At 73.3% G+C, this 57,671-nt stretch carries 51 protein-coding genes (2 of these 51 running past the window's edge); 18 read left to right on the top strand and 33 right to left on the bottom strand.

Going from position 1 to position 57,671, the window contains the following annotated elements; genetic code table 11:
- Positions 1-7,527 carry the start of a non-ribosomal peptide synthase/polyketide synthase gene (locus tag ACFZA0_RS28845; RefSeq protein ID WP_391022305.1) on the bottom strand. Its footprint begins 14,610 nt before the window's first position, so 7,527 of the gene's 22,137 nt are visible here — the first part of the coding sequence; it begins with the start codon at positions 7,525-7,527; its stop codon lies beyond the left edge, outside the window.
- A gap of 184 nt (positions 7,528-7,711) precedes the next feature.
- On the opposite strand from ACFZA0_RS28845, the gene ACFZA0_RS28840 reads away from it, so the two are divergent.
- From ACFZA0_RS28840 to ACFZA0_RS28830, 3 genes are read left to right on the top strand one after another with little or no spacing between them, the layout of a single operon-like run.
- Entirely contained in the window at positions 7,712-8,740 is a 1,029-nt protein-coding gene (locus tag ACFZA0_RS28840) for an iron chelate uptake ABC transporter family permease subunit (protein ID WP_391022303.1), read from the top strand.
- Between the two features lie 40 nt (positions 8,741-8,780).
- Complete coding sequence (locus tag ACFZA0_RS28835) at positions 8,781-9,845, top strand: iron chelate uptake ABC transporter family permease subunit (protein ID WP_391022344.1); 1,065 nt, start codon at positions 8,781-8,783, stop codon at positions 9,843-9,845.
- A 5-nt stretch (positions 9,846-9,850) separates the two neighbouring features.
- Positions 9,851-10,738, top strand: a complete 888-nt coding sequence (locus tag ACFZA0_RS28830) for an ATP-binding cassette domain-containing protein (RefSeq protein WP_391022301.1) — start codon at positions 9,851-9,853, stop codon at positions 10,736-10,738.
- A gap of 78 nt (positions 10,739-10,816) precedes the next feature.
- Here ACFZA0_RS28830 and argB read toward each other — a convergent pair whose 3' ends face one another.
- On the bottom strand, positions 10,817-11,683 hold the full coding sequence (argB, locus tag ACFZA0_RS28825) for an acetylglutamate kinase (protein WP_391022299.1): 867 nt from the start codon (positions 11,681-11,683) through the stop codon (positions 10,817-10,819).
- A complete protein-coding gene (locus tag ACFZA0_RS28820) occupies positions 11,680-12,627 on the bottom strand; it encodes a formyltransferase family protein (RefSeq protein ID WP_391022297.1) in 948 nt (315 codons plus the stop codon). The genes argB and ACFZA0_RS28820 overlap by 4 nt, the downstream gene beginning before the upstream one ends.
- A gap of 84 nt (positions 12,628-12,711) precedes the next feature.
- On the opposite strand from ACFZA0_RS28820, the gene ACFZA0_RS28815 reads away from it, so the two are divergent.
- From ACFZA0_RS28815 to ACFZA0_RS28795, 5 genes are all read left to right on the top strand, one after another.
- On the top strand, positions 12,712-14,061 hold the full coding sequence (locus tag ACFZA0_RS28815; protein WP_391022295.1) for a SidA/IucD/PvdA family monooxygenase: 1,350 nt from the start codon (positions 12,712-12,714) through the stop codon (positions 14,059-14,061).
- 177 nt (positions 14,062-14,238) lie between these two features.
- A complete protein-coding gene (locus tag ACFZA0_RS28810; RefSeq protein WP_391022342.1) occupies positions 14,239-15,933 on the top strand; it encodes an ABC transporter transmembrane domain-containing protein in 1,695 nt (564 codons plus the stop codon).
- Positions 15,934-15,968: 35 nt separating this feature from the next.
- Positions 15,969-17,924, top strand: a complete 1,956-nt coding sequence (locus tag ACFZA0_RS28805) for an ABC transporter transmembrane domain-containing protein (protein WP_391022340.1) — start codon at positions 15,969-15,971, stop codon at positions 17,922-17,924.
- Positions 17,924-18,988, top strand: coding sequence for an ABC transporter substrate-binding protein (locus tag ACFZA0_RS28800; protein ID WP_391022294.1), 1,065 nt, complete (start codon positions 17,924-17,926; stop codon positions 18,986-18,988). The genes ACFZA0_RS28805 and ACFZA0_RS28800 overlap by 1 nt, the downstream gene beginning before the upstream one ends.
- A 179-nt stretch (positions 18,989-19,167) precedes the next feature.
- Positions 19,168-19,566, top strand: a complete 399-nt coding sequence (locus ACFZA0_RS28795) for a hypothetical protein (protein WP_391022292.1) — start codon at positions 19,168-19,170, stop codon at positions 19,564-19,566.
- A 138-nt stretch (positions 19,567-19,704) separates the two neighbouring features.
- Here the strand turns inward: ACFZA0_RS28795 and ACFZA0_RS28790 are convergent, their stop codons facing one another.
- On the bottom strand, positions 19,705-20,898 hold the full coding sequence (locus ACFZA0_RS28790; protein ID WP_391022290.1) for an acyl-CoA dehydrogenase family protein: 1,194 nt from the start codon (positions 20,896-20,898) through the stop codon (positions 19,705-19,707).
- Between the two features lie 80 nt (positions 20,899-20,978).
- Positions 20,979-22,646 (bottom strand): hypothetical protein, encoded by a 1,668-nt coding sequence (locus ACFZA0_RS28785; RefSeq protein WP_391022288.1) that lies wholly within the window; start codon positions 22,644-22,646, stop codon positions 20,979-20,981.
- Positions 22,647-23,054: 408 nt separating this feature from the next.
- Between ACFZA0_RS28785 and ACFZA0_RS28780 the strand changes: the two genes are divergently transcribed.
- Positions 23,055-25,559, top strand: a complete 2,505-nt coding sequence (locus ACFZA0_RS28780; RefSeq protein ID WP_391022286.1) for an endonuclease/exonuclease/phosphatase family protein — start codon at positions 23,055-23,057, stop codon at positions 25,557-25,559.
- Between the two features lie 89 nt (positions 25,560-25,648).
- Here ACFZA0_RS28780 and ACFZA0_RS28775 read toward each other — a convergent pair whose 3' ends face one another.
- From ACFZA0_RS28775 to ACFZA0_RS28685, 19 genes are all read right to left on the bottom strand, one after another.
- Complete coding sequence (locus ACFZA0_RS28775; RefSeq protein WP_391022284.1) at positions 25,649-26,800, bottom strand: hypothetical protein; 1,152 nt, start codon at positions 26,798-26,800, stop codon at positions 25,649-25,651.
- 150 nt (positions 26,801-26,950) lie between these two features.
- Positions 26,951-27,742, bottom strand: a complete 792-nt coding sequence (locus ACFZA0_RS28770) for a phosphatase PAP2 family protein (protein WP_391022282.1) — start codon at positions 27,740-27,742, stop codon at positions 26,951-26,953.
- A gap of 2 nt (positions 27,743-27,744) precedes the next feature.
- The gene (locus ACFZA0_RS28765; RefSeq protein WP_391022280.1) at positions 27,745-28,698 is read right to left on the bottom strand and encodes a YhjD/YihY/BrkB family envelope integrity protein; all 954 of its coding nucleotides are present in this window, start codon (positions 28,696-28,698) and stop codon (positions 27,745-27,747) included.
- Positions 28,695-30,500 (bottom strand): diacylglycerol kinase family protein, encoded by a 1,806-nt coding sequence (locus ACFZA0_RS28760; RefSeq protein ID WP_391022278.1) that lies wholly within the window; start codon positions 30,498-30,500, stop codon positions 28,695-28,697. Before ACFZA0_RS28760 ends, ACFZA0_RS28765 begins: the two co-directional genes overlap by 4 nt.
- Positions 30,501-30,679: 179 nt before the next feature.
- Positions 30,680-30,886 (bottom strand): hypothetical protein, encoded by a 207-nt coding sequence (locus ACFZA0_RS28755; RefSeq protein ID WP_391022276.1) that lies wholly within the window; start codon positions 30,884-30,886, stop codon positions 30,680-30,682.
- 183 nt (positions 30,887-31,069) lie between these two features.
- Complete coding sequence (locus tag ACFZA0_RS28750; RefSeq protein ID WP_391022274.1) at positions 31,070-31,564, bottom strand: lamin tail domain-containing protein; 495 nt, start codon at positions 31,562-31,564, stop codon at positions 31,070-31,072.
- A 790-nt stretch (positions 31,565-32,354) separates the two neighbouring features.
- Positions 32,355-32,558, bottom strand: a complete 204-nt coding sequence (locus ACFZA0_RS28745) for a cold-shock protein (protein ID WP_059190954.1) — start codon at positions 32,556-32,558, stop codon at positions 32,355-32,357.
- Between the two features lie 642 nt (positions 32,559-33,200).
- The gene (locus ACFZA0_RS28740) at positions 33,201-33,521 is read right to left on the bottom strand and encodes a hypothetical protein (protein WP_391022272.1); all 321 of its coding nucleotides are present in this window, start codon (positions 33,519-33,521) and stop codon (positions 33,201-33,203) included.
- A gap of 96 nt (positions 33,522-33,617) precedes the next feature.
- Positions 33,618-33,881 carry a hypothetical protein gene (locus ACFZA0_RS28735; RefSeq protein WP_391022270.1) on the bottom strand — a complete coding sequence of 88 codons (264 nt, stop codon included), beginning with the start codon at positions 33,879-33,881 and terminating at the stop codon, positions 33,618-33,620.
- Positions 33,882-34,114: 233 nt separating this feature from the next.
- Positions 34,115-35,719, bottom strand: a complete 1,605-nt coding sequence (locus ACFZA0_RS28730; RefSeq protein WP_391022268.1) for a SpoIIE family protein phosphatase — start codon at positions 35,717-35,719, stop codon at positions 34,115-34,117.
- A complete protein-coding gene (locus tag ACFZA0_RS28725; RefSeq protein ID WP_391022337.1) occupies positions 35,709-37,070 on the bottom strand; it encodes an ATP-binding protein in 1,362 nt (453 codons plus the stop codon). Before ACFZA0_RS28725 ends, ACFZA0_RS28730 begins: the two co-directional genes overlap by 11 nt.
- Before the next feature lie 105 nt (positions 37,071-37,175).
- Positions 37,176-38,252, bottom strand: coding sequence for an ATP-binding protein (locus tag ACFZA0_RS28720; RefSeq protein ID WP_391022266.1), 1,077 nt, complete (start codon positions 38,250-38,252; stop codon positions 37,176-37,178).
- On the bottom strand, positions 38,240-38,662 hold the full coding sequence (locus tag ACFZA0_RS28715) for an ATP-binding protein (RefSeq protein WP_391022264.1): 423 nt from the start codon (positions 38,660-38,662) through the stop codon (positions 38,240-38,242). The genes ACFZA0_RS28720 and ACFZA0_RS28715 overlap by 13 nt, the downstream gene beginning before the upstream one ends.
- Positions 38,659-39,033: an STAS domain-containing protein gene (locus tag ACFZA0_RS28710; protein ID WP_391022262.1), complete on the bottom strand. Its 375-nt coding sequence runs from the start codon at positions 39,031-39,033 to the stop codon at positions 38,659-38,661. The genes ACFZA0_RS28715 and ACFZA0_RS28710 overlap by 4 nt, the downstream gene beginning before the upstream one ends.
- Positions 39,030-39,881: an RsbRD N-terminal domain-containing protein gene (locus ACFZA0_RS28705; RefSeq protein WP_391022260.1), complete on the bottom strand. Its 852-nt coding sequence runs from the start codon at positions 39,879-39,881 to the stop codon at positions 39,030-39,032. The genes ACFZA0_RS28710 and ACFZA0_RS28705 overlap by 4 nt, the downstream gene beginning before the upstream one ends.
- A 306-nt stretch (positions 39,882-40,187) precedes the next feature.
- Positions 40,188-40,706: a GNAT family N-acetyltransferase gene (locus ACFZA0_RS28700; protein ID WP_391022258.1), complete on the bottom strand. Its 519-nt coding sequence runs from the start codon at positions 40,704-40,706 to the stop codon at positions 40,188-40,190.
- Between the two features lie 121 nt (positions 40,707-40,827).
- Positions 40,828-41,283 carry a hypothetical protein gene (locus tag ACFZA0_RS28695; RefSeq protein ID WP_391022256.1) on the bottom strand — a complete coding sequence of 152 codons (456 nt, stop codon included), beginning with the start codon at positions 41,281-41,283 and terminating at the stop codon, positions 40,828-40,830.
- A gap of 104 nt (positions 41,284-41,387) precedes the next feature.
- Positions 41,388-41,918 carry a GNAT family N-acetyltransferase gene (locus ACFZA0_RS28690; RefSeq protein ID WP_391022254.1) on the bottom strand — a complete coding sequence of 177 codons (531 nt, stop codon included), beginning with the start codon at positions 41,916-41,918 and terminating at the stop codon, positions 41,388-41,390.
- Positions 41,919-42,029: 111 nt separating this feature from the next.
- Positions 42,030-42,395 carry a hypothetical protein gene (locus ACFZA0_RS28685; RefSeq protein WP_391022252.1) on the bottom strand — a complete coding sequence of 122 codons (366 nt, stop codon included), beginning with the start codon at positions 42,393-42,395 and terminating at the stop codon, positions 42,030-42,032.
- Between the two features lie 166 nt (positions 42,396-42,561).
- Between ACFZA0_RS28685 and ACFZA0_RS28680 the strand changes: the two genes are divergently transcribed.
- From ACFZA0_RS28680 to ACFZA0_RS28655, 6 genes are all read left to right on the top strand, one after another.
- Positions 42,562-42,921 (top strand): hypothetical protein, encoded by a 360-nt coding sequence (locus ACFZA0_RS28680; RefSeq protein ID WP_391022250.1) that lies wholly within the window; start codon positions 42,562-42,564, stop codon positions 42,919-42,921.
- Positions 42,918-43,772, top strand: a complete 855-nt coding sequence (locus ACFZA0_RS28675) for a hypothetical protein (protein WP_391022248.1) — start codon at positions 42,918-42,920, stop codon at positions 43,770-43,772. The genes ACFZA0_RS28680 and ACFZA0_RS28675 overlap by 4 nt, the downstream gene beginning before the upstream one ends.
- A 167-nt stretch (positions 43,773-43,939) precedes the next feature.
- Complete coding sequence (locus ACFZA0_RS28670) at positions 43,940-44,080, top strand: hypothetical protein (RefSeq protein ID WP_391022246.1); 141 nt, start codon at positions 43,940-43,942, stop codon at positions 44,078-44,080.
- 74 nt (positions 44,081-44,154) lie between these two features.
- Positions 44,155-44,547: a roadblock/LC7 domain-containing protein gene (locus tag ACFZA0_RS28665; protein ID WP_391022245.1), complete on the top strand. Its 393-nt coding sequence runs from the start codon at positions 44,155-44,157 to the stop codon at positions 44,545-44,547.
- Between the two features lie 33 nt (positions 44,548-44,580).
- Complete coding sequence (locus tag ACFZA0_RS28660; protein WP_391022243.1) at positions 44,581-45,123, top strand: DUF5990 family protein; 543 nt, start codon at positions 44,581-44,583, stop codon at positions 45,121-45,123.
- A 189-nt stretch (positions 45,124-45,312) separates the two neighbouring features.
- Positions 45,313-45,720, top strand: coding sequence for a hypothetical protein (locus ACFZA0_RS28655; RefSeq protein WP_391022241.1), 408 nt, complete (start codon positions 45,313-45,315; stop codon positions 45,718-45,720).
- 23 nt (positions 45,721-45,743) lie between these two features.
- Here the strand turns inward: ACFZA0_RS28655 and ACFZA0_RS28650 are convergent, their stop codons facing one another.
- Both ACFZA0_RS28650 and ACFZA0_RS28645 read right to left on the bottom strand, forming a co-directional pair.
- Positions 45,744-46,637 carry a response regulator gene (locus ACFZA0_RS28650; protein WP_391022239.1) on the bottom strand — a complete coding sequence of 298 codons (894 nt, stop codon included), beginning with the start codon at positions 46,635-46,637 and terminating at the stop codon, positions 45,744-45,746.
- The gene (locus ACFZA0_RS28645; RefSeq protein WP_391022238.1) at positions 46,634-47,884 is read right to left on the bottom strand and encodes an ATP-binding protein; all 1,251 of its coding nucleotides are present in this window, start codon (positions 47,882-47,884) and stop codon (positions 46,634-46,636) included. Before ACFZA0_RS28645 ends, ACFZA0_RS28650 begins: the two co-directional genes overlap by 4 nt.
- A gap of 245 nt (positions 47,885-48,129) precedes the next feature.
- Here ACFZA0_RS28645 and ACFZA0_RS28640 point away from each other — a divergent pair, with 245 nt between their 5' ends.
- Complete coding sequence (locus ACFZA0_RS28640) at positions 48,130-49,194, top strand: fatty acid desaturase (RefSeq protein WP_391022236.1); 1,065 nt, start codon at positions 48,130-48,132, stop codon at positions 49,192-49,194.
- A gap of 51 nt (positions 49,195-49,245) precedes the next feature.
- Here ACFZA0_RS28640 and ACFZA0_RS28635 read toward each other — a convergent pair whose 3' ends face one another.
- Complete coding sequence (locus ACFZA0_RS28635) at positions 49,246-49,902, bottom strand: TMEM175 family protein (protein ID WP_391022234.1); 657 nt, start codon at positions 49,900-49,902, stop codon at positions 49,246-49,248.
- 109 nt (positions 49,903-50,011) lie between these two features.
- Between ACFZA0_RS28635 and ACFZA0_RS28630 the strand changes: the two genes are divergently transcribed.
- Positions 50,012-51,217 (top strand): GDSL-type esterase/lipase family protein, encoded by a 1,206-nt coding sequence (locus tag ACFZA0_RS28630; RefSeq protein ID WP_391022232.1) that lies wholly within the window; start codon positions 50,012-50,014, stop codon positions 51,215-51,217.
- A gap of 88 nt (positions 51,218-51,305) precedes the next feature.
- On the opposite strand, the gene ACFZA0_RS28625 is transcribed toward ACFZA0_RS28630, so the two are convergent.
- From ACFZA0_RS28625 to ACFZA0_RS28605, 5 genes are all read right to left on the bottom strand, one after another.
- A complete protein-coding gene (locus tag ACFZA0_RS28625) occupies positions 51,306-51,836 on the bottom strand; it encodes an isochorismatase family protein (RefSeq protein WP_391022230.1) in 531 nt (176 codons plus the stop codon).
- 105 nt (positions 51,837-51,941) lie between these two features.
- Positions 51,942-52,958 (bottom strand): ABC transporter substrate-binding protein, encoded by a 1,017-nt coding sequence (locus ACFZA0_RS28620; protein WP_391022228.1) that lies wholly within the window; start codon positions 52,956-52,958, stop codon positions 51,942-51,944.
- A gap of 16 nt (positions 52,959-52,974) precedes the next feature.
- Entirely contained in the window at positions 52,975-53,787 is an 813-nt protein-coding gene (locus ACFZA0_RS28615) for an ATP-binding cassette domain-containing protein (protein WP_391022226.1), read from the bottom strand.
- Positions 53,784-55,013 carry an iron chelate uptake ABC transporter family permease subunit gene (locus tag ACFZA0_RS28610; RefSeq protein ID WP_391022224.1) on the bottom strand — a complete coding sequence of 410 codons (1,230 nt, stop codon included), beginning with the start codon at positions 55,011-55,013 and terminating at the stop codon, positions 53,784-53,786. The genes ACFZA0_RS28615 and ACFZA0_RS28610 overlap by 4 nt, the downstream gene beginning before the upstream one ends.
- Positions 55,010-56,026 carry an iron chelate uptake ABC transporter family permease subunit gene (locus ACFZA0_RS28605; RefSeq protein WP_391022223.1) on the bottom strand — a complete coding sequence of 339 codons (1,017 nt, stop codon included), beginning with the start codon at positions 56,024-56,026 and terminating at the stop codon, positions 55,010-55,012. The genes ACFZA0_RS28610 and ACFZA0_RS28605 overlap by 4 nt, the downstream gene beginning before the upstream one ends.
- Positions 56,027-56,053: 27 nt before the next feature.
- Between ACFZA0_RS28605 and ACFZA0_RS28600 the strand changes: the two genes are divergently transcribed.
- Entirely contained in the window at positions 56,054-56,872 is an 819-nt protein-coding gene (locus ACFZA0_RS28600) for a siderophore-interacting protein (protein WP_391022222.1), read from the top strand.
- Positions 56,873-56,911: 39 nt separating this feature from the next.
- On the opposite strand, the gene ACFZA0_RS28595 is transcribed toward ACFZA0_RS28600, so the two are convergent.
- Positions 56,912-57,671: the 3' portion of an alpha/beta hydrolase fold domain-containing protein gene (locus tag ACFZA0_RS28595; RefSeq protein ID WP_391022335.1), read on the bottom strand. Its footprint extends 158 nt past the window's final position; only the last 760 of its 918 coding nucleotides appear in the window; its start codon lies off the right edge, out of view; the stop codon is at positions 56,912-56,914.

The following is a 57,671-nucleotide window of genomic DNA, read 5'->3' as shown; positions in this document are numbered from 1 at the left end:
CAGCAGGGTCGGTTCGTCGAGGCCGGCGAGCGCCGTGCGCCAGGCGCGGGTGGCGTCCTCGGTGTCCTGGTCCTCCAGCCAGGTCAGGTAGTCCCGGTAGGAGCCGGGCGGGGGCAGCGCGGAGTCGTCGCCGCCGGACTCGTAGAGCGCGAAGAGCTGGTCCAGGAAGAGCCAGGCGGACCAGCCGTCCCACAGCAGCAGGTGGCGGCCCACGATCAGCCGGTCGCCGCGCTCCCGCCCGAGCCGTACAACGAGCATCCGGAACAGCAGCGGGCGGTCCAGCTCGAATCGGGCGGTGCGTTCCTCCTCGGTCAACTCGGCGAGCCTGGCGTCCTGTTCGTCGCGGTCGAGGCCGGAGAGGTCCACCTCGCTCAGCGGGACGTCCGGGTCGCGGACGACGAACTGCACGGGCCGGCGCAGTCCGTCGCTGGTGAACCCGGCACGCAGGCCGGGGTTGCGTGCGAGGAGCACCCGGGTCGCGGCGCGCAGCCGCTCCGTGTCGACGCGGGCGGCGAGGTCGAACGACTCGTGGACGGTGTAGACGTCGAGGGCGTCGTCGTCGTAGGTGGAGTGGAAGAACAGGCCCTCCTGGAGCGGGGCGAGGGGCCAGATGTCCTCCACCGCGCCCGGGGCGAGCCGGTGGACGCGCTCGGTCTCCTCGGGGGTCAGGGCGAACGCGGAGCGGCGTTCGGCGGCGGCCGGAGCGGTGGCCCTCGCCGCGGCGGCGAGGGCGGCCGGGGTGCGGTGGACGAAGACGTCGCGCGGGTTCAGTTCCAGGCCGGCGGCGCGGGAGCGGCTGCACACACCGATGGAGGTGATGCTGTCGCCGCCGAGCAGGAAGAAGTCGTCGTCGATACCGGCCTCGCCGAGCCCGAGGACGGCCGCGAAGATCCCGGTGAGGATCCGCTCCCGCTCGTCCCGGGGCGCGCGGACCTCGGTGCGGACCGCCCGCGACGGCGCGGGCAGCGCCGCCCGGTCGAGCTTGCCGCTCGGGGTCAGCGGCAGCGCGTCGAGGAGCACGTAGGCGCCGGGCACCATGGGCGCGGGCAGCGACTCGGCAAGGCGTGCGTGCAGGCCGGCGGGGTCCGGGGCGGTGTCGCGGACGGGGACGACGTATCCGGCCAGGGCGCCGTCCACGACGGTGACGGCGGCCTGCGCGATGTCGGGCAGGCGCACCAACGCGGCCTCGATCTCGCCGAGTTCGATGCGGTTGCCGCGGATCTTGACCTGCCGGTCGGTGCGGCCCAGGTACTCCACGACACCGTCGGCGCGCCTGCGCACCAGGTCCCCGGTGCGGTACATGCGCTCGCCCGGGGCGCCGTACGGGTCCGCGACGAAGCGCTCGGCGGTCAGGCCGGCACGGGCGTGGTAGCCGCGGGCGAGCTGGACACCGGTGAGGTACAGCTCACCGGGGGCGCCCTCGGGCACGGGGCGCAGGCAGGAGTCCAGCACGCGCAGGCCGGTGTTCCACACGGGACGGCCGATCGGCACGGTGGTGCCCGGGGTCCCGTCGTACGGGTGGTACGTGACGTCGACGGCGGCCTCGGTGGGGCCGTACAGGTTGTGCAGGGGCACTCCGGTGAGCTCGCGCCAGCGGGACGCGGCGGCGCCGGGCAGCGCCTCGCCGCTGCTGAACACGCGCCGCAATGACCGGGACCAGGCAGGGTCGTCGGTGATCTCCGCGGACCGGAGGAAGGCTTCGAGCATCGACGGCACGAAGTGCACGGTGGTGACGCGCCGTTCGTGGATCAGCCGCGCGAGGTAGGCGGGGTCGCGGTGCCCGTCGGGCTTCGCGAGCACGACGGACGCGCCCTCGCACAGGGCCCAGAAGAACTCCCAGACACTGACGTCGAATCCGGCGGGCGTCTTCTGCAACACCCGGTCGTCCGAACGGAGTCCGTAGGCGCCCTGCATCCACGCCAGCCGGTTGAGGACCGCGCGGTGCGTGACGACCACGCCCTTGGGGCGGCCGGTGGAGCCTGAGGTGTGGATGAGGTACGCGGCGTCGTCGGGGTCGGCCGCCGGTCCGCGGGAGTCTTCGTCCTCGGGCCGGGGCCCGTCGCCCTCCGGCCCGTCCAGCAGGAGGGCGGTGAGCCCGGGGACCTCGGGCAGGGACGGTGCCGTGGCGGTGGTGGTGACGACGGTGGTGGCCGCGGAGTCGGTCAGGACGTGGGTGATCCGGTCGACGGGGTGGTCCGCGTCGACGGGCACGTAGGCGGCGCCCGACTTCAGCACGCCGAGCAGGGCGACCATGAGGTGTGCCGAGCGCGGCACGGCCACCGCGACCACGGTGCCGGGGCCCGCGCCGCGCGACCGCAGCCGGTTCGCCAGCCGCGTCGCCCGGTGGTCGAGTTCGCGGTAGGTGAGGGTGTCCTCGTCGTGCACGACGGCGGTGGCGTCCGGGGTCCGGGCGACCTGTGCCTCGATGGCGGCGGTGAGGGTGGTGCCGGGGACCTCGACGTCCGCGCCCCTGGGGTGGGCGTCGGCCTGCTCCCGTGCGGACAGCAGCTCCAGGGTGGCCGCCGGCCGTGCGGGGTCGTCGGCGAGGGCGCGCAGGACGCGGCCGAGACGGTCGGCCAGCGCGCGCACGTCGCCCGTGCCGATGCGCCCGGTGTGGTGCTTGAGCCGCAGGTCGAGGCGGCGTCCGGGCTTCACGACGAGGGCCAGCGGGTAGTGCACGGCGTCGTGGAAGTCGTGGCCGGTGACCCGGATCGTGCCGGTCGGGTCGGAAAGACCGGTGAGGGCGGGGTAGTTCTCGACCACGAGGAGGGTGTCGAAGAGTCCCCCGGCACCGGCGGGTCCGGCGATCCGCTGGAGTTCGGCGAGCCCGAGGTGCTGGTGGCCGAGCAGCCGGGTCTGCTCCTCCTGGAGCCGTACGAGGAGGGAGCCGAGGGTGTCCTTCGGCTCCCAGCGGAAGCGGGTGGGGAGGGTGTTGATGAACAGCCCGACCATGGACTCGACGCCCTCGACCTCGGCGTCGCGCCCGGAGACGGTGGTGCCGAACACCACGTCCTGACGCCCCGTCATCCTGCCGATGAGCAGCCCCCAGGCGGCCTGGACGACGGTGCCGAGGGTGACGCCGAGTTCGCGCGCCCGGCCGGTCAGACGCGCGGTGTCCCGTTCGGACAGCTCGAACCGGACCTGTGCGGGCCGGACCTCGGTGCCGTCGTCGGGTGTCTCCACCAGCCGGGTGGGTTCGTCGATCCCCGCGAGGGCCTCCCGCCACGCCTCGCGTGCCGCGTCCGCGTCGGCGGCGGCGACGCGGCGCAGATGGGCGCCGTAGGGGGTGACGGGGGGCAGTTCGGCCGCCCCGCCGTAGTCGGCGAGCAGTTCGCGGTGCAGGACCGGCAACGACCAGCCGTCGGCCACGATGTGGTGGAACGTCAGCAGCAGCCTGCTGCGGTCGTCACCGAGGCGTACGAGGGCGCAGCGCACGAGGGGCGGCAGGGCGAGGTCGAAGCGGTGGGCGCGTTCGTCGGCGGCGACGGCGTCGGCGAGCGGCTGCCGGGCGGCGGCGCCCTGCGCGGACAGGTCGACCTCGCGCCACGGCAGTTGGAGTCCGGGCGCGACGATCTGGACGGGGCGTCCGTCGGGCAGGGAGCGGAAGCAGGAACGCAGCGGGGCGTGCCGGTCCAGCATGTGCTGGGCGGCGCGCCGCAGGGCCCCCGCGTCGACGGGTCCGGACAGTTCGAGGGCCTGCTGCACCACGTAGGTGTCGTGTTCCGCGCCGTCGAGGAGGGAGTGGAACCAGAAGCCCTCCTGGAGAGGGCCGAGCGGCAGCAACTCCTCGACGGCGACGGGGTTCTCCCCCTGGAGGGCGGCGCGTTCCGCCTCCGTGACGCTGACCAGGGGCGTGGTGTCGGCGTCGCCCGGCGCCTCGGTCCGCTCGGCGGCCACCGGGGCGAGGGCGGCGACCGTGCGGTGCCGGAAGACGTCGCGGGTGGTGAGGGTGAGGCCGGCCCGGCGGGCGCGCACCAGGAACTGGATGGCGGTGATGCTGTCGCCGCCGAGGGCGAAGAAGTCGTCGTCGATGGTGACGGAGGCGAGGCCCAGGACGTCGGCGCAGGCGGCGCAGAGCAGTTCCTCGCGCGGGTCGCGCGGGGGCCGGCCCGAGCTGAGTGCCCCGTAGTCGGGTGCGGGCAGCGCGGCGGTGTCGAGCTTGCCGCTGGGGGTGACGGGGAGCCGGTCGAGCGGTACGACCGCCGAGGGCACCATGTACTCGGGGAGCAGTTCGGTGGCGTGCGAACGGAGCTCCCGCATCAGGGAGTTGATGTCGCGGAACGGGGCCGGGACGTTCGCGACCGGCACCGTGCCCGCGGGGCGGTAGGCACCTCGGGGCGGCTCCTCGGCGCCCGGGACGCCGAAGAGGACGTCGAGGCTGCCGTCGTCGGCCGAACCGTCCCAGGTGACGGTGGCGCGCCTGCCGCTGCGGGCGGCGACGGCGTGGAACTCCTCGGGGTCCGGCGCGACGGCGGGCAGGGCGCCCCGGCTGCTGTCGCCGAGGGCGGCCAGTGCCGCGAGGTCGTCGACGAGACGGGAGTTGGGGACGCCGGTCACGCGCAGCGCCTCGCCGGGCCGCCGCGTCAGGAGGGTCTCGAGGGCGGCCGTGTCACCGATCCGCGACCAGGTCACGGTGTGGGGCCCGGACGGGTCGGGGACGGGAGACCGTCCGGCGGCCCGGTCGGCGCGCCGGTGGAGCACCACGTCGTAGCGGTAGCGGGTGAGTTCGTTGTGGTGGGCGCCGCGCTTGACGCCGATGTCCGCGTCGAAGGCGTCCAGGCCGGCGAAGTAGTCCGGGTCCAGGAGGAGTTCGCCCTCCCAGGCGACCGAGCGGTCCACGGCGCCGCGCAGGGCCTGCTTGTCCTGCGGGTCGGTGGCCCGGCGGGTCTCCACGGCGGCACGCAGGCAGCGCAGCAGCCGGGCGTTGCGCACGTCGCCGACGAACACCCGGCCGCCGGGGGCGAGGAGTTCCGCCACGGCGCCGAGCACCTCGGTGAGGTAGTCGGCGTCGGGGAAGTACTGCGCGACGGAGTTGACGACGACGGTGTCGAACCGGCCCTTCGGCAGACCGGTCGTGTCGTGCGCGGGCCGCGCGGACAGCCGTACCCGGTCGGCCAGTTCGGGCACGTCGGCGACCTGTGCCGCGAGGGCGCGCACCGCTTCCTCGGAGAGGTCGGTGCCCCAGTACTCGGTGCAGCCGGGGGCGAGGGCGGACAGCAGCAGCCCGCTGCCGACGCCGATCTCCAGCACGCGGCGCGGGGCGAGTTCGCCGATGCGGGCGACGGTGGCGGCGCGCCACTCCCTCATCTCCTCGACGGGGATGGGCAGTCCGTCGTACATGCTGTTCCAGCCGGCGAAGTTCTCCCGGAAGGCGGCTCCGCGGGCACCGGTGTCCGGCGGCAGGTCGCCCTCGGTCCCGGCGGCGGCGTAGAGGAGTTCGTGGAGGTCCTTCCACTCCTGGACCTGTCCGGCGGCGTCGCGTGCCGTCCGGCTCGTGAGGGCCGGGACGACGTACGCGGCGAGCCGGCGTTCGCCGGGCCTGTCCTCGCGGACGACGACCGCGGCCTGGTCGACGGCGGGGTGGCCGCGCAGCACGGACTCGATCTCGCCGGGCTCGACGCGGAACCCGCGGATCTTCACCTGGGCGTCGGCGCGGCCCAGGAACTCCAGCCGTCCGTCGTTCTTCCAGCGCACCAGGTCGCCGGTGCGGTAGAGGCGTTCGCCGGGCGCGCAGAAGGGGTCGGCGACGAAGCGTTCGGCCGTGAGTCCGGGGCGGCCGAGGTAGCCGCGGGCGAGTCCGGCGCCGCCGAGGTAGAGCTCGCCGGGCACCCCGGCGGGCACGGGCCGCAGCCGGGCGTCGAGCACGTAGGCACGCGTGCCGGGGTCGGGGACGCCGATGGGCACGATGCTGCCGGCCGGGATGTCGGGGTCGCACAGGCCGAGGGTGGAGTTGGTGGTGGCCTCGGTGGGGCCGTAGGCGTTGAACATCATGCGTCCGCGCGCGTACCGGCCGACGAGTTCGGGCGAGACGCGTTCGGTGCCCGCCAGCAGTGTCGCGGGCGGGAGTTCGACATCTTCCGGCATGGCCGCGAGCAGCGCGGGCGGGAGGATCATGAAGGTGATTCCGTTGGCGCGCGCGTAGTCCGCGAGCGGTGCGCCCGGTACCCGCAGCTCGGAGGGCACGACGACGAGACGGCCGCCGGAGAGCAGGCCGAGGCACAGGTCCCAGAAGGCGACGTCGAAGCTGGGCGAGGCGAACTGGAGGACCCTGCTGTGCGGGCCGATGCCGAACCGCTCGGTCTGGGTGGCGACCAGTTTGGCGACGCCGCCGTGCGAGAGGACGACGCCCTTGGGGCGGCCCGTCGAGCCGGAGGTGTAGATGACGTACGCGGCGTTGGCGACGTGCAGCGGGCCCCGGTCGGCCGGTCCGGGGTCGTGGTCGGGGCGGCCGGCGAGTTCGCGTCCGGTGCCCGGGTCGTCGAGGACGAGGACGTCCGTGCCGTCGCGCGGCGGGAGTTCGGCGGCGAACTCGGCGGTGGTGACCAGGCAGGCGGGGGCCGCGTCGGCGAGCATGTAGGAGACGCGGTCGGCGGGGTAGTCCGTGTCCACCGGCAGGTAGGCGGCGCCGGACTTCAGTACGGCGACCTCGGCGACGATCAGTTCGGCCGACCGCGGCACGGCGAGGCCCACGACACGTTCGGGTCCGGCGCCGCGTGCGACGAGGGCGTGGGCCAACCGGTTGGCCCTGCGGTCGAGTTCGGCGTAGGTGAGGCGGGTGTCCTCGAAGACCAGGGCGACGGCGTCGGGGCGCAGCCGTACCTGTTCGGCGAACATCTCGGGCCATGTGCGGGCCGGTACGTCGTGTCCGGTGTCGTTCCACAGGTCGAGGACGAGGTGGCGTTCTTCGGGCCCCAGCAGGGCGAGTTCGCCGAGCGCGGCGTCGGGGCGGGCCAGACCGTCGGCGAGGAGGGTGGCGTAATGAGCGGCGACGCGGCGGGCCGTCGCCTCGGAGAAGAGATCCTGACGGCAGGTCACCTTCAGCTCACGGCCCTCGACTTCGAGGCACAGGTCCAGGGTTCCGGCCCCCTCGTAGCGGTCGGGCGCGCCCGGCCCCGTGTCGAGGGCCGTGTTGAACAGGAGGCCGCCGGCGCCGCCGGGAGCGTCGTCCGACAGCGCTGCCAGTGACCGCAGTTCGGTCCGGTGGGCGCGGGCCTCGGTGCGGGCGCGGGCGACCTGCTCGACGAGGGCGGCGAAGGTGAGCCCGTCGCGGGGCGCGGTCCTGACCGGAAGTCCGTCGTGGCCGACCGTGATGTCCTCGGCTCCTCCGTAGCGGTGCAGCAGGGCCGCGTGGGCGGCGAGGAGGGTCGCATCGTCGGCGCCGCTGTCCAACCGGGCCGTCACGACGTGCTGTTCACCGTCGGTGCGCCGCGGACGCGGGAAGTCGACGGGGAGCGGCGCCGCCTGGGGAACCGGACCGAGTGTCCGCCGCCAGAACGCCGTTGCTTCGCCGTCGCCGGCACCGGACACACATGCTTCGAAACCGGACACTGCTGACCGTGCCTCCCGAGTGCGTGATCCGGCTCAGCCGGAGGGTCGCGGCCATACTAAGGTAAGGATTACCTAACCAATAGGTCTCAACCCTGGTGTGCCGAATATTGGCCATTACGATGAAGGCCCGCCCGACCCAAGGGAGTTGCTCGTTGGAGACAGCATGGTGACGCCGGGCAAGCGGGTCCGTCCCGTCCTCCTCGTGACAGTGCTCGCCACCGCACTGGTCGTGCTGTGCCTGTTGTCGCTCGCCCTGGGAGCGGCCGGCATCCCGCTGGACCAGGTGGTCCGCGCGCTGTTCGGCGACGCGCCGAACAGGCTGGTCGACAACATCGTCTGGTCGGCGCGTGTCCCGCGCACGGCGCTCGGCCTGGCGGCCGGCGCGGCGCTGGGACTGTCGGGTGCGCTCATGCAGGCACTCACCCGCAATCCACTGGCCGACCCCGGTGTGCTCGGTGTCAGCGCGGGCGCCTCCTTCGCGATCGTGGTGGCCGTGGGTGTGTTCGGCGTCGGCTCGTTCTACGGCTACGTGTGGTTCGCGTTCGCCGGTGCCTTCGTGGCGAGCGTGCTGGTGTACCTCCTGGGCAGGCTCGGCCGTTCGGGTCTCACCCCGGTCAAACTGGCGCTCGCCGGTGTCGCGGTGACATCACTGCTGTCGTCCCTGACCAGTGCGATCGTGCTCACCGACCCGGACGCGCTGGACCGCTACCGCTTCTGGTCGGCCGGCTCCATGGCGGACCAGGACAGTGCCACCGTCCTCAGGATCCTGCCGTTCCTCGCGGTGGGCGCGGCGCTCGCGCTGGCCTGCGCCCCGGCGCTCAACAGCCTCGCCCTGGGCGACGACGTGGCGGCCTCGCTCGGCCGCAGACTGGGTCTCGTACGGCTCCAAGGTGTCCTGGCGGTAACCCTGTTGACCGGGGCGGCCGTCGCGGTGATCGGGCCGGTCGTGTTCATCGGGCTGGTCGTCCCGCACGTCGCGCGGGTCCTCGCCCGCTCCGCCGGACTGGGTCCCGACCACCGCTGGCTGCTCCCCCTGTCGGCGGCGCTCGCCCCGTGCCTGCTGCTCTCCGCGGACATCCTGGGGCGCGTCGTGGCCCGGCCGACCGAGATACAGGCGGGTGTCGTCGTCGCGTTCGTCGGCGGCCCGTTCTTCATCGCGCTGGTCCGCCGGCAGCACCTGGCGGAGGTGTGAGATGACCGCGTCCGAAGCCACCGTCGGGGCACGCGACTCCATGGCGGACAAGCTCGGTTCGGGCGCCGGCCTGCGTGCGTTCCGGCTGCGGGTGCCGCCCGTGTCGGGTCTCGTGCGGCCGCGACTCGTGGTGCTGAGCCTGCTGCTGGCCGTCGCCGTGTTCCTGGTTCTCTGCTGGGGCCTGACCCTCGGCGACTACCCCGTCGCGCTCCCCGACGTGGTGCGCGCGCTCGGCGGCTCGGGCGACCCCGGCACCGTGCTGGTGGTGCGCGAACTGCGGCTGCCCCGGGCCCTGGTGGGGCTGCTGGCCGGCATCGCCTTCGGGGTGTCCGGCGCCATGTTCCAGACCATGACCCGCAACGCCCTCGCCAGCCCCGACATGATCGGGCTGACCGAGGGGGCGGGCACCGCCGTCGTCGCCGGCATCGTCCTGGGCTGGGACGGCGGTCTGGGCACCCAGGCCCTCGGCCTGTTCGGCGCCCTCGCCACCGCCCTGCTCGTGTACCTGCTGGCCTGGCGGGGCGGCACCACCGGCTACCGCATCATCCTCGTGGGCATCGGCGTCTCGTGGATCTGCACCAGCGCGACGGACTACCTGGTCGCCAGGGGCGGGCGGTTCGAGGCGCAGGCCGCGCTGGGCTGGCTGGTGGGCAACCTCAACGGCCGCACCTGGGGCGACGTCGGTCCGCTCGCCGTCGCGCTGGCCGTACTGCTGCCGGCCACCCTGCTCCTGGGCCGGCTGCTGCGCACCCTCCAGCTCGGCGACGAGGTCGCCACGGGTCTCGGCACCCGCGTCCAGCCGGTCCGCCTGGCGATCCTCGTCACCGGTGTCGGGCTGATCGCGTTCGCCACCGCCTCGGCCGGACCCGTCGCCTTCGTGGCGCTCGCCGCGCCGCAGATCGCCCAGCGCCTCGCCCGCACCGCCTGGCCGCCCACGGTCGCCTCCGGGCTGACCGGCGCGCTGGTGGTGCTGGCGGGCGACCTCGTCGCCCGCACCATCGTCCCCGGCACGGAACTGCCGGTCGGCGTCGTCACCGGCGTGCTCGGCGCGCCGGTCCTGCTCTGGCTGCTCGTCCGCGCCAACCGCGCGGGTTCAGGAGGCTGATCCCCATGTCGACCAACGACCCGGACCTGCGCGCGACCGCCCTGCGGCTGTCCTACGACAACCGCGTCGTCGTGGACGGCCTCGACCTGGCGGTACCGCCCGGCCGCATCACCGCCGTCGTCGGTGCGAACGCCTGCGGCAAGTCCACCCTGCTGCGGGCGCTGGCGCGGCTCCTCGCACCGCGCGGCGGAGCGGTCCACCTCGACGGCCGGGAGCTGCATTCCATACCGTCGCGCGAACTCGCCCAGCGCCTCGGCATCCTGCCGCAGACGCCCGTCGCGCCGGAGGGCCTGACCGTCGTCGACCTCGTCAACCGGGGCCGTTCTCCGCACCAGACGTGGTGGCGGCAGTGGTCGCGGGCCGACGAGGAGGCGGTGCACCGGGCCCTCGCCTCGACCGGCATGACCGACCTCGCGGACCGGGCGGTCGACGAGCTGTCCGGCGGCCAGCGCCAGCGCGCCTGGATCGCCATGGCGGTCGCGCAGGGCACCCCCGTGCTGCTGCTCGACGAGCCGACGACGTATCTGGACCTGGCCCACCAGATCGACGTGCTCGACCTGATCACCGACCTGAACCGGCGGGAGAACCGCACCGTCGTGATGGTGCTGCACGACCTCAACCAGGCCTGCCGCTACGCCGACCACATCGTGGCCATGAAGTCCGGGCGGATCGCGGCCGAGGGCACCCCCGCCGAGGTCATCACCGTCGAGACCGTCGTCGACGTCTTCGACCTCAACTGCCAGGTCACGACCGACCCGGTGAGCGGCACCCCGATGGTCATCCCGATGGGCCGCCACCACGGCACCGCATCCCCGGAGCCGGCCGCCGCCGGCCCCGGGGCGCACACGGCCGTCGAGAAGACCGGGCAGCGGGTGCCGCAGACGGCCGACTGAGCCGGTCCCGGCAAGTCGCCCGTACGACAGGGGAGTTCGTGGGGCGGGAACGGGGGTCCGCTCCCGCCCCACGGGTGCTCACCCCGCGTCGTCGGCCACCACGGTGGTGCCCGGGGCCGCGCCCCCGGCCAACGCGTCGAGCAGGGCGTGCGGGGTGCGCCCGTCGAGCACCCGGGCGCTGCGCACCCCCGCCCGCACCGCCCGCAGGCAGGCCTCCATCTTGGGTGCCATGCCGCCGCCGAGGCTCGGCAGCAGCGCCTCCAGCGCCGCGGCGCCGATCCGTCCCACGACCCGATCGGAGCGGGGCCAGTCCGCGCACAGCCCCGGTACGTCGGTGAGGACGACCAGGGTCTCCGCGCCGAGGCCCGCCGCGAGCGCCCCGGCCGCGGTGTCCGCGTTGACGTTGTAGACCTGGCCGTCCTCGCCTCGGCCCACCGAGGAGACGACCGGGACGTGGCCGTGGTCCAGCAGGATCCCGAGGACGGCGGTGTTGACCCGGGTCACCTCGCCGACCAGCCCGATGTCGACGCGTTCGCCCGCGACCTCGGCGTACCGCTTGACGGCGGTCAGGGTGCGCGCGTCCTCGCCGCTGATCCCGACGGCGTGGGAACCGGACTCGTTGAGCAGTCCGACCAGTTCCTTCTGCACCTTGCCCGACAGGACCATCCGCACCACGTCCATGGTCTCCGGCGTGGTGACGCGCAGTCCGCCCAGGAACACCGACTCCATGCCGAGGCGCGCGAGTTGGGCGCCGATCTGCGGGCCGCCGCCGTGCACGACGACCGTCCTGACCCCGGCCTCCCGCAGTACGAGCACGTCCTCGGCGAAGGCCCGGCGCAGGCCGGTGTCCGCCATGGCGTGGCCGCCGTACTTCACGACGACGGTACGGCCGCGCAGCGCCTCCGGCGGGGCGGGGCGGGCGGCCGGTGCGGGGGCGACGCTCACGGCCGGGCCGTGAGGTAGCCGCCCATGGTGCGGAAGTAGTCGGTGGCGGCGTGCTCGGTGCCGTCCTCGGTCCGTACGCGGCGCACGACGAGGCCGCGCAGCCGGCCGTTGCGGGCCTCGGAACCGGCGACGACGACGATCCCGTCGCCCTCGCGGATGAACACGCGGCCGGGAGTGCCGCCGTAGCGCCCCTCGGACACGGACGCCTCCACGATGCGGATGCGCTCGCCGCGGTGGTGGGTAAAGGCGTTGGGGTACGGGTCGCACTGCGCGCGGACCAGGCGTTCCAGTGCCTCGGCGGGCCAGGTCCAGTCGATGCGGCTGTCCTCGGGCGACCGCTTGTGGAAGAAGCTCGCCCTGCTGCGGTCCTGGGGTATCCACACCGCGCGGCCGGAGGCGATGAGGTCGAGGGACTCGGTCACCACCGGTCCGATGAGGTCGACGGTGCGGTGGAACAGGTCGGCCACGGTGTCGCGCGCCCCGACGGGCACCGCGCGCTGCAACAGGATGTCTCCCGCGTCGAGTTCGGCGTTCATCCGGTGCGCGGTGACGCCCACCTCGCGTTCCCCGTTGATGAGTGCCCAGATCAGCGGCGAGAAGCCGGCGTAGGCGGGCAGCAGCGAGTCGTGCACGTTGAGGGTGCCGTGCGGGGGGAGGTCGAAGACCTCGGGGGGCAGCACCGTGCGCCAGTTGTTGGCGACGATGATGTCCGGCTCCGACTCGGCCAGTTTCGCGAGGAGTTCGGGGTCGTCGGGCCGGTTGCGCAGCAGCACGGGGATGCCGTGCTTGTCGGCGAGGTCGGCGACGGAGTCGTCCCAGATCTTCTCGTAGGCGTGCTCGCTCCTGGGGTGGGTGACGGCCAGCACCACTTCGTGGCCGGACTCCAGCAGAGCCTGGAGGGTGCGATGCCCCCAGGTCTGATAGCCGAACATGACGACCCGCATTGTCGATCCTCTCCCGAGACCACCATTGCAAGGTAAGGCTAACCTTATTTACCATCAGGGGCGCCCAAGGGAAGGGAAGTTGCGGTGAACCCACTGCACGACGAACCTCACGCCGTCCATGACGTGCTCGGGATTGGATTCGGACCGTCAAATCTCGCACTGGCCATAGCGATTGACGAACACAACGCACGCTCCGCCCCCGAGAACCGGATTCGCGCGAGGTTCCTGGAACGCCAGCCGTCCTTCGGCTGGCACCGCGGCATGCTCATCGACGACGCGACGATGCAGGTCTCGTTCCTCAAGGACCTCGTCACGATGCGCAACCCGACCAGCGACTTCACCTTCCTGTGCTTCCTGCGGGAACGGGGCAGGCTGGTGGACTTCCTCAACGCGAAGACCCTCTTCCCGTTGCGGATCGAGTTCCACGAGTACTTCGAGTGGGCCGCGGCCCGCCTCGCGCACCTGGTCGACTACTCGTCCGAGGTGGTGGGCGTGGAGCCGGTGCTCGCCGAGGACGGCCAGGTGCGGTGGTTCGACGTGACCAGCCGCGTCCCCGGCTCGCCGGAGGAGACGGTCACCCTCAGAGCCCGCAACATCTCGGTGGCCGTCGGCCTGGAACCGCACCTGCCGCCCGGCACGGCACTGTCCGAACGGGTCTGGCACAACAGCGAACTCGTGCCGCGGGTCGCGGAGTTGACGAAGTCCGGCACCGAGGTCGGCCGGGTCCTGGTGCTCGGCGCCGGGCAGAGCGGCGCCGAGGCGGTCGACTACCTGCACCGGTCGTTCCCCCGGGCGGAGGTGTGCGCCGTCTTCGCCAAGTACGGGTACACACCCGCCGACGACAGCCCGTTCGCCAACCGGATCTTCGACCCGGAGGCCGTCGACGTCTACTTCCGGTCGGCGCCCGAGGTGAAGCAGTCCCTCGTCGACTACCACCGCAGCACCAACTACTCGGTGGTGGACATGGATCTGATCGAGTCGCTGTACGCCACCATGTACCGCGAGAAGGTCATGGGCCGCGAACGGCTCCGCATGCGCAACGTCTCCCGGATCAGGGACGTGCGCAGCACCGCGGACGGTCTCGACGTCACCGTGGAGTACCTGCCCACCGGTGAACGGGAGTCGCTCTCCTGCGACTTGCTGGTGCACGCGACCGGGTACCGGCCCCGGGACCTCGACGGGCTCCTCGGCAGGGCCGCGAAGCTCTGTCTGCGCGACGAGAAGGACGCGGTGCGGGTCGGCCGGGACCACCGGGTGGAGTTCTCCCCCGAGGTGACGGCCGGCGTCTACGTCCAGGGGGCCACCGAGCACACGCACGGACTCACCTCGACACTGCTGTCCACCACGGCGGTGCGCTCGGGCGAGATCCTCGACTCGCTGCTCGCCGACCGCGAGACCCGCGTGGATCCCCGGCCGGAACGCGCGACCGTCTGAACTCCTATACGAGCAACAGCGGTTGAGCATGCCGCCGAAGGGACCGCGGCCCGCGCCGCGGTCCCGCCCACGGCCGGGGCCCGGTTCGCGCCCGGCCTGGGCAACAGTCCTTTACTTAGAGTAGCCTCACCTAAGTTTCTGCCGTTCCACCGTTCCGAAGCCGAAGGGGTACGGGTGATCAGTCCTTTCCGTCCGTCGGGACGGGACGTCCTGAGGGAGTCGGTCGGCGGACAGCGCCGGCGCGTGGCCCTCGGCGCACTCCTCGGCTCCGGACACCAGATCGGCGAGGCGCTGGTGCCGGCACTCATCGGCGTCGTCATCGACAAGGCCGTCACCCGGTCCGACACCGGTGCCCTGCTCCTCTGGCTCGGGGTGCTCGCCGTGGTCTACACGGGCCTCGCCCTGAGCTTCCGCTTCGGCGCCTGGTCCGGCGACCTCGCCGCGGCCCGCGCCGAACACGCCCTCCGCGTACGGCTGGTGGGGCGCGTCCTCGATCCGCGCGGCGGCGCCGAGGACGGCCGGCTGCCCGGCGCGCTCGCCAACACCGCGACGGAGGACGCCCGTCGGGTCGGCGCCGTCAACATGGCGCTAACGTCCGGCTTTTCGGCGCTCGTGGGCATCGCCGCGTGTGCGGTCGTCCTGTTGCGCACCTCGGTGCCCCTCGGGCTGGTGGTGCTCGTCGGCACACCGGTGCTGCTCCTGCTCGGCCATCTGCTGAGCAAGCCGCTGGAGTCCCGCAGCGAGGCCGAACAGGAACAGGCCGCGCACGCCTCGGCAATCGCCGCCGACCTGGTGGCCGGCCTGCGCATCCTCAAGGGCATCGGCGGCGAGCCGACCGCCATCGCCCGCTACCGCGCCACGAGCCGCGGCTCGCTCCTGGCCACCCTGCGCGCAGCCCGCGCGCAGGCCCTCCAGACCGGCACGGTCCTCACCATGACGGGCTGCCTCATCGCGGCCGTCGCCCTGGTCGGCGGCCGACTGGCCGCCCAAGGGTCCATCAGCCTCGGCCAGTTGGTGTCTGCGTTCGGTCTCGCGCTCTTCCTTCTCGGCCCGTTGGAGGTGCTCGCCTGGGTCAACACCGAACTCGCCCAGGGCCGCGCCTCCGCCACCCGCATCGCGGAGGTGCTGGCGACACCGCACAAGGTCGCCTCCGGCACCGGGAGTCCGGCGGAACCGGTGCGCGGCGCGTTGCGGCTGACCGGGGTCGGCCACGGCGGCCTGCGGGACCTCGACCTGGACGTCGCGCCGGGCGAACTCCTCGGCGTGGTCGCGACCGATCCCGCCGATGCCGCCGACCTGCTGCGCTGCCTGGCCCGCCGGGCCGACCCGGAGAGCGGGACGGTCACCCTGGACGGCGTCGCCCTGACCGAGCTCGACCCGGCCGCCCTGCGCACCGCGGTGCTCGTGGCCGAGCACGAGGCGGACCTCTTCAGGGGCTCCGTCCGCGCCAACGTGTCGGCCGCGGCACCCCGTTCCGCCGATCCGGGGCCCGCCATGGCGGCGGCCGGGGTGACCCAGGTCGTGCGGACCCTGCACGACGGCGAGCACACGCAGGTCAGCGAGCGCGGCCGGTCCCTGTCCGGTGGCCAGCGCCAACGTGTGGCACTGGCACGGGCGTTGGCGGCCGACCGGGCGGTCCTGGTGGTCCACGACCCGACCACCGCGGTCGACGCGGTCACCGAGGCGGGCATCGCCGCCGGGCTCAGGGAGATCCGCGAGGGCCGCACGACCGTCCTCGTGACCACCAGCCCGGCCCTGCTCTCCGTCACGGACCGGGTGGTGCTTCTCGACGGCGGCCGGGTGACGGACTCCGCGCCGCACGCGGACCTGATACTGCGTCATGACGCCTACCGCTCGGCGGTGCTGGCGTGAGGAAGGACGTACCGGTGGACCCGGGCGGAACCACGGTGACCGGCGCGGACGCCGCCGGCCCCGGCAGGGAGTACGACGAACCGGGGCCCGCCCCGGCGGCCACCGCTCCGGACGGCGGCCCCCGTGAGCTGCTGCCCACCGCGAGCGCGGCCCGCACCCGCGCCGCCGTGCGCGAACTCGCGCGCCCGCACCGGGCGTTGGCCGTGGCCGGCTTTCTGGTGATGGTCGCGGGGACCGCGGTGGGACTGCTCGTGCAGCCGCTGCTCGGACATCTCGTCGACCTGGTGGCCGACCACCGGGAGGCCGGCGCGATCACCCTGCCGGTCGTCCTGCTGGTCCTGGTCGCGCTCGCCCAGGGCGGCACGATCGCGCTCGGTCTCTCTCTCGTGTCCCGGCTCGGCGAGACCGTACTGGCCCGGCTCCGCGAGCGGTTCGTCGACCGCGCCCTGCGGCTGCCCGTCGAACAGGTCGAGGAGGCCGGCGCGGGAGACCTCACCGCCCGTGTCACCCGGGACGTGTCCGTGGTCGGCGAGGCGGTGCGCGTGGCCCTGCCGGAGCTGGCCCGCTCGCTGCTGGCCATCGTCCTCACGCTCGCCGCGATGACCGCCCTCGACTGGCGGTTCCTGGTCGCGGCCCTCCTCGCGGTCCCCGTCCAGGCCACCACCGCGCGCTGGTACGTCCGCCACGCGGTGCCGTTGTACGCCCGCCAGCGGATCGCCACCGGGGACCAGCAGCAGCAGCTCCTGGACACCATCGCGGGCGCCCGCACCGTGCGTGCCTTCCGGCTGGAGGAGCAGCACACACGGCGGGTGACGGAGAGTTCCGCGAGCACGGTCGAACTCACCATGCGGGGCGTCCGGTTGATGCTGACGTTCTACAACCGGCTGCACGTCGCCGAGTACACGGGGCTCGCCGCCGTCCTGGTGACGGGGTTCCTGCTGGTGCGCGGCGGTTCGGTCTCCATCGGCACGGCGACGGCCGCCGCCCTCTACTTCCACAGTCTGTTCACGCCGGTCAACTCCGCTCTGGTGCTGCTGGACGACGCCCAGTCGGCCACGGCGGCACTGGCCCGGCTGGTCGGAGTGGCGGACGGCCCCGGCGCCGACGACGGGGCGCGCACACCGGGGCCGCGCACGGCGGACGGGGGCACCCCCCTGCGGGAGGACCGCCAACCCGGGCCGCAGTCTCCGGAGTTGACGGGCCGGGGCGGAGGTTCGGTGGTCGTCACGGACGTCCACCACGCCTACGCGCCGGGCCGGCCGGTCCTGTCGGGTGTGAGCCTGACGCTGTCGGCCGGCGAACACGTGGCCCTCGTCGGCCCCAGCGGCGCCGGCAAAACGACCCTCGCCAAGCTCGTCGCCGGGGTGCTCAGCGCGACGTCCGGCGCGGTGACCGTGACCGTGGCCGACGGCCGCGAGCGGGCGGAGGGGCCACGCGTCGTGCTGGTCACCCAGGAGACCCACGTCTTCGCCGGCACGCTGGCCGAGGACCTCCGGCTGGCCGCGTCCGGGGCGAGCGACACCGAGCTGCGCGCCGCGCTGGCCGAGGTGTCGGCACTGGACTGGGCCGAGGCGCTGCCCGACGGGCTCGGCACCGTCGTCGGAGAGGGCGGGCACCGCCTCACCCCCGCCCAGGTGCAACAACTGGCCCTGGCACGGCTCGTGCTGACCGACCCGCCCGTCGCGGTGCTCGACGAGGCGACGGCCGAGGCGGGCAGCACCGGCGCGCGGCTCCTGGAGCAGGCCGCCGGGCGCGCGGTGGCCGGGCGCACGGCGCTGATCGTCGCCCACCGGCTCACCCAGGCCGCCGCCGCGGACCGGATCGTCGTCATGGACGAGGGCCGGGTCGTCGAGTGCGGCACCCACGACGAGCTGTGCGCCGCCGCCGGAACCTACGCCGCCCTGTGGCGGGCATGGTCCGGCACCCGCGCCACGGCCCCGCAGACCCCCACGTCCCGTTCACACCCAGACCGACCCGTGAAGGACCACTGATGCCCGGCTCCCCCAGAGGCACCCGGCTCGCCGCCGTGTTCGCCTCCGTGCTGATGCTCTTCGTCGCCGTCGCGGCGTGCGGCTCCGGAGAGGACTCCGACTCCGGGCCCGCCGCCGGGAAGACCACGGCCGCGAGCACAGCGTTCCCCGTGACCATCACGCACAAGTACGGCAGTACCACCGTCAAGTCCGAGCCCCGGCGCATCGTCACGGTCGGTCTCACCGACCAGGACGCCGTGCTCGCCCTCGGCAAGGTGCCCGTCGGCACCACCGAGTGGCTCGGCGGCTACAAGGGGGCCATCGGCCCCTGGGCCACGGACAAGCTGGGCGACGCCAAGGCGCCGACCGTGCTGAAGGACACCGGCACGGGCCCGCAGACGGAGAAGATCGCCGCGCTGCGCCCCGACCTGATCCTCGCGGTCTACGGCGGCCTCACGAAGAAGCAGTACGAAACCCTGTCGAAGTTCGCGCCGGTGGTGGCGCAGCCCAAGGAGTACAACGACTTCGGGGTGCCGTGGCAGCAGCAGACCGAGATCATCGGCAAGGCGCTCGGCCAGGAGACCGAGGCCAAGGCCCTCGTCCGGGGCGTCGAGGCCGACTTCAAGGACGCCGAGGCGAAGCACCCGGAGTTCGCCGGGGCCAGCGCGGTGACGGCCACTCCGTACGAGGGGACGTTCGTCTTCGGCAGCCAGGACCCCCGCTCGCGGGTCCTCACCGACCTCGGCTTCTCCCTCCCCACCGACCTGGACAAGGTCATCGGTGACCAGTTCGGCGCGAACATCAGCAAGGAACGCACCGATCTGCTGGACACCGACGCGATCGTGTGGATCGTCTCCGACACCACCAAGGACGCGGCGAAACTGCACAAGGACCCGCTGTACGGGGACCTGAAGGTGGCCAGGCAGGGCCGCGAGGTGTTCATCAAGGAGACCAGCGACTACGGCAACTCCGTCTCCTTCGTGACGATTCTGAGCCTGCCCTACATGCTGGAGCGCCTGGTGCCGCAACTGGCCGCCGCCGTGGACGGCGACCCGGCCACGAAGGTGGCGGCGGCGACCTCCTGACACCGGCATCCGCCGCGACGCCGTGTCGGCTCCCGTTCGCGAGGGAGCCGACACGGCGTCGGCGGTTCTCGGCCACGGTGCAGAAAAATCGCCTCCGCCCGTTCCGGCAGGGGGAGTTCGGGTAACCGGCTGGGACGAACGGATCGCAAGGAACCGACACAGGAGCGAGGAACACCGCTATGGCCACCAAGACCAAGGCGTCCGGAACCACGCACCCCAAGGCCGCCTCCGCGGCGAGCAGGACCGCCAAGGCCGGCAAGACGAAGTCCGGCAGGACGGCCGCCGCGAGCGCGCTCTCCCAGAGCCCCGGCAAGGCCGGGAAGGGCAGCGCGAAGACCACGAAGGCCAAGTCGGCGTCCGCCGCGGGCAAGACCGTGGGTGCCAAGAAGCGCACGAAGGCCGAGAAGAGCGCGGCGGGCAGCGCGCTGGCGCAGACCCCGGCCAAGTCCTCCCGCCGGCCCGGCAAACGTGTGCTGACCGCCGCCGCGAAGGTGCTGGCGGACCGCAAGGCGACCAAGGCCGCCCGTTCGGAGGCGGCGAGCACGCTCGCCCAGGCCGCCGCGCGCGCCCTCAAGTAGCCGCGGCGCGCAACATCGAGGGGCTCCACCGGACTTGTCCGGTGGAGCCCCTCGATGTCTGTACCGGCACGACGCGTCGGGCCGAACGGGACGGCCCGACGCATCAGACACTCAGACGCCTCAGACGCCTCAGACGCCTCAGACGAAGGCGCTCTCCCCCGTGATGGCCTTGCCGACGATGAGGGTGTTCATCTCCCGGGTGCCCTCGTACGAGTAGAGCGCCTCGGCGTCCGCGAAGAAGCGCGCGATGTCGTAGTCCAGGACGATGCCGTTGCCGCCGAAGATCTCCCGGCACCAGGCGACGACCTCCCGCATCCGCGCGGTGACGAACGCCTTTGCCAGGGAGGACTGTTCGTCCTTGAACACCCCGGCGTCCTGGAGCCTGGCGAGCTGAAGCAGCATGCCCCAGGACGCGGTGACGTTGCCGAGGCTGCGCACCAGGAGGTCCTGCACCATCTGGAAGCCGGCCAGCGGCCTGCCGAACTGCTGCCGTTCCGCGGCGTATTGAAGCGCCAGCTCGTACGCCCCGATCATCACGCCGAGCGCCTGCCAGGCGACGCCGGCGCGGGTGGCGCGCAGGATCTCGGCCGTGTCGCGGAAGGACTCGACGCGCTGGAGCCGGTCCGCCTCCGGCACCCGCACCCCGGTCAGGGTGAGGTCGGCGTTCTCGACGATGCGCAGCGAGATCTTGTTCTCGATCCGCTCCGCGACGAGTCCGGGCGCGTCACCGGGCACCACGAAGCCCTTGACCTGGTCGTCCGCGAGGTCCCGCGCCCACACCACGACGAGGTCGGCGAAGGTGGCGTTGCCGATCCAGCGCTTCGCGCCGTTGAGGATCCAGGTGTCGCCGTCGCGCTCGGCGGTGGTGCGCAGTCCGGCGGCCACGTCGGAACCGTCGAGCGGCTCGGTCAGGGCGAACGCGCCGATCCGGTCCATGCCGGCCATCGCGGGCAGCCAGCGGTCGCGCTGCTCCTGGTCGCCGCCGGCCTGGACCGAGTACATCGCCAGCCCGTTGTGGACACCGAAGAACGTGGCCACCGACGCGTCGACGCGGCTCATCTCCATCGCCATCATCCCCGCCAGCAGATGGCTAGCCGCCGGACCGGAACCGCCGTAGCCCTCGTACGGCAGCCCCACCAGACCGCTCTCGCGGAACTTCCCGATCAGTTCGGCGGGGAAGCGGCCCCGGCTCCAGCTCTCGTTCACCAGCGGCTTCACCTCGTCCCGCATGAACGTCCGCGTCCGCAGGAGGACGTCGCGTTCCTCCTCGGACAGGGCGGCCTCGAAGTCGTAGAAGTCGGCGACGGTGCGGTCATCCTTGGCGTTGTTCATGCATGCCTCCTTCCACGCTTTCGGTGCAGGATGCACCGGAACGCGGTGGAAGGGCGGGAACGGACCAACGCCGCGGCGGCCTAACGGCCCAGTCCGAGCGGGGGGTTCGGGTCCGTGTCGTCGCTCATGAAGTCCTTCATGCCCTGCCACAGCGAGCGGGCACGGTGCACGGTGGCGCCGGGGAACGTGGCGAGCACCTCGTCGCGTTCGCCGAATCCGGCCGGCAGCGGCGGCAGCGACAGCGCGTGGAGGGTGCGGACCAGCAGCGCGGCGGGTTCGCCCGGGTCGCGCAGCAGACGGGCCACCTCGGCGCTGTCGCCGCCGTCGGCGGCCGCCACGAACAGGGCCGCGTGCTCGCGCGCGGTCTCCGCGGAGGGCACCCCGCCCGGCCCGGACCAGCGGTGCGCGGCGGGCGTCCCGCCGGCCTTCACGAGGGTCAGTGTGCTGTTCCCCCCGGCGCCCAGGTGGGCGACGAGGACCGGCAGTCCGGACGGGTCGAACGCGGACCGGGCGATGTTCGTCAGGCCGTCCAGGCGCAGCAGCGTGGCCCTGCGCCCGCGCTTGCCCGGCGTCTCCTCGGAGGGCGCCGGCTCCATCAGCGTCCAGCCCCGCACGGGGGCGAGCCGCACGGTCGCCCCGCAGAGCAGGAGTTCCTGGTACACCTTCTGCGGGGTCGCGGGAACGTACGCGATCTCGCGGGGGGCGTGCCCGGAAGCCGACTCGGGCAGCGGGACGGCGGGGGCGGGCACGGTCCCGTTGCGGGGTACGGAGGCGGCCAGCCGGCTCCGCGCGCGGTCGCGGAAGTGGAGGAAGGCGGCGAGCGGGTCGCCCGCGTACTGCCAGGGCACCGACGTGGCGTACCGGCCGAGGGAGCGGTAGACGTCGAGCGACTCGGCCCAGCGCTCCTGGCCGTTGATGGCCCAGACCAGGTGATTGCGGACGACACGGGCGCGCGGGTCCTCGGGGGCCCGGGTCGCGGACCACTCGGCCGCGGTGGCGACGGCGGCGGCGACGCGCTCGTCGCTCGGCGCGGCCCCGCGTCCGCGCCCCGTGTCCGCCTCCAGGCCGGCCTCGGTCATCGCGACGACCTCCAGGGCACGGACGGGTGAGTCCGCGGGGGCGTCCGCGGCGGCGCGTGCCGCGTGGCCGAGCATCTCCTCGACGCTGCCGTGCCACTTCGGGGCCAGGTACTGCACGGCGTGCAGGTGGGTGGGCAGGTGGTGGGGGTCGCAGGCCAGCGCGGCGCCCAGGTACGCGTCGAACACGTCGCGCGGCGCCTCGGCACCCGTGCAGTGCGCCAGTGCCGCGGACCACGGGACGGGGTCGCCGGGGTTGGCCGCCAGGGCCGCCTCGACGACCGGCAGCGCGTCGTCGAGCAGGGCGGAGAACGCCTTGAACCGGTCGGCCTCCACCTGTTCGGCACGCCGGCCGGTACGTACCTCCCACGCCTGGGCGACGCGCAGGAAGGCCGTGACGACGAGGGCGTCGGGGTCGTCCGGTGCCTCGGCCCGCCAGGAGTCGAGCCAGGTCGCGTCGTGCGCGGACAGGTCGGCGAGTGCCTGTACCGCTTCGCCGCGCAGGTACCAGTCGGCTTCGGCGCGGGTACGGGCGAGCAGGGTCCGGGCGGGGCGGTGGTCGCCGCGCGCGGCGCCGGCCAGTGCCGCGGCCGCGCGCGGGTCGGGCGCGTCGAGGACGACGGCGTGATCGGGCGGCAGCCCCACGCCGGTCGCTTCCAGGTTCCTGACCAAGCGCGCCGCCTTGCCGAACACGTTCTTCCCTTCGCCACCCCCGTCCGGACGTCCATGATCGTCTTCTTCGGACCGCACGGACGGGAGCGACGGCCGAATCGTGTTCGTAACGCCGCCGTGTCGTGATCATGAACGTCCGGGACACGTCCGTCCGCAAGTGGTGCCGCGCGAGGCCCCGTTCCGGGTCCGGCCGCCCTCCGGCGCAGGCCCGCGGGGTGCCGTTGGGCGCCCAACTACCGTGTGGACGACGGCTGGAGACAGATTGTCAGCAACTGGACCCGAAGATTTAACCCCGAGTCCTTGCCCCGCCGTTTTCTACGCGCGTAACCTCAGCCGACCGCACAGCCCGGTCAGTCGTGCTGCGTCCCAAGAGCCGTTCCTCCGGCGGATGTTGAAGGAGTCACCCTCGTGCCGATCCACAGACCCAGCGCAACGCGCGTAGCCAGCGCCGCATTCGTGGCCGCCACCGCCACCGCAGCCGTCATCGTGGCGCCGCTGCCCGCCGCCTTCGCCGCGCCGTCCGCGTCCGCCGTCATCTCCGAGGCGTACGGCGGCGGTGGCAACTCCGGGGCCACGCTCACGAACGACTTCGTGGAGCTGGCGAACCGGTCCGCCTCCGCGTACTCGCTCGACGGGTACAGCCTCCAGTACCTCCCGGCCGCCGCGTCCGCGTCGTCGCTGTGGCAGGTCACCCCGCTCACCGGCTCCGTCGCCCCCGGCGGCGACTACCTGATCGGCGAGGGCGCCGGCGCCGGCGGCACGGACGCGCTGCCGACCGTCGACGCGAGCGGCAGCATCGCCATGGCCGCCGCGAGCGGCACCGTGGCCCTGGTCAAGGGCAGCACGGCCCTGACCTGCAAGACGGTCGCCGACTGCACCGGCGACGCCAACGTGGTGGACCTCCTCGGCTACGGCGCCGCCGTCGTCCGCGAGGGCAACGCCGCGCCGGCGGCCACCAACACCACCTCGGTGGCCCGCTCCGCCACCGGCGCCGACACGGACGACAACGCGGCGGACTTCACCGCCGGCGCGCCCACGCCCACCAACTCCGCGGGCCAGACCACGGGCGGCGGCACCGGCGGCGGCCCCACCGGCCCGACGGCGCCCGGCCCGCTGCGGATCCACGACATCCAGGGCGACACCCGCGTCTCCCCCGTCAACGGCCAGAGCGTGGTGGGCGTGCCCGGCATCGTCACCGCGGTCCGCACCACCGGCAGCGTCGGCTACTGGATCCAGGACCCGACCCCGGACGCCGACCCCGCCACCAGCGAGGGCCTGTTCGTCTACACCGGTTCCACCGCCCCCACCGTCTCCGTGGGCGACTCGGTCCTGGTCAGCGGCAAGATCTCGGAGTACTACCCGGGCACCGGCACGCAGTCGGTGACCGAGCTCTCCGGCCCGCTCTCCACCACCCTGTCCACCGGCAACGCGCTCCCGGCCTCGGTCGTCCTCGACGACACCACGATCCCGGACACGTACACGCCGACCGCGGACGGCGGCAGCATCGACCCCCTGCCGCTCGAACCGACCGTGTACTCGCAGGACTTCTACGAGTCCATCGAGGGCATGCGCGCCTCGGTCACCGACGCCCGGGTGGTCGGCGCGACCAACACGTACGGCGAGATGTTCGTGACGGCGAAGCCGGACGAGAACCCCACCAAGCGCGGCGGCACCCTCTACAGCGGCTACGACCAGCAGAACACCGGCCGTATCGAGATCGTCTCGGCGGACGGCTCCACGCCGACCCTCAACGTGGGCGACGAGCTGTCCGGCACCACCACCGGCCCGGTCGACTACGCGTCCTTCGGCGGCTACCTGCTCGCCCCGACGGCGGCCACCACCGGCACGGCGGTCGACAACGGCCTCAAGCCCGAGGTGACGCGCAAGCAGAAGAGCGACGAACTCGCCCTCGCCACCTACAACGTCGAGAACCTCGACCCCACGGACGGCGCCGACAAGTTCACGCGTCTCGCCCAGGGCGTCGTCACCAACCTCGCCTCGCCCGACATCGTCACCCTGGAGGAGATCCAGGACGACAACGGCGCCACCGACGACGGCACCGTCGGCGCCGAGGCGACGCTGACCAAGTTCACCGACGCCATCGTGGCGGCGGGCGGCCCGCGGTACTCGTGGCGCTACGTGAACCCGGTCAACGACGAGGACGGCGGCGAGCCCGGCGGCAACATCCGCCAGGTCTTCCTCTTCAACCCCAAGCGGGTCTCGTTCGTCGACCGCGCGAGCACCGGCGACCCGTCGACCACCGCCGTGAGCGTGGTCAAGGACAAGAAGAAGCAGACCCACCTGTCGGCGTCGCCGGGCCGTATCGACCCGTCCAACGCCGCGTGGGCCGACAGCCGCAAGCCGCTCGCCGGTGAGTTCGTCTTCCAGGGCAAGACCGTCTTCGTCATAGCCAACCACTTCATCTCCAAGGGCGGCGACGACCCGATCCACGGCCGGTTCCAGGAGCCGACCCGCTCCTCGGAGACCCAGCGCAAGCTCCAGGCCGAGGACGAGAACGCCTTCGTCGACCAGCTCCTCAAGTCGGACCCGAAGGCGCAGATCGTGGCGCTCGGAGACCTGAACGACTTCGAGTTCTCCGACGCGGTGAAGACCCTCACGGACAACGGTGACGTCCTCACCGACCTCATCAACACCCTGCCGGCGAACGAGCGTTACAGCTACGTCTACGACGGCAACAGCCAGACGCTGGACCACATCCTGACCAGCCCGTCGGTGACGGACTACAACTACGACGTGGTGCACATCAACTCGGAGTTCGCCGACCAGACGAGCGACCACGACCCGCAGGTCGTGCGGATCGACGTGAACGACTGCGGCAAGAAGGCCTACAAGCCGAAGCCGCACAAGCCGTCGAAGCCCGCCAAGCCCTCGAAGAGCGGCAACAAGAAGTAGTCCGGGCGTGATCGAGGCCCTCCACCCGTGCCGCGCGCCCGGGTGGAGGGCCTCTGCCGTGCGCCGCGCCACACCGCGCGGGGAGTACGTCAGGGCGAGACCGGCCGCGCCTCGGCGGTGCCCCGCTGCTGCGCGGGCAGGACGATGCCGTGCTCCTGGGCGGCGGGTCCCGGCCGCAGGGTCCACGGAACCGTCCCCGTGCAGGTGAGCCACCCGTTGTCGAGCAGCCGCCGCACCACGTAGGTGCCCAGCGGGCGCGGCAGCCGCCACCCCAGACCCTTGCACAACTGCCGGTAGGACGGCCCGTGGCCGTGCCGCTCGCGGTAGGCGACGGTGAGCACCGCCGCCTCGGGGCCGCGGTCGGGGTGCTCGTCCTTCCAGGCCGCGTAGGCGACGCGGACCTCGTTGTCGACATACGGCTCGGGCGTCGACCGCATGAAGGCGAGCGCCACCCTGCCGGGAGACGGCCTGCACACCGCGCACCGCGCCACGGCCGCCACGTGACGGGTCAGGGCCGGGGTGGCACTCTGCTTCCACCGCTCCCACTCGGCCGGGTCGTAGACGTCGGCGGTCTTCCGGGAGCGGGTGCGTCCGGGGTCCCGCGCCGGGGGCGCGACCGGCTCGCCCTCCGTCCGGCCCGCCAAGTGGCGTACCGCGGGGGCGAGTTCGAAGTCGTCGCCGGTGAGGGCGACGAGGAAGTTCCTGGCGAGCAGTTCGGGCAGGACCTCCCGGCACTCCGGCGGCAGCCCCTCGGGGAGGCGCCCCTCCAGCGTCGAGGAGCAGTGCGCGGCGAGGAAGAGCGCGGCCGTACGGACGGTCGCGGAGGTCTTCTTCAGGGGCTTCGCCGAGATCGTGCGCGCCACCCATCCCGACACCCGCGAGCGTGCCGTCAGGCCGAACCACAGCGGGCTCTCGGCCGAGATGCCGATGCCGGGGACCAGGATCGCGGACGGCGCGTCGGGGTCGCCGTCGAGCAGCGCGTCCGGCACCTCCCAGCCGAGCGCGCGCAGGTCGCCGACCGTCCGCGCGGGGTCGGCGAGGCGCAGTGCCCGCAGGTCGGAGCCGGTGATGTTGCCCTTGCCGCTCCTGGCCGCCCGGATGGTCACCACGGTCGCCAGCAGCCGGGTGTCGCCGCTCGGCACGGGCAGTTCGCCCACGTGGCCCATCAGCGTCCGGGCGGCCTCGCCCTGCGAGGGGGTCAGCAGAAAGGAAGGGGGGCCGGCGGGGGCGGCCGAAGCCACGCCGGTGTGCGCACTGGACCCTGTCGAAGACATAACTCGTACAACGTTTCGCAGGGCGCGGAGTTACCCCCGCCGGGAGTCCCGCCCGCCGCCCGGCCGTCGCCCGCCCGGGGCCCGGCCGTCGCCCGCCCGCCGCCCGCCCGTCGCCGCTCAGCGCGAGGGGCGCGAGCCGTCCCGTTCCGGGAGCCGGTGGGTCAGCTCGGGTTCCAGACCGTCCCGGACGGGGGTGTGGCCCCTGCCGACGTCGGTGCGCCAGGCCTCGAACGCCCACGACGTGGCCGCGACGACGGCGAGGCCGAGCAGCCACCCGCCCACCACGTCGCTGAACCAGTGGACCCCCAGGGCGACCCGGGTGAACCCGACGCCGATCACCGACACCAGGGCGACGCACCAGCACAGGGCGTGCCAGGCGCGCGGAATCATCGGCAGCAGGACCAGCAGCAGGATCGCGAAGGACGTGGTGGCGGTCATCGCGTGCCCGGACGGGAAGGAGAACCCCGGCGCGTGCGCGACCGGGTCCTGGAGGGAGGGCCTGGCCCGCTCGACGACCACCTTGACCAGCAGCCCGATCAGTCCTCCCGCCACCGCGGTCACCGCGGCCCAGAGCGCCAGCCGCCAGGCCCGGCGGTAGAGCAGCCACACGGTCAGCAGGGCGACGACGACGCGCAGCGTGACCGGGTCCCAGACGCTGTTGGACAGCACCCGCAGTACGTCGGTCCAGGCCGGGTGGTGCAGGGCCAGCCGGTTCAGTCCGCGTGCCGCGTCCACGTCGATCCGGCGCAGCGGCTCCCAGTGCCCCTCGACGAGGACGAGCACGAGGCCGAAGGGGACCGCCGCGATCGCGGCCACGGCCGTCGCACCCAGCAGGTGGACGCCGAAGCGGCGGTCGGCCGCGCTGCGGCGGCTGGCGCGAAAGCGGCGGAGTGCGGCGCGCACCGGCATGTTCAGACTCCCGGGTCGGCTTGGATCGGACCGGGCACCCGCGCCCGCGACGCCTCCAACTGGGCGGCGAACGACAGCCCGAGGAAGAGCGCGATGGACGTCAGGTAGGCCCACAGCAACAGTGACATGAAGGCGCTGAGCGGCCCGTACACCGAGTCGAAGGAACCACTCAGCTGGAGGTAGAGGTACAGCAGCCAGGTCAGCAGCGTCCACAGCACGAGGTAGACGGCCGCGCCGAACGCCAGCCAGGTGTAGCCGGGTTGGGCCCGGCGCGGCGAGCGGCGGAAGATCGCGCTCGCCGAGACGAGGGCGAGCAGGGCGCCGAGCGGCCAGCGGACCACGTTCCAGGTGGTCTCCGCGCCGCCGTCCAGGTGGTACACCTCGGCCGCGGCGGACGCGAGGTCGCTGCCCGCCACCATGACGACGAACCCGAGCCCGAGCGGCAGGCCGGCGGTCAGCGACATCACCAGGCCGCGCAGGTACTTCAGGTGGAAGGGCCGGTCGCGCTCGTTGCCGTAGATGCGGTTGGCGCCCCGCTCGACCTGGCACATGGCGGTGGTCACGTTGACCACCGAGAAGATCAGCCCGAACCACAGGGCGACGGCGGCGCCGTCGCCCGCCTCCTGCCGGCTGCGTTCCAGGGCGTCGTCCACCACCTCCGCGCTGGGCCCGGCGGCGAGTTGATGGATCGTCAGTTCCGTCACGCGGCCGAAGCCCTCGGTGTGCAGGCTCGACGAGAGGCCGACGAAGGCGAGGGCCATCGGTATGAGGGCGAGCACCGTCTGGAGGGCCAGGGCCCGCGAGTGGCTGAAGCCGTCGGCGTACCGGAAACGGATGAACGAGTCGCGGACCAGGGGCCAGCGCCCGTAACGGCGGAGCGACGCGAGTGCCTCGTCCGCCGAGAGCTCGTCGCCCGACATGTCACGGGTCACCGGCACCCTGGAGGCGGTGCTCACTCGGCCCTCCGGGGCGGCAGCAGCACCGTGAGGGCGCCGGGCACGACGCTCACGCCGAGCCGGGTGCCCCGGCTGACCGGGTCGCCGTCGACCTCCCGCGACTGCGGGGTGTCGAACGTCAACTCGGCCTCGCGGAAGGTGAAGTACTCCACCGGGACGCTGCGGCCCTCGGCGTCGGTGACGTGGGCGGGCGCCGGCTGCTTCCGCCGCCCGCCGCGCAGTACGGCCGTCAGGGCCCGCGCCCAGCCCCCGGGGCCGCGCGGGTCGAGGATCATCAGGTCGAGCCTGCCGTCGTCGGGCCGCGCCGCGGGCAGCAGCGTCGTCCCGCCCTGCACGGTGCCGACGTTTCCGACGAGGACCATGCGGGCTTCGCGCCGCAGCGCGGGAGCGCCGTCGAGGCGCAGGGTGAGAGCCATGGGCGGCGTGTTCAGCGAGGTGAGGGCCGCCACCACGTAGGCGGGCCAGCCGATCACGGACTTGGCCCCGTCCGCGGTGCGCTCCATGATGGCCGCGTCGAGCCCGGCCCCCGCCATCGCGGCGAAGTGGGTGCGCTCGAAGTCGTCGCCCTCGGCGCGGGCGAGGTCGAGCCGGTGCGGGGTGCCGCGCAGCGCGGCGTCCAGCGCGTCGGTCGGCGCGAGGGGCAGACCGAGGTTGCGGGCGAGCAGGTTGCCGGTACCGCTGGGCACGACGACGAGCGGGACGCCGCTGCCGGCCAGCGCCTCGGCGACGGCGCGCACGGTGCCGTCACCGCCGCAGGCCACGACGAGCCGGGCACCGTCGCGCAGCGCGGCGGCGGCCTGGCCGCCGCCGGGGTCCTCGGCCGTGGTCTCCACGAACGTGGGCGTCCGGTGACCGTGCGACTCCAGGACGCGCCGGAGGGCGTCGCGGTCCCGTTCACCGGTCACGGTGGGATTGACGACGACGGTCACCGGGCCCGGCAGTGCGGGGGCCCGCTCCGAGTCGCCGGCCGCGGCGTCGTCCGCGGAAACGGCCTCGCGGGGACCGGAGTCGACGGCGTCCGTGCCCGGCGCGGCCTCGACCGCCGTGCCGTCGGCGGGCGGTGCGGTCACCAGCGGCCGGGCGAACAGCGCGCTGCCCGTGATGGCCAGCGAGAGACCGCCGTTGGCGAGGCCGCCGAGGACGTCCGTCGGGTGGTGCATGCCCCGGTAGAGGCGTGACATCGCCACGAACAGCGGGAGCAGGAACAGGATCCCCGCCACGATCCTGCGCCACGGACCGCGCACCTTCGACAGCACCAGCCAGGCGAGCCCGGCGTAGAGCGCGGTGGCCGCTCCGGTGTGGCCGGAGGTGTAACTGGACGTCGGCGGCGAGGCGTCGAGCCGGTGCACGTGGGGCCGCTGCCGGTCCACCAACAGCGTGATGACCAGGAAGACGAGCGCCTGGAGCGACACGGCGACGGCGAGGAAGGACGCCTGCCGCCACATCGGCAGCCGGGGTATCAGCACCAGGCCCACGCAGGCCAGGAGGGTGATGACGATCACCGTGAGGGTGTTGCCGGCCTCCGAGCCGATGTACGAGACGTCGGTGAGCGCGTGCGTCCGCAGGTGTTCGAAGCCCTCGTCGACGTGGTCCTCGACCGTCATCGGCCACACGTGTTTCGCGGGACCGGTGATGAGCCGCCCGAATCCCACCATCAGCGCTGCCTGGCAGACGGTGAGTGCGGCGATCCGGCCGGCGGTGCCCCCGAGGCCGCGGGGCAGGGCGAAGGCCCTGCTCGACCGTTCCGTCGCGGTGCTCGCACCGGACAGTTCGGCGGGTCTACCCGGCACTGCGATCGGCATGGTGGCTCCCAAGTCGTCCTGGCCTCACGGCGGCTGACGGCCACGACGGCCGCCCTCGTCAGATCGCCGTCTGCCCCGGAACCGGCCGGACAGACCGGGTGTCCGAGATCGGGCCACCGCCCGCGGTGTCCCGTCAGGCGTGCGGCACGGCACCGCGCGTCGCACAGGTGTGCGCGGGGTCACCCGTGGACGGCCGCCAGGAGCCCCGCGGCGGTCGTGACGGCGGAGCCGGTCAGCATCGCCGTCCGGACACCCTTCCGGGTCAGGAACTCCGACGCCCGGACGCCCAAGCCGTGCGGGGAGCCGACGGACCGGTCCGCCGCGGGGGCCGCGGCCGCCGTCGGTGTCGTGGGGGCGGTGGTGGGAGAAGTCGTACTCGTGGTCATTGCGGGCGACTGTCCCCGGCCGGGGCAATCACTCGTATGTGCACCGGATCGCAACCCTTCCGTCTCCCTCGCGTGACACCTGCACGGACACCGGCGGACGCGGGCGCACAGCACGGCGCCCCGGTCCCGGCACGTGAAGTGCCGGGACCGGGGCGCCGGTCAGACCTGGTGCGTCAGCGGTGGTCAGTGGCCGTGACCGTGGCCGCCGCCGTTGCCGCCACCGTGGCCGCGGCTGCCCCACGACTCGCTGTCGACGACGCGGCGGTGGTCGTCACGCAGGGTCGCGCTGTCGCGGTCGTCCCACACGTAGTCCCGCTTGCCCTGGTACAGGTCGCGGTAGGTGTTGTTGCCCTTGCCCGTGTGGATCTTGACGCTGGAGTGACCGCCGAGACGGTAGTGGTGGAAGGTGTAGGTGCGCTTGTGGCTGTCGGAGAGGGTCCAGTCGTCCAGGTTCACCGACTTGCCGGTGTTGTTGGTGATCTGCACCCACTCACCGTTGAGGGACCGGTTGGAGTGGTCGTCCCGACCCGGAGAGTCGTACTGGACCTTCGTGATCTCGACGGCGGGCCGGTGCGGCCTGTTGTCCGCCGCGGACGCCGGGAGCGCCGCCGCCCCGGCGAGGAAGCCGGCGGTGATCGCGGCGGCTGCGAGACGACGGGCGGTGATGGAGCTGGACATGAAGTCCCCCATGTGGTGCGGGCACTTCCGGATCCCGGACGGGACCGGGCCGGTTGTGCGATGTGCGGGTTGCGGCCTGCTGGCCACACCCAGAACATTGCCGCCGGTGACCTCGTACGACCAGGGAAACCGGCTCCGCGTTACGGACCGCCCGCATCCCCGTGACGGTCGGGTGCAGCGTCCATTCACCCGCTGAACGCACGAGGTTGACGCACCGGCGACGCCGGTTCCCTTCTGCCCGAGGACATGTGCCACTCCCCCGCCAGGGCGCGCCACCCGGCGCGCGCCGCGACCATCACCCGAAAGTGTGCAACACGGACGAAGGCCCCACGGGGTCCGGAGGGGTCGCGGAGGCTGCCGCGAGGGATGCGCCGGGAGGGCCGGAACAGGCGTGGCGTCACGCGTGACGGCGGCCGGGGCACAGGGGGCCGCGACGGGGGCCCGGTCCGAAGGTCCGCAGGCGGGCGCGCGGAGAAGGGGGGCGCGGAAAGCGTCGGAGGGCCGCGGCGGCGAAGGCCGTGAACGGGGCGCGGGCGGCGGCGTGACGGGGCCCGGCGGACGCGGGGCGGACGGTTCGGCGTGCACCCCGGGGCGTCAACTCCCGCACGGCGCATGCCTTTCGGGAGGACGCAGCCGTACGGGCCGGGCGGGATCCGCCGCGGCCGCCGCACGGGGGCCTCGCACCTCGCGGTGCGGGCTGCGGCTCGCGGAGCCGTCGCGCGGCCCCACAAGCGGGCGCCGGGCCCCGGGAGCGTGTGCTCCCGGGGCCCGGCGGTGGTACGACCCCGAATCAGGCGGGGGTGATGTTCTCCGCCTGCGGGCCCTTCTGGCCCTGCGTGATGTCGAAGGTGACGGCCTGGCCCTCCTGGAGCTCACGGAAGCCACTGGCGTTGATGTTGGAGTAGTGCGCGAAGACGTCCGGGCCGCCCCCGTCCTGCGCGATGAAGCCGAAGCCCTTTTCAGAGTTGAACCACTTGACGGTTCCGCTGGCCATGCCGGTGCCTCTCAGTCGATATCGGGCCCACACCGCGCGGACCCGGAGGTGATCGTCCTGGTCCTCTGGCACTGCACAGCAAAAACGCCCGCACTTCAGCGCGGGCATGTACTGCGAACCACGACATCTGCGAAGGACGCTACACGGCGAATGCGCTCGTCACCAGAGAGCGAGGGCATTAGGTGGACTGTTGTCTGATCAAGACATGGTTCGCGGCCGGTCCGGAAGGGCCGGCCGGGGCCCCTGCGGCGACGACGGGAGGCCCCGGAGGCCCCTGACGAGCGGGGTTCGCGCCGGCCCGCCGCGGCACCGCACCCGCCCGACACCGCCGTATCCGCCGGACGCCGCGGCCGGAACCGTCGCACCGGGCGAATCGCCCGATGCGGTGAATGCTCGCGAATCCACAAAGAACGCGCAAAGGCCCGCCTAAGGGGCGCTCGCGGGCGGTGCGACCACGCTCGGGAACCGAATCCTCGCGGTGCGGGATTCACCGTCCCTCCGCCTCGAATTCGACCGGAGGAAGAAGTTCCGGATGCCCGCCGGGAGCAGGGGAAAGGCATTCCCGGACCCCTCGGACGCATTACCCGCATCAGCCGCGGGAAAGGCTCGTGACCGAATGGCCGCGAGCCTTTCCGCCACGCCTCAGAACTCCCGGTCGATGCCCGTCACGGCCGCGGGGCCCAGGGGCGCGTCGTCCTTGGAGAGGCCGCTGTCCTCGAACACGGAGGTCACCAGACGGACCGCTTCGCCCTCCGCGGACGCCTGGTCGGGCGCCTCGACGCGCAGCCTGACGGAGAACACGTTGCCGTCGTCCTCCACCGTCAGGAGGCTCAGATCCTCCGTCTCGCCGAGGTCCGTCTCCTGCGGGTCCCGCGGACTCAGCCTGCGCTCCACCTCCGAGCGCAGGGCCGGGGAAATGCCGTGGACGAACGTACCCGGGACGGTGATGACGTAGGTGGTCACAGAAACTCCTCGTGGTTCCGCGGGCCGGTCCCGTGCCGTGCGCCGGCCCCGCGCTGCCCTGGTGGTGTGCCGCGCGCCGGGGCGCCTGGAGGGGGCTCAGGCGTCGGCGAGCGGGTGGCCGCCGTCGCCCTCGACCACGACGCGGTCGGCACCGGGCTCGTCCGCGCGCTCGGCCATGGTCACGTCGATCTCGCCGTCGCCGTCGGTGTCGAACTGGTAGAGGTCCGCCTTGCCGTCGCCGGTGGTGTCGGTCATCCAGACGTCGGTCCTGCCGTCACCGTTGGTGTCGGCACTGAGGACGACATGGTGCTCGTCCCCCTGGGTCTCGATCACTTCTTCCGTACCCTCATTGGTCTCCATGACCGCCGACTGCCCCCGCCCACGGGTTCGAAACGGCGCCGGATCGCGGTCGCCCGACAGGTGTCCGCCCCAGGTACCGGCGAATACGGACCGCGAGTATCGAGGGCCACGGAATCGCACCGGGTGACCGCACGGAAACGGATCGAACAGCCCGGCGAATTCACAGGTGGCGGAATTCTTTGCGCCACCTGTGAAATCGGCGGTCCGACGCCCGGTGCCGACCCGTGGCGGGGTCACGAAATGTCGGCGGCCAGCAGGGCGATGTCGTCGTCCTTGTCCTGCCCGAAGCGCGCGAGCAGGTGGTCGCAGAGTTCCTGGAGGTCGGCGGGCCCGCCGACGGCCTCGGCCCGGAACTTCGCGAGGGTGTCGTCGAGGGGCGAGGTGCGGAGTTCGACCAGCCCGTCCGTGACGAGCACCAGCCGGGTGCCGCTCGGGGTGGGCACGACCGTGGGCGGCGGGTGCGGGAGCCGCAGCCCGAGCAGCGGGCCGTGCGGGGTGTGGAAGCGCGCCTCCCCGTCGGGCGTGATGAACAGCGGCGGGATGTGGCCGGCGTTCGCGACCTGCGCGGTACGGCCGTCCGGGGCCAGCAGGACCAGGCACAGGGTGACGCTGACCTCGGGCTGGGACCGGGCGAGCAGTGTCTCGACCCGGTTGAGTATGTGGTGCGGCGGGTGGCCCTCGATGGCGTACGCGCGCAGGGCGTGCCGCACCTCCCCCATCACCGTCGCCGCGCCGAGCGAGTGCCCGGCGACGTCGCCTATGGCGAGGAGCAGGCCGTCGGCCGTTTCCAGGGCCTCGTAGAAGTCGCCGCCGATCTCGGCGTTCTCGGAGGCCGGGAGGTAGCGGAAGGCCAGGTCGACGCCCTCCACGGTGGGCAGGGCCACGGGCAGGAACGACCGCTGGAGCGCGAGCGCGAGCGCGTGCTCCTCGTTGTAGGTGCGCAGCGCCTCCAGGGCGAGGGCGCAGGCGTGGGTGAGCTGCCGGAACGACTGCTCCTCGTCGGCACCCGCCACCGCCCCGACGGGCACCGCCAGGCACACCGGGGGCCGCCCGCGCTTGGTGCGGGCGATCGCCAGGGCTATGTCGCCCTTCAGGTGGTCGTCGGGCAGCAGCGTCGCCCACTGCGCGGCGGTGAGGGTGACGATGGCGGCGCCGGTGCCGCCGGCCAGGTTCCGCGCCGCGAGCCGGTCCAGCAGGTCCGGGCGGGCCGGCCGCGTGCCGGCCGGCACGCCGGGGCCCGCGCTGGTGCTGTGGACGGCCTGCCCCTGCGGGGAGAGGAAGAGCGCGCTCGCGGGGCACGACAGCAGGTCGGCGGCGCCGCCGGTCGCGGCGGCGGCGAACGAGTGGAAGCCGACCGCGCTGTAGACGTCCATGGTCGCGCGGTTGAGCACGAGCAGTCGCTCGGCGAGCCGTTCCGCCCGGTGCCGGGCGCGGGCGTACCGCAGGGTCGCGGTGACCGTGGCCAGCAGTTCGCCGCGGTCGATGGGCTGGTCGAGATAGGCGTCCGCACCGCGCCGCAGACCCTCGGCGTGGTCCTCGGGGCTGATGGCGGCGGCGGAGACGTGGATGACGGGGAGGCCGGCGGTGCGCGCGCTCTCCTTGATCCGCTCGCTGGCCTCGAAGCCGCTCATGTCCGGCAGCCGGACGTCGATGATCGCGATCTCGGGAAGCGTCTCACCCGGGGAGTCCAGGTAGTCGATGCCCTCGGTCGCGGTCGACGCGGCGACGACGGTGTGGCCCGCGCGTTGCAGCCAACTGGTCAGTACGTAGCGGTTGGTGTCGTTGTCGTCGATCACCAGGATGGCGGCGGGGTCCATGTCCTGAGCCTCACTGGTCACTGCCGTCCTCCTTCACCTGTTGCGGGGCGGGCCGCGCCCTGTCGAGTTCCGGGATGCGCACCGTCACGCGGGTGCCGGCACCGTGCGTGCTGGTGAGAGTGAGGGTGCCGCCGAGGAGTTCGGTGAGCATGCGGGCGTAGGGCAGCCCGAGCCCGGTGCCCGCCCTGCCGTTCTGGTGCGGGCCGCGCACTTGGTAGAACTCCTCGAAGACGCGCCCGAGTTCGTCCTCGGGAATGCCGATGCCGGTGTCGCTGACGGTGAACCGCACGGCGGCCGCCCCGGGGTCGCCGTCGACGCGTACGTCGAGGCGCACCTCGCCGCGGTCGGTGAACTTCAGGGCGTTGGAGAGCAGGTTGCGCAGGACACGGGTGAGCAGGTGCTCGTCGGTGACGATCGTGGGCAGGCAGGCCGGTTCGGGGGTGGTGAACCGCACGTCCTCGGCGCCGTAGCCGCTGAGCAGGGTGCCGGTCAGTTCCGCGACCAGCAGCCGGAGGTCCACGGGGGCGGCCTGGACCTCCAGTTGGCCCGCCTCGGCCTTGGCCACGTCGAGGAGGTCGCCGACGAGGGCGAGCAGGGTGCCGCCCGACGACGCGATGAACGCGACCTGCTGGCGCTGGTCGGCCGTGAGGGCGGGCGACTCGGGGTCGAGGAGCAGCCGGGACAGCGCGACGATGGCGTTGATGGGGGTGCGCAGTTCGTGGCTTATGTTCGTCCAGAAGCGGGTCTTGGCCTCGCCCGCCTCGCGCAACTGGCGTGACTTCTCGTCCAGTTCGGAGTGCAGGGCGAGCACGCCGCTGTTGGTCGTCTCCAGTTCCTTGGTCAGTTCCGAGTAGAGCGCGAGGACACCCTGGTTGGTCTCCTCCAACTCCTCGTTGAGCCTGCGCAGTTCCTCGCGCTGGGCGCGGGTCTCCTCCAGCGCGGTGATGAGGTCGCGGGTCTGCGCGCGCAGGTGGTCGGCCTCGGTGGTGGGCGCGTCGTGGCCCAGGGTCTCCGCGAGGCGCCGGCGCAGTTCGGGCAGCGCGGGGCCGCCGGGCGGCAGCGACTGGCGGACGACGATCCGGCTGTGGTCGTCGTCCGGGTCGTACTCGACCTGCACGAGGCGGGCGGCGAGTTCGAGGGTCTCGGCCGGCGGCGGGGTGCCCCGGTCCCATTCGAGGGTGACCACGAGGGCGGGCTGCTCGGCGGCGTCGAGCCGGAACGAGACGGTGAGAGCCCCGCAGCCCAGCCTGTCGCGGCCCAACTCGCTGAGCGCGGTGGCCAGTCGGACCTGGTCCTGGCGTTCAAGGCCGAGGTCCGCGGCGACGCGCCGGGCGCTGCGGCGCAGGCTGAAGATGTCCTGGGAGGAGGTCAGCCCGAAGGACGGCCCCGCCGGCGCCGACGTGCCGGCCTGCGGCGGGACCGCGCGGAGGCGTGCTTCAGAGGGATCGGCCGGCACGTTCACCACACCCACGGCCGTTCACCAGGCGTCCTTCAGCACCACGACGCCGGCGTCGTCCCGGCGCACCCCGGCTTCCCTCAGCAGTTGCCCGGCCACGACGAGGGGGGCGTGGTAGAGCAGGCCGGGCATGGAGGACGTGTCCCAGCGTTCGGTGAGCCCGTCGGAGTGCATGACGAGGGCGCCCCCCTTGGGGAGGGGCTCCTCGAAGACGCGCAGGCGCCGCATGTTCACTCCGACGATGCCGGGGACCGACAGCAGAGTGCGGCGCGATCCGTTCCCGACAAGGAAGCCACTGATGTTGCCGATACCGCAATACGTCAGCCGGCCCGCGTCGGGTTCCACCCTGGCGACGGCGACGGCTCCGCCGCGGGTGCCGACCAGTGCCCGGTGCACGGCCTCGACGATCCCCTGGGGGTCGACGGCGGACGTGCGGTGGAAGGCGTGCACCGCGGCCTCGCCGGCGCGGGCCGCGAGGGGCCCGTGCCCCAGTCCGTCGCACATCATGACGAGCAGCGCGGGACGCCCGCCGGCGGCCTGCGCGCCGGTCTCCGCGCGGGCGGCCCAGGCGTCGCCGCAGGTCGTCTCGCCGCTGATCGGGCGGGTCAGGCCGGAGACGACGGACGTACCGGCCGCCGACGCGCCGGACACGCCGTGCGCGTCCACGGTGCGGGACCAGAACTGGGCCGCCATGGCCGTGCCGCGGCCGGGCAGCGAGTGCACGTCGAAGTGGTCGGCGAGCCGGGAGACCGCCCCGAGCCCGATGCCCAGGGTGCCCCCGGTGGAGGTGCCGTCGGTGAGGGACGCCGCCACGTCGGCCATGCCCGGACCGGAGTCGACGGTGAGGAACTCGACCGCGGCCTCGGTGTCGGTGCGCAGCGCTCGCAGCAGCAGCGCTCCATCGACGGCGTGCCGGCGGAGGTTGGTGGCGGCCTCGGTGACGGCCAGGGCCACCTCCGCGGAGCGGTGGCTGTTGAGCCCGATGCGGCGGGCGAGGGCCGCCGCCGCTCCCCGGGCGGACGCCGAGAGGGAGGGACCGTCCCGGAACCAGGCCACGTCCTGGCAGTCCAGAACGGTGTGGGTGGTCATCTCGCCCACTTGATGATGGTCACCGTGGTGCCGCGGCCGACCTCGGTGTCGAGGTCGAACTCGTCGACGAGACGGCGGGCGCCGCTCAGGCCGAGGCCGAGGCCGCCGCCCGAGGTCCAGCCGTCGGTCATCGCCAGGTCGATGTCCGGTATGCCGGGCCCCTGGTCCGCGAACTCGGCGGCCACACCGTCCCGTCCGGCCCTGCGCACCAGGCCGGCACGGACGACTCCGCCACCGCCGTAGACGAGGGTGTTGCGCGCCAGTTCACTGGCGGCGGTGATCATCTTGGTCTGGTCGACCAGGGACAGACGGCACTTCTGGGCGAGCGTCCGGACGGCCTGCCGGACGCTCACCACGTCGTTGCTGCGGGTGACGGGATACTCCTCGGGGCCGCCGTCGGAGACCCAGGGCGCGGTCACGACCGGTCCGTGGACGTGCCGGACCTGTGCAGCCGCGCGAGTCCCTTCTCCAGGTCGAGCGCGGTGCTGACGCCGCCCAGCGAAAGACCGAGTTCCACCAGCGTGATGGCGACGGCGGGGCGCATGCCGACCACGACGGTCTGCGCGTCGAGCATGCGGGAGATGTCGGCGATGGTCGCGAGCATGCGGCCCACGAACGAGTCGACGATCTCCAGCGCCGTGATGTCGATGATGACGCCCCGCGCGGAGCGGTCCACGATCTGCTGGGCGAGGTCCTCCTGGAGGTTCAGGACCGTCTGGTCCTCCAGGTCGAACTGGATGGACACGACCAGCACTTCACCGATCCGCAGGATCGGTACCCGGTCCGTCACCGCTGCCCGCCCTTGTGCGACACGAGGTCCACGCCGGACTTCTTCAGCGCGAGCTTGAGCGCGTCCGCGAGGCTGGCCTTCGTGACGATGTCACCGAACTCGATGCCGAGCGCGACGATGGTCTGCGCGATCTGCGGGCGGATGCCGGAGACCGTGCATTCGGCGCCCATCAGCCGGGCGGCCACGATCGTCTTGAGCAGGTGCTGCGCGACCTGGGTGTCGACGGCCGGGACACCGGTGATGTCGATGATGGCCTGCTCGGAACCGGTGTCCACCAGGGCCTGGAGCAGCTTCTCCATGACGACCTGGGTCCGCGCGGAGTCGAGCGTGCCGACCAGCGGCACGGCGATCACGCCGTCCCACAGACGCACCACGGGGGTGGACAGCTCCATGAGCTGCTCCGACTGCGAGGTGATGATCTCCTCGCGCGTCTGCGTGTAGGTCTCGATCGTGTAGAGGCCGAGCCCGTCCAGGACACGGCTCAGCTCGCCGTACTTGCGAATCTGGTCCTCCGTGCCCGTCGCGAGGACGGGTTCGAGGACCTGCTTGAGGGCGAAGACGCTCATCGCGGTCTCGGTGGGCGAGAAGCCCTGGAGGGCGCGGTTGCGCGAGAGTTCGGTGAGCAGGGCGCGCACCTCGGACATCGACTCCGCGTGGACGTCGGTGGCACCCTGCCCCAGGGCCTCCACCAGAGCCTCGTACAGCTCGCCCAGTTCGCGGCTCAGCTCGGCGGCACTGAGCCGGCCCCTGAGCGACTTCGCGACCTGCTGCACCCAGGCGCCTGCCACGTCTTGGCCCTCGACGGACAGCAACCCTGCCAATCCGCCCGTATCCGCCTGCTTCGCCACGTTTGCGCTCCAATAAGATTGTCAGGAGTGTCCGGTGCAGCGTACGGCATGGCCGAATCCCGGATGGACCCTTCCCCCTCCTTCCACCTGCGAGGGGGCGGTGAGCCCTTCCCCGCCGGGGACCTTGGTCGCCGGCGCCGTGCGCCGCTCCGGGCCAATGATCTCAACCCGGGCTGTAAATCGGCACATTAAGGGTCACATCACTCAATCGAGTGCGGTACCCGCGCAGAAGTCCCGTGCCGGCATCGCATCCGCCGCCCCGCGCGAACCCCAAGGGGCGAGGCCCCGCGATGACGGCCGCGGCCGTCATCGCGGGGCCCGCACCATGAGGACGTCCACGGCGTCCTCGGACTCCATGACGAAGCCGTGGCGTTCGTAGAGCCGGCGGGCGGCGCTGCCGCGGAGGACGGCCAGGCGGACCGTCTCGCCCTCGGCCGCCGCCCGGTCGAGGACCGCGCCCAGGACCGCCGAGCCGAGGCCGCGGCCCTGGAGGTGCGGGGCGAGGTAGAAGTGTTCGAGCAGCCGGCCACCGGCGACCGGGCGGACGGTGACGCTTCCCGCGAACCGGCCGTCCACGAGGATCACTGACGTGTACAGCGTGGAGAAGGAGTCGTACAGGCGGCGGCGCACCCGGTCCTCGTCGTAGCGGCCGAGCCGCTCCAGGTCCGGGCGCATGACGACGGCGCGCAGTTCGGCGATCCGCCCGGCGTCGGCGGCCTCGGCCGGCCGCAGTTCCCAGCGCTCGACAGGGGGCACGTCCCGCGACGCCGCGGTCCCGGCGGTTTCCGTCCCTGTGTTCATGTCCACGTCCACGTTCCCGTTCACGGGCGGAGCATCTCATCCGGGCCGGAAGGTCCGGGACCCGGGCGGGTACCGGTGCCGCGCTCGCGGTGCGGCGGGCGGGCGGGGGTGCCGCCGGTCCGCGTTCCGGTGGGGGCGGGAGCGTTCACCGGCGTCCGGTGCCGCGCGCCAGCCAGGGCGTCAGCGGGAGGCCGACGAGTTCGCGGTAGGTCTCGTCGCCGGGCAGCGGGACGACCAGCCACCGGCCCGGCGGGAACAACCGCCCCTTCACATGGGCCAGTCCGCCGAACACCGAGCGCAGGAACGGCGGGACCGCGTCGCGCGGCACGTCGTGGAACTCCACGCCCTCGACGGTGATCGTGGCGTCGCCGTCCGCGAAGAGCCGGACGCTCGTGCGGGGTGTTCCTCCCAGGTCCACGAACGCCTCGTGCGGCAGCGAGCCGTCGGCGTCGAGCACCGTGAACAGCTCCGCGGCGGTACGGCGCGCGACCTGGTCGGCGCCGACGTCGTGCGTGACGCGCACGGCGAGGCCGTACTCGTCGGCGATCGCGCGGACCGCCGCGACGGCGGCCTCCGTTGTCGGCAGGTGCGGATCTCTCACGCCGGTGATCATGCCGCACGCCGCGGACCGGCACCACGGCCGGGTTCACGGCCGAGGTCACGGACCGGGTCGCCGACCGCCGGGCGGCCGCCGCCGTGCCGGGGTCACCGCACCCACTCCTCCACCAGCAGCCCGAGGACGACGACGTCGGCGAACGCCCCGTACACCCATGCCGAGCGGCGCAGCGTGCCCTCGACCGCGAATCCCGACCGGCGGGCCGCCGCGATCATCGCGGTGTTGTCGACGAGGGTCTCGACCTGGAGCCGTTGCAGACCGCGCACGGCGAACCCGTACTCGCACAGCACCCGGACCACGTCGCCGCCCAGGCCCCGCCCGTGGAACGCGGGGAGCAGCGAGATGCCCAGGTGCGCGGTCCTGTTGTGCGTGTCGATGTTCCAGAGCAGTGCCTCGCCGGCCAGTTCCTGCGTGTCCAGCTCGACGACGGAGAAGTACGCCAGGTTCTTCGACGGGGCCGCCGCGGCGGCGGGCGAGTCCGCGGCGTCCGGCGGAAGGGGGCGCCAGGGGCGGGAGTCGGCGCGGGCACGTGTCGCCACGTCCTCGTACAGCCCGGCCTGGAGCACGGGGACGTCCTCGTCGCGGCGGGTGCGCAGCCCGACCTTGCTTCCACGTATCACGGGGCCATGCTGTCCCACGTGGTCGCGGCGGCTCAAGCGGGTTGCCGCGGGGTCCCGCCCCGGCGGCGGCACGCGGCGGCGCGGGGCCGGCCGCGTGCCGCCGCCCGGCGCTCAGACCTCCAGGGTGCTCTCGATGCGCTTGAGACCGTGCCGGGCCAGCGCCAGGTTGGCGCGGGCGCGGTCCAGCGCCAGGTACAGGAAGAGCGAGCCGCTGCTGCTCGTCAGCGGACGTATCAGGTGGTACTGGTGGCCGAGCGTGATGAGGATGTCCTCGACGGTGTCCTCCATGCCCAGCGCGGCCAGGGTGCGGGCCTTCGCGCGCACGACCTCGGTGTTGCCCGCCGCGGCCACTTCCAGGTCGAAGCCCGGACCGCCCCCGAGGGTCCCGAGGGACATCCCGCTCTCGTAGTCCACCAGCGCGACGCCCACTGCGCCCTCGATGGCCATGGCGTCCTTGAGGCCCGACTCGATGTTCATAGCTGCGTCCTTCGCTGTTGCCGGGGCGGGGGCCCCGGGCTGAACGCGTACCCGGAGACTCATGACAACCCGTCAGAAACGGTCATCCGAGAACGCTATTGCTCTAATACGGAATTAAACTACTGTGCTTCCTGTCAACAAGTGAAGGGTTCACGAACGGATGCCGGTGTCCTCCATCGATGCGAGCCTCACACGGCTCTTCGACGCCCCAGGAGTCACGGACGCGGCGCTCGTCGACGCGGTGACCGGCCTGACGTACGCCACGGCGGGCCGCGACCACGGCGCGGCGGCGGCCGCGGAGTGCGCCGACCTCGCCGCGCTGATCGGTGACCGGCTGGCCGCCGCGGGAGCCGACGGCGAGCTGGAGAGCGTGGTGGTGACCCTGCGGGACCAGCACCTCGTCCTGCGCACGGTGCCCCGACAGGGCGACCCGCTGCTGCTGACGGCCGTCGCGGACCGCGAGCGGACCAACCTCGCCCTGGTCCTGCACCGGCTCGGCGCCCTCGCCGAAGGCGTACTGGCATGATCCGCACCGACGAACCCCGCAACGTGCCCGCCCTGCTGAACCGGATGCGCCAGGAGGAACGCAGCGCCACCGTCCTGGTGTCGGGCAGCCCCGGCGGCAGCATCCATCTGCGCGACGGACTCGTCGTCGCCGTCCACACCCCCGGCGCCCCGGGGGTGGAGTCGCAGCTCCTCAAGTCGCAGCGGGTGGACGAGCAGACCTGGGCAGCGGCGGCGGCCGCCGCCCGCGCCGCCCGGGACGACGGCATCACCGATACCGACCCGTACCACGCCGCCCTGGACGCGGCCCTCGTCGGCCAAGGCGTGGTCGGGCGGGCCGAGTTGGACCTCCTGCACACCGCCGCCGTGTTCGACGGGGCGTTCGCGCTCGCGCTCACCACACCCACCGGCTGGGAGCTGTCCGAGCCGGTGCCGGTGTCCTGCGCGGCCGGCGTGGAGCCCGCCCGGCTGGCCGAGGAGACCGCCCGCCGGTTCGGGCACCTGTCCCAACACCGCGGACCCGTGGGCGAGTTCGCCCGTACCCGGATCCAGGCGGCCACCCCGCTGCCGGTCCGGCCGGGCGCCCGCCACGCGGCCGTGCTCTCCGTCGTCAACGGGCGGCGCACACCGCGCGACATCGCGTTCGCCCTGGGACGCGGGCTGTACGCGGTGATGGCGGACCTGATCCGCATGGACGCCCTGGGGCTGCTGCGGCGCGAACAGCAGCCGCCGCCGGCCGACCGGCCCAGCACCGCGCCGCGCGTCGCGGGTCCCCCGCCGCAGGCCCCGCCCGCGCCGGCCGGGCCGCTGCCCCGCCGCGCGCCCGGCAGCCACCCGCTGGGCGGCGCGTCGACCGACCAGAGCGGCGCATGAGCTCACGTGGGCGCAGGATCGCCAGGCGCCGCGTCCTCGGACGGGCCCTGCCGGACACGGCGCACGGCCCTTCGCCCCGTACGGCTGCGGCGGCCCGCCCCGCGGCCGCTCCGGCTCCCCCGGTCCCCGCGGCCCTGCGGGGGTCAGCGCCGGGGCCGGTGCCCCCTGTGCCCGGTGCCCTCCCACGCCGGGTGCCCGGCCGCGGCTCGGCGCCGCCCCCGCCGCGCGGCCTCGACCGCGACGCCCCCGACGTCGAGCTGGTGCGCCGGGTGGCCTCGGCACTGGCCCGCCTGTCCACCGAATCCTGACTCCCCGCCCCGGTCCGGCCCCCCGACCGGGCGTCGAACCCCCCACAGAGCACCGACAGTTCCACAGGAGCACCATGACCGCCTCACCGTCCTCCGCCGAAGCCCTCACCGCCGTCCTCACCGCCCTGCGGGACAAGGTCCTCGGGGTCTCCGAAACCGTGATCTCCACCGCGGACGGCCTGTTGGTGGTCGCCGACGTGGACAAGGCGCACGCCGAGTCGGTGGCGGCCCTCGCCGCCGCGTCCCTGGGACTGGGCAACCGCATGGCGGACCAGGCCTCCACCGGGCCGCTGCGCGAGGTCGTGGCCCGCGGTGCGGGCGGTCACGTGGTCGTCCTGGCCGTCGGCGAGCGCGCGCTGCTCACCGTGATCGGCGACGAGGGCATGGACGTCGAGGCACTGCGCCTCGAAGCACCCCTGGTGATCGGCCGGCTGGCGGAACTGCTGGACGCCGACGCGAAGAGCTGACCTCCCGCACCGGGGCGCGGGACGATGGACGGCATGCGCGCTCCCACCGCCGTCCCCGCCCCCCTGCTCGTCCGGATCGACGCCGTCGACCTGCCCGGACGCACCTTCACGCACCACGCCCCGCACCCCTCCGACGGCGGCCCCGCCCGTCTGGAGAACGTGCACGTCGCCGTGCAGCGGCGCGACCGGCCCGCCGAACTCCTCGGCCTCCACCCGGGCGACGCCCCGTCCGCCTCCTGGACCCTGGAATGCACGGTCACGTCCACCGGGACCGGTCCCGACGTGACCGGCCGGTACGTGCAGGGGCGCCCCGGCGACCGGTTCGTCTACCTCAGTTGGGGCGCACTGGACGCGCGGGGCACGTTCACCATGTTCCGCCGCGCGAAGCTCCTGCTCGCCGCGGTGCCCGCCGCCGTCCTCGACGAGGCGGCACGCGGCGGCCTGCTGGTGGGCCGCCTCGGCCTGACCGACGAGCACGGGGGCCCGCGCTGCGCCCGCGTCGTGCCGCCCGCCGTCAGGTGGAGCGCGTACGACGGCCGGACCGGGGAGGAGTTGCGGTCCGGTGACCGGAACTGAGGCCAACAGGGCGCGGAAGTACGGCGGTTGACCGCCGGCGAGACCCGCCGCCTCCCCGAAATCGGGGATTCACCCGTCGCACCGCCGCTCCTAATGTCGAGGGATCCCGCCCCCTTGGAGCAGCTCGGAGGAGCGATGTCCGGGATTTCCCTCTTCGTCAACAAGGCCATTCGGCCTCTCGTGCGTGAAGTGGCCGACGGAATAGGCGACGCGTGCGCCGACGCCGTGGGGGCCACGGGTGAGCGCCGCGGCAGGATCAAGCGGCGCACGAACCAGGTCGTGATCGTGGGCACCAGTGTGGCCGTCTCCGCCGCGCTCGCCGACGGGCTCGGCGTCATCGACGTGGTCGACGCGGCGGACGCCGCCGATGCCGCCGACGCGGCGGACGCGGCCTCCGCGGCCGGTACGGCGCACGCCGCCGTCGGGTCCGCCCCCGGTTCGGACGGCGGCCTCCACTTCGGGATGTCGTGGGACGGACCGCCCGACGAGTACGGGCACCCGACCCAGACGTCCACGGCGGAGAGCGCCGGCGGTGTCACCCGCGACGACGGCGGCCGGCTGGTGGACAAGTGGGGCAAGCACGTTCCGGAGTCCTGACGGGCCCGCGGCACAACCACCGGTCACACGACGGTGGTTGTGCCGCCTCCGTGGCAGTAGCCGAGTTCCCAGGCCCAGCGGGTGGCCGCGGAGGCGATGCGGATTCCGTCGCTGCCGGGGTGGGTCCTGCGGTACTTGTCGCGGATGTTCTCCATGTGCTGGGCAACGGTGCTGACCCCGATGTCCAGTTGGGCGGCGGCCCGCTTGTAGGTGAGTCCCCGGCAGCCGACGGCGATCATCACCTCCTTCTCCCGGGCGGTGAGGTGGTGGGCGGTCCGGTGCCGCACCTCCGCGGCGAACAGGCGCCCCAGGCGGACCTGTTGGACCTCACGGACGGCCAGTCCCCACTCCGCCGCGATGTCCTCGATGCGGTCGCCCCGGGCGATCGCCTCCAGCAGCCGCCTGTCGTCGGTGCGCAGCCGCTCGCCGAGCAGCGGATTGCGGTCGAGGTCGTCCAGGAAGTAGCCGGCCAGGTGGGCGTCCGCGTAGCAGCCGCCGTCGGCGACCGCGAGGGCCGCCGCGGCGAACCGGTCCGTGGCGAGTCCGCGCTTCTCGATGAAGCCGCGGGCGCCGGCCGCGATCGCCTCCAGAGCTTCCTCGCGCATGGCGGCGCCGGTCGTGGCGACGACGGGCAGGCCCCGGCCCACGAGGTGTCCCACGGCGTCGGCACCCGAGAGGCCCGGCAGGTGCAGGTCGCAGACGGCGACGTCCGCGGGCGGTCCGTCCGGCGGGTCCGGCAGGTCCTCCACGCGCTGTACACGGACCGCCACCTCCAGTCCGAGCGCGGTCAGTTGGCCGGTTATCTGCGCGGTCGTCATCGCCTCGTCCTCGACCACCGCGACCCGCAGCACGGGCCGTGGGTCGGGTCCGCCGGAGGCGCGCGGTGTCGCGGGACGGGGAGGTTGTGCTCCGGTCATCGGGGTTCCCTCTCTCGCTCCGGATCCGTCGTGCCCGCCGCGCGCGGCCACCGGAAGGTCGCCCGCGCCCCGCCGCCCGTCGCCGGTTCGAGCGACCACGTGCCGTTCAGTGCCGTGACCGCCGCGTACGTGCCGGCCATGCCCGCGCCGGGCCTGGGGTCGCCCGGCGAGAGTCCGGCCCCGCGGTCCCGCACGGAGATCTCGACGGCCGCCTCGTCCGCGACGGCGTACAGGTGGACGGGGTCACGCGTGCCGCTGTGCTTCAGCGCGTTGCGCAGGGCCTCGCGGGTGGCGGCCAGCAGCGCCTCGGCCACCTCGGGCGGCGGCTCGTGGTGGATCCGCAGCACCTCGTCCACCACCAGGTGCTCCTCGGCGAACTCCACGCACAGGTCCTCCAGTTGGGCGGCCAGGTCGGACAGCGCGGGGCCGCCCGCGCGCGGGTCGATGAGCCGGCGGGCGCTGTGCACGGCGCGTTGTGCCGCGGCGGCGAGCGCCGCGCCTGTCTCGCCCTGGGCCACCCGCTGGGCGATGGGCAGGAGCCGCCCGTGGATCTCGCGGTGCTGCTGCTCGCGTTCCTTGGCCGTCGCCTCCCCCGCCTCCCGTTCCGCCGCGCGCCGCCCGGTCACCAGGGCGGCGCTCTGCAGGTCCTCGGTCCGCACGGCGAGGGTGCGCAACTGGGCGGCCACGCGCAGCGCCAGGAAGTACCAGATGGCGAACCCCAGCAGGTCCGAGCCGAGTTTGAGGGTGACGTGCGGCAGGACCGACAGCGACCAGACCCCCATCAGGCCGAGCAGGGCGCCGACCGCCCGCGGAGTGAAGCCGAGCGCGAAGGCCACGGTCGCGGACGACCCGAGGGCGAACGGCACCAGTTCCGTGGTGATCTCGTTGCGCTCGTACGGGTGGGCCGCGCGGGAGCCGACGACCATCAGCGCCAGGCAGAACGCCACGTCGCCCCAGATCAGTACGGGATCGCGGGTGAGGCCCCGGCCCCGGAAGGCGCGCCGCAGGAACCACACGGCCTCGGCGGTGGCGGCGACGGCGGCGACCACCGCGAGGACCGGGTGCGCCAGCCGGTCCCAGGCGAGGACGGGGAGGTAGACGAGGACGACGAATCCGATGCGGATGTAGGCGCTGAAGCGGGCGATGCGTTCCTCGGTCTGCTCGACCACGCCGACCGGTACGGGAGTGGCGGGACCGAGAACCGCCGTGGCAAGCGTCCGGCGCGGCGGACGGGAGCTGTGAGTCATGGGCCCTCCGGAACATGCTGCTGTGGTTTCCCGTCCTCCGCCAGGCAGTTGATCCGTTGCGGGCGCGGAATGCGGCGAGCGCCGCAGTGCGGCTGCTGACAATGCCGTAGGGCGTCCGCTCGCGGGGCGCACGGCCGGCGGGAGCGGGGTGGGGCCAGCCCCCGTACCGGGGGGACGGCACCACCCGCCCGGCTTGGGGGACAGCCGGATCGTGCGCGGACGCGCAGGTCAGCAGACTCGTCCGCATGACCCCACCGATGAACTCGCCCGCCGCGGCGGCCCCCGCGTCCCCGGGAACGGCGGAGACCGGCAGCGACTACGCCCGGCTGTCCCGCAGGATCACCGAGGCCGGACTGCTGCGGCGGTGTCCCCGCCACTACACGCTGCGGCTGGGCGCGGTCGGCCTCGCCCTCGGCCTCTGCTGGGCCGCGTTCCTCGCGCTGGGCGACTCGTGGTGGCAGGTCGTCGTCGCGGCCGCGCTGGCCCTGGTCTTCGGCCAAGTCGCCCTGGTGGCCCACGACATCGCGCACCGGCAGGTGTTCCGGCTGCGCCGGCCGAGCGAGATCGGGGGACGGATCTTCGGCAACCTGGGTATCGGCATGAGCTACGGGTGGTGGATGAACAAGCACACCCGCCACCACGCCAACCCCAACCACGAGGAACTCGACCCGGACGTCGCGCCGGACATCCTGGTGTGGTCGACGGAACAGGCCCGCAACAGCCGTGGCCCGGCCCGGTTCATAGGCCGCTACCAGGCCTACCTGTTCCTGCCGCTGCTCCTGCTGGAGGGCTTCAACCTGCACGTCTCCAGCGTGCGCGCGCTGCGCTCGCCGTCCATGCGCAGCCGCCGGCTCGAAGGGGCGCTGCTGCTGGGCCACTTCGCGCTGTACCTGTCCGCGCTGTTCGTGGTACTGCCCCCGGGCAAGGCGGTGGTCTTCCTCCTGGTCCACCAGGCCCTGTTCGGCGTCTACCTGGGCGCGATCTTCGCCCCCAACCACAAGGGCATGCCGACACTGACCGGCGACGACCGCACCGACTTCCTGCGCCGTCAGGTGCTCACCTCGCGCAACGTGAGCGGCGGCCTGCTGACCGACGTGGCGCTCGGCGGCCTCAACCACCAGATCGAGCACCACCTGTTCCCCAGCATGCCCACCCCGCACCTGCGCCGGGCACGCGCGATCGTGCGCTCCTACTGCGCGGAGATCGGCGTCCCGTACCACGAGACGGGGCTGGTCCAGTCGTACCGGGAGGCGCTGCGCCACCTGCACCGGGTGGGGGTCCCGCTGCGCGACGGCTCCGCCGGGTCGTGAACGGGTGTGCGCCGGGCGGGGGTTGGCGCGGGACGGGGCCGGCCGGACGCCCTAGTCGGCCTGCCCGCCCGCCGCCCACCGGCGCCTGGTGAACGCCATTCCCGCCGCACTGCCGAACGGGATGGCCGCCCAGCAGAAGTAGGCCCATTCGCCGACGGCGATCGAGACGGGCACGGACACCGCGAAGCAGAGGACGACCGAGGCGCTGTGCACGAGCCGGGTGGTGAACGCGGACCGCGGCGTCCCCGGTACGTGCAGTCCCGCCCGCCGGGTGTGCAGGACCACCAGGACGAACACCAGGCTGGTCAGGGACTGGAGCAACGCGTAGAAGCCGAAGCGGAGTTCGAACCCGCCGTCGCCCGCGAGCACCTTGGTGGCGAACGGCATGACGATGACGAGCAGCAGCCACAGGCCGTTCAGCATGCCGAGGGTGCGGTCGAGCCGGCCGACGGCGCCGAACACCTGCCGGTGCGCCCGCCAGAAGGCGAAGATCACCAGGAAGCTGATCAGGAAGGACTGGTACTCGGACCGGCCCTCGCGGGCGGAGTGCCAGAGTTCCGTGTTCGTGGCGCCGTGGGGCACCGGCAGGTCCAGGGCGAGCAGGGTGATCGCGATGGCCACGACGGCGTCCGTGAACAGCAGCGTGCGCTCGGTGTCCCGGCGCGACGCCTCTCCGTCCAGGACCGTGGTGACGGTCTCCTCCGACATGGCCGTCACCGTAGCAGGGGCCCAAGTGTCGCGTGAGGTGCGGGTTTCCGGGATCCGCGGCACGACGACGATTTGCCTAAATCAATTAGGCAGTTTCATAATTGATTTCATGAATGGCTCGGAAGACCCGGAACACGCCCGCGGGTGGATCACCACGCCCGTCACCGCGGAGATCCTGCGCGGCGCCGTCGAGCTGGAGCGGACCGCCGCGGGCGTCCTCCCGCACCGGCTCCCCGCGCGCGCCCTCGCCCAGGGCGCGGACGCGCAGCTCGTCATGGCCGAGGCCCAGCCCTCGGGCGTGCGTCTCGCGTTCCGGACGCGGGCAACGGCGGTAGAGCTGGAGACACTGCCCACCAAGCGGGTCTACGCCGGGGCCCCGCCCCGCCCGGACGGCGTCTACGACCTGCTCGTCGACGGTGTCCTCGCCGGGCGGGCGAGCGCCAAGGGCGGCAACACCCTTGTGATCGACATGGCCACCGGCACCACGGAGAGCCGTCCCGGCCCGACCGGCACCGTCCGGTTCACCGGTCTGTCCGGCGCGGTCAAGGACGTCGAGATCTGGCTGCCGCACAACGAGACCACCGAACTGGTCGCCCTGCGCACCGACGCCTCCGTGACGCCCGTCCCGGACCGGGGCCGCAAGGTGTGGCTGCACCACGGCAGTTCGATCAGCCACGGCTCCGACGCGGCGAGCCCCAGCACCACGTGGCCGGCGCTCGCCGCGGCGGCCGGCGGGGTCGAGCTGGTCAACCTGGGCCTCGGCGGCGGCGCGCTGCTCGACCCGTTCACCGCGCGCACCCTGCGGGACACCCCCGCCGACCTGTTGAGCGTCAAGATCGGCATCAACGTCGTCAACACCGACCTGATGCGGCTGCGCGCGTTCGCGCCGGCGGTGCACGGCTTCCTGGACACGATCCGCGAAGGGCGCCCCGACACACCGCTGTTGGTCGTCTCGCCCCTGCTGTGCCCGATCCACGAGAGCACCCCGGGGCCCAGCCTCCCGGACCTCGAAGCGCTCGCCGAGGGAAGGCTGGGGTTCCGTGCGGCGGGGGATCCGGCGGAAGTGGCCACCGGAAAGCTGACGTTGGAGGTCGTCCGGGCCGAACTCGAACGGATCGTCCGGCAGCGCGCGGCGGACGATCCGCACCTCTCCTACCTCGACGGCCGGGAGCTGTACGGCGAGGCGGACGCCGCCGAACTGCCGCTCCCCGACGGGCTGCACCCCGACGCCGCGACGCACCGTCGTATCGGTGAACGCTTCGGCGCGCTGGTCTTCGGCACGGGCGGCGCCTTCGGCCGGCCCACCGGCGCCTGACCGGAACCGTCCCCGCGGCACCCCAACACGGGCGCGCGCACGGGCCGTTCGGCCGCCCGCTCCCCCGGGCGGACTCCCGGCGCCCGGGTCAGGGGCGCTGCCCGACGATGCCGTCGACCCCGACGATGTCGGCGACGCGCCACAGCCCGAGCCAGCTGTCCGGGAAGACCGACGCGTCGAGCAGCGCGGCGTGCGCGGCCGGGTCCGGGTCGGCGCAGGCGTCCGCGCACACCGCGACCTCGTAGCCGATGTCGTACGCCCACCGGGCCGTCGACAGCACCGTGCCGGAGGTGGCCACCCCGGCGACGACGATCCGGCCCACGCCGGCGGCGCGCAGCCGCTCGTCGAGGTCGGTGCTCGCGAACGCGCTGAGGGTGCGCTTGCCGAGCACCGTCTCGCCGTCGGCCGGGGCCGTCAGCGGGTGGAGGGTGTCCAGCATCGCCTCGTGGGCGACGTGGAAGACGGGCAGCCGCGCGCCGCGCGCCACCTCCAGGGCGTTCGCGGCCTGTTGGGCGACGCCGGGATCGTGGCTGAAGTTCTCGACGATGTACGCCGCGAAGTCCAGCGCCACGAACGCGGTCCCGGTGCGCGCGGATGTCGGGTCGTCGTTCGCGGTCATCAGGTCCCTCTTCTGCGCGCGTTGTCCGGTCAGGGTCGCGCCGGCGCCCCCGGCCCTGATGCGGACCGTACGGCGCCGGCGCGATCAACATAGCCGCTCAGGCGGTCACTTGCTGACGACCTTGGACTCCTTGATCCAGGAGGCGAGCCGGTTCATGTAGTCCGCCTGCGAGACGTAGTCCATGCCGGCCGACGTCCAGTCGTGCACCTGGCCGGACTTCAGCGCCGCGTTGTCGGCGAAGGTGGCCTGCTTCTTCAACTCGGCCTGCTGGTAGCCCGTCTGCGACAGCAGCAGCATGTCGCCGCCGAGCTTGCCGGCGTTCTCCCAGCTGTAGATGCCCCAGTAGTAGCCCTTGGGGGTGGGCTCGGTGAACGGGACCCCGAGGTCCTGGTACATCCGCAGGGCGGGGTCGTCCTTGGCCTTCACGCCGTAGAGGCCGTCGCCGTCGGCGTAGACGACGGTGACCTTGATCCTGGTCTCCTTGCCCGCGGCGGCGAGGGACTTCTCGGCGGCGTCGAACTTCTCCTTGGCCGCCGCCACCACGGAGGCCTTGGCGCCGACGGCGGTGGCGAAGTCCGTCGTGCGCTTGACGACCTTCTCGCCGTCGCCGCCCATGTACAGGGTGACGACCGGGGCGATCTTCTCGACCTGCTTCTCCTGGGAGAGATCCTTGAAGCCGTAGTCGGCCTGCGTCTTGTCGATCGTGCCCTTGGCGTCCGTCGGGTAGACGTTGGTCACGATGACGTCGGGCTTCGCGGCGGCGAGCTTCTCCAGGTTGATCTCGCCGAAGGAGGTGCCCACCTCGGTGATGCCCTTGGTGTCCAGGCCGTCGAAGCGGTGGTCGTCGGCGAGCGAGGTGTAGCCGAACGACGCGACGGGCTTGACGCCGTAGTTCATCAGCGACACGAGGACGTCGTTGAGACCGGCGACGCGGGTCGGGGTGTGGTCGAGCTTCACGGTCTTGCCCTGGTCGTCCTTGAACGTCCAGGGACCCGACGCGGCGTCGTCGGTGGAACCGGAACCAGAACCGGAATCCGAGGAGCAGCCGGTCAGCAGGAGCGCGACCGCGGCCAGAACGGCTACGGCGGCGGCATTCAGAGCGCCGAAGCGATGGGATCTCATGACAGGTGAGGCTAACCTAACCATCTACGAGGGCAGGCGCCGGGTCGTCCGCCTCCGGAACGACAAGCGGAGTGCCGGTCGCCGGGTCGGGCACGACGCGGGCCCGGAGGGCGAACGCCCGCTCCAGCAGGGCCGGGGTCAGCACCTCCTCGGGCGTCCCGTCGGCGACGACGCCGCCGTCGTGGAGCACCACGAGGCGGTCCGAGTAGCGGGCGGCGAGCGAGAGGTCGTGCAGCACCATCACCACGGTGGCGCCGCGCTCCCTGTTGATCCGGCGCACCAGCCGCAGTACTTCCAGTTGGTGCGTCAGGTCGAGGAACGTGGTGGGCTCGTCGAGCAGCAGCGTCCCGGCCTCCTGCGCGACGACGAGGGCGATCCAGGCCCGCTGCCGCTGCCCGCCGGAGAGCGAGGCGATGTCCCGGTGCGCGACCTCCGACAACCCCGTGGCGGCGATGGCCCGTTCGGCGACGTCGGCGTCCTCCGGCGTCCACGGGCGCGCCCAGCTCTGGTGCGGGTTGCGCCCGCGCATCACCAGGTCGAAGACGCTGGTGCCCGGCGGGGCCGCCGGGCTCTGCGGAAGGATCGCGAGGCGTCGCGCGACATCACGGCCGGGGAGGCGGCGGATCGGCGTCCCGTCGAGCAGGACCTCTCCGTCCGCCGGACGCAGGATGCGGCCGAACGCCTTGAGCAGTGTGGACTTGCCGCAGCCGTTCGCGCCGAGGAACGTCGTGACACTTCCGCTGTCGATCGAGAGGTCGAGGCCCTCGATCACGGTCCGCTTGTCGTAGGCGAGGCGGAGGCCGCGCGCCTCGAGTACGGGAACGGTCATGACGTCATCTCCTTGCGGTGACGGACGAGGAGCCAGATGAGGTAGGGGGCGCCGACGACGGTCGTGAGGATGCCGACGGGCACCTCCCACGGGAAGACCGTGCGGGCGGCCAGGTCGGCGACGAGCACGAGGGCGGCACCGAGCAGCCCGGAGAGCGCGAGCGGCGGCCGGGCGGTCCCGCAGAGCCGGACGGCGAGTTGGGGCACGACGAAGGCGACGAACCCGACGGGCCCCGCCGCCGCGACCGCGCCCGCGGTCAGCACGACGGCCAGGGCGATGACGAGCAGCCGGTGGCGCTGCACCGCGAGTCCCACGCCCGTCGCGACGTCGTCGCCGAGCTGTCCGAGGCTCAGCGACGAGGAGGCGGCGAGGGCGAGGGGCAGGGCGACGCCGGTCGTGACGAGCAGCGGCCACAGGCTCGTCCAGGACGTGCCGGAGAGACTGCCGACCAGCCACTGCGAGGCCGCGGTGGCCAGCGTGATCTTGGCCCGGACCAGCAGATAGCTCGTCACCGCGTCGAGGGTGGCGCCGACTCCGATGCCGACGAGCACGAGGCGGTAGCTCTGCACCCCGCCGCGCAGGCCGAGTCCGTACACGAGGACGGAGGCGATCAGCGCGCCGGCCGTCGCGGCGGCGGGGACGGTGCCGCCGAGTACGGACGCGCCGAGCGAGAACCCGCCGCCGCCGAGCACGATCGCGGCGACCGCGCCCACCGAGGCGCCGGAGGTGACGCCCAGGATGTCCGGAGTCGCCAGCGGGTTGCGGGTGAACGTCTGGGTGAGGGCGCCGGCCACCCCGAGCGCGAGGCCGACCAGCGCGCCGGTGAGGGCCCGCGGCAGCCGCAGGGTCACCACGATGAAGTGATCGGCGGGATCGCCGCCGCCCGCCAGCGCGCGGACCACGGTCACGGGCGAGATGCCGGTCGAGCCGACGGCCACCGCGGCGACCAGGAGCAGGAGGGCGGCCACGAACGCGGCCGCGGTGACGCCGAGCACCCGGGGCCGCCAGGCCAGTCCGAGGGGGCCGAGGCGCACACCCCGCCGGGCGGCACGGACGGCGCCCGGACGGGTCCCGCCGGGGGCGGCGGGGCGGGCGGAGGTCTCGGCGAGGGCGGGTGCTCGGCCCCCTTCGGGTGTGACCGGCCCGTCGGGTGCGAACGCCCCGTCATACGTGTGTCCGCCGGGAAGCGCGGTGGCGTCGGCGTGCGTGCGCCCGTCGTCCTTCACAGCGCCACCAGCGACCTGCGGCGGGCCACCGCGACGAAGACCGGACCGCCCAGCACGGCGAGGACGATGCCCACCTCGATCTCGGCGCTGCCCGCGACGAGCCGTCCGACGACGTCCGCCGCGAGCACGATCACGGCGCCGACGAGCGCGGCCGCCGGCAGTGTCCAGCGGTGCCCCGTGCCGACCAGCGCCCGCGCCACGTGCGGCACGGTGAGGCCGACGAAGCCGATCGGGCCGGCGACGGCCGTGGCGCCCGCGGTGAGGAGGGTGATCGCGAGCAGGCCCACGATCCGGGCCCTGAGCACGTTCTCCCCCAGTCCGTGGGCCATCTCGGTGCCCAGCGAAAGGTTGTCCAGGGCGCGGGAGTTGAGAACCGCGAGCAGCAGCCCGACCACGATGAAGGGCCAGGCGGGACCGAGCACGTCCATCCGGCGCCCGGAGAGCGAGCCGACCACCCACAGCCGGTAGGCGTCGAGCGAGTCGCGGTCGGTGAGCACGATGAAGGAGGTGATCGCCCCGAGGAGCGCCGACACGGCGGCTCCCGCGAGGGCCAGCGGTACGGGGCTCGCGGTGCCGCTGCCCGCGACGGTGATGCCGAACACCGCGACACTCGCCACCAGCGCGCCGATCAGCGCGAACCACACGGTGGCGTCGGTGTCGCGCACGTGCAGCACGTACACACCGAGCACCACGGCGAGACCGGCCCCGGCCGAGACCCCGAACAGGCCCGGGTCGGCGAGGGGGTTGCGGGTGTGTCCCTGCATCACGGTGCCCGCGACACCGAGGCACACACCCACCAGCCCGCCGAGCACGGTGCGGGGTATGCGCGAACCCCACACGACGGCGTGGTCGGCGGCCGGTCCGGAGTCGGTGAGACCGTGCATCACGTCGGACACCGAGAGGTGGTTGCTGCCGAGCAGCAGGCTCGCCAGGACGACGGCCAGCAGCACGAGGGTGAGGAGCGCGAGGATCCCGCCGCGGCGAACGGCGAGAGCGCGATGGAGGTTGGGCACCGGGTTAGTTTAGGCTAACCTTCCTGTGTGTCGAAGATCCCCACCCCCGCAGTGAAGACCCCCGGCCTCTTCCGCGGGGAGGTCGTCCGGAGCGAACGCTTCTCGCCGTCGATGCAACGTGTGACGGTGTCCGGCGCCGACTTCGCCGCCTTCTCGTGGCAGGGCTACGACCAGTGGTTCCGTCTCTTCTTCCCACTGCCGCACCAGGACGGCTTCGTGCTTCCGGAGATCTCCGGGACGAAGTGGTGGGAACCCTACCTGGCGCTCCCCGAGGACGTGCGGCCGCACTGCGCCAACTACACCGTGGCCGAGTTCCGCGCCGAGGCGGCGGAGTTGGACATCGACTTCGTCGTGCACCTGGGCCCGGCGGGCGAGCCCGAGGGCGCCGCCGCGATCTGGGCGTGCGGGGCACGGCCGGGCGACCCGGTCGCGCTGCTCGACCAAGGCCTGCTGTACGAGTGCCCGCACGACGCGTCGGAGGTGCTGGTGGTCGCCGACGAGAGCGGTCTGCCGGCGACGGCCGGCATCCTGCGCTCACTCCCCCGCGACACCGTCGGACGGGTCATCCAGGAGGTCCCGCTCGACGGCGACCGGCGTGAACTCGACGCGCCCGAGGGTGTCCGGGTGACCTGGGTGGTGCGCGGCGACGCGACCGCAACACCCGGTGCCGCCGCTCTCGAAGAGCTGCGCCGGCACACCGAGGTCGCCGAGACGGGGTACGCGTTCGTCGTGGGCGAGTCGACCCTCGCCACGGAGGGCCGCCGCCATCTGCACCGCTCCGGCCTGCCGAAGAAGCGCATCACCTTCTCCGGTTTCTGGAAGTCCGAGCGCGCCAAGTCCGCCTGACCGTCCGGGTGTTCACCACCGCGGCAGGTTTCGCCGGGGTCAGGGCGCGGCGGTCAGGAGACCGTTCACGGTGTTCAGCGCGGCCCGTGCCTCGGGGGTCCACAAGGCGCCCACGTACACGTGGAATCCGTCCGGCTCCAGGCTGAACGTGCCGCCGTTGCCCGCGCGTTCGAGGCGCGCGGCGAGGTCGCAGACGTCCGCCGCGAAGACGTCGCGGCCGCCCTGGAAGAGGTGGACCGGCGGCAGGCCGTCGAGGTCCGCGCGGGCCGGACTCAGGCGCGGGTCCAGCGGGTCGTGCCCGGCGCCCCACAACGCGCCTGCGGCCACGAGCAGTTCGGCCCGCAGCATCGGGTCGAGACGCTCCAGCGCGGGAACGGCGGGATGCGTCATCGTGAGGTCCACCCACGGCGAGAACAGCACGACCTGCCGGGGCCCGGGCGCCCCCCTGTCCCGGAGGTCGACGGCGAGGCCGAGCGCCAGTCCGCCGCCCGCCGAGTCGCCGGCCAGGGTGACGCTCCGGGCGCCCGCCTCCCGTACGAGCCCGTCGTAGACCTCGGTCAGGAAGGCGTAGCCCGCGTCGACGTCGCCCTCGGGGGCGACCCGGTAGAGCGGGACGGTGACGGTCACACCCGTGCCGCGGGCCATCCGGTCGATGATGTGCCAGTGGGGCCGGATGAGTGGGTGCACGTAGGCGCCGCCGTGGGTGTAGACGAGGTGGCGGCCGTTCGCGGCGCCCCGGGGTGTCAGCCGGACCACGGGGTTCCCGGCGACCGTCGTCCGCGTGGGCGTCCAGCGTTCG

This window comes from Streptomyces sp. NPDC008150 (genome assembly GCF_042956945.1).
In the GTDB taxonomy this organism is placed as follows: Bacteria; Actinomycetota; Actinomycetes; order Streptomycetales; family Streptomycetaceae; genus Streptomyces.
The sequence above is the reverse complement of the archived record's forward strand: the minus strand, read 5'-3'. Positions and strand labels throughout refer to the sequence as shown.

Bases quoted from the DNA above. Each gene is read 5' to 3' on its own strand.
- ACFZA0_RS28840 (WP_391022303.1), top strand. From the start codon at position 7,712: ATGGTGACGCCGGGCAAGCGGGTCCGTCCCGTCCTCCTCGTGACAGTG.
- ACFZA0_RS28835 (WP_391022344.1), top strand. From the start codon at position 8,781: ATGGCGGACAAGCTCGGTTCGGGCGCCGGCCTGCGTGCGTTCCGGCTG.
- ACFZA0_RS28830 (WP_391022301.1), top strand. From the start codon at position 9,851: ATGTCGACCAACGACCCGGACCTGCGCGCGACCGCCCTGCGGCTGTCC.
- ACFZA0_RS28820 (WP_391022297.1), bottom strand. From the start codon at position 12,627: ATGCGGGTCGTCATGTTCGGCTATCAGACCTGGGGGCATCGCACCCTC.
- ACFZA0_RS28800 (WP_391022294.1), top strand. From the start codon at position 17,924: ATGCCCGGCTCCCCCAGAGGCACCCGGCTCGCCGCCGTGTTCGCCTCC.
- ACFZA0_RS28795 (WP_391022292.1), top strand. From the start codon at position 19,168: ATGGCCACCAAGACCAAGGCGTCCGGAACCACGCACCCCAAGGCCGCC.
- ACFZA0_RS28790 (WP_391022290.1), bottom strand. From the start codon at position 20,898: ATGAACAACGCCAAGGATGACCGCACCGTCGCCGACTTCTACGACTTC.
- ACFZA0_RS28770 (WP_391022282.1), bottom strand. From the start codon at position 27,742: ATGCCGGTGCGCGCCGCACTCCGCCGCTTTCGCGCCAGCCGCCGCAGC.
- ACFZA0_RS28760 (WP_391022278.1), bottom strand. From the start codon at position 30,500: ATGCCGATCGCAGTGCCGGGTAGACCCGCCGAACTGTCCGGTGCGAGC.
- ACFZA0_RS28755 (WP_391022276.1), bottom strand. From the start codon at position 30,886: ATGACCACGAGTACGACTTCTCCCACCACCGCCCCCACGACACCGACG.
- ACFZA0_RS28750 (WP_391022274.1), bottom strand. From the start codon at position 31,564: ATGTCCAGCTCCATCACCGCCCGTCGTCTCGCAGCCGCCGCGATCACC.
- ACFZA0_RS28745 (WP_059190954.1), bottom strand. From the start codon at position 32,558: ATGGCCAGCGGAACCGTCAAGTGGTTCAACTCTGAAAAGGGCTTCGGC.
- ACFZA0_RS28735 (WP_391022270.1), bottom strand. From the start codon at position 33,881: ATGGAGACCAATGAGGGTACGGAAGAAGTGATCGAGACCCAGGGGGAC.
- ACFZA0_RS28685 (WP_391022252.1), bottom strand. From the start codon at position 42,395: ATGAACATCGAGTCGGGCCTCAAGGACGCCATGGCCATCGAGGGCGCA.
- ACFZA0_RS28675 (WP_391022248.1), top strand. From the start codon at position 42,918: ATGATCCGCACCGACGAACCCCGCAACGTGCCCGCCCTGCTGAACCGG.
- ACFZA0_RS28665 (WP_391022245.1), top strand. From the start codon at position 44,155: ATGACCGCCTCACCGTCCTCCGCCGAAGCCCTCACCGCCGTCCTCACC.
- ACFZA0_RS28660 (WP_391022243.1), top strand. From the start codon at position 44,581: ATGCGCGCTCCCACCGCCGTCCCCGCCCCCCTGCTCGTCCGGATCGAC.
- ACFZA0_RS28650 (WP_391022239.1), bottom strand. From the start codon at position 46,637: ATGACCGGAGCACAACCTCCCCGTCCCGCGACACCGCGCGCCTCCGGC.
- ACFZA0_RS28645 (WP_391022238.1), bottom strand. From the start codon at position 47,884: ATGACTCACAGCTCCCGTCCGCCGCGCCGGACGCTTGCCACGGCGGTT.
- ACFZA0_RS28640 (WP_391022236.1), top strand. From the start codon at position 48,130: ATGACCCCACCGATGAACTCGCCCGCCGCGGCGGCCCCCGCGTCCCCG.
- ACFZA0_RS28635 (WP_391022234.1), bottom strand. From the start codon at position 49,902: ATGTCGGAGGAGACCGTCACCACGGTCCTGGACGGAGAGGCGTCGCGC.
- ACFZA0_RS28630 (WP_391022232.1), top strand. From the start codon at position 50,012: ATGAATGGCTCGGAAGACCCGGAACACGCCCGCGGGTGGATCACCACG.
- ACFZA0_RS28625 (WP_391022230.1), bottom strand. From the start codon at position 51,836: ATGACCGCGAACGACGACCCGACATCCGCGCGCACCGGGACCGCGTTC.
- ACFZA0_RS28620 (WP_391022228.1), bottom strand. From the start codon at position 52,958: ATGAGATCCCATCGCTTCGGCGCTCTGAATGCCGCCGCCGTAGCCGTT.
- ACFZA0_RS28615 (WP_391022226.1), bottom strand. From the start codon at position 53,787: ATGACCGTTCCCGTACTCGAGGCGCGCGGCCTCCGCCTCGCCTACGAC.